This window comes from Streptomyces cyaneofuscatus, from assembly GCF_042718795.1.
Lineage (GTDB): Bacteria > Actinomycetota > Actinomycetes > Streptomycetales > Streptomycetaceae > Streptomyces > Streptomyces cyaneofuscatus_A.
Genome location: NZ_JBHXOX010000001.1, coordinates 168,891 through 226,561, shown reverse-complemented (window position 1 = coordinate 226,561; position 57,671 = coordinate 168,891). Strand labels below are relative to the sequence as shown.

General features: G+C 71.8%; 41 protein-coding genes and 1 pseudogene (2 of these 42 cut by a window edge). 26 read left to right on the top strand and 16 right to left on the bottom strand.

The window, feature by feature from the left end; genetic code table 11:
• Positions 1-662: the 3' portion of a DMT family protein gene (locus tag ACFWRT_RS00990; RefSeq protein ID WP_380948889.1), read on the top strand. 304 nt of this gene lie to the left of the window's left edge; the window shows 662 of its 966 coding nt (coding positions 305-966); the start codon falls outside the window, past its left edge; its stop codon occupies positions 660-662.
• 4 nt (positions 663-666) lie between these two features.
• On the opposite strand, the gene ACFWRT_RS00985 is transcribed toward ACFWRT_RS00990, so the two are convergent.
• A complete protein-coding gene (locus tag ACFWRT_RS00985) occupies positions 667-1,209 on the bottom strand; it encodes a PadR family transcriptional regulator (protein ID WP_380948888.1) in 543 nt (180 codons plus the stop codon).
• Positions 1,210-1,310: 101 nt separating this feature from the next.
• Positions 1,311-3,326 (bottom strand): oxidoreductase, encoded by a 2,016-nt coding sequence (locus tag ACFWRT_RS00980; RefSeq protein ID WP_380948887.1) that lies wholly within the window; start codon positions 3,324-3,326, stop codon positions 1,311-1,313.
• 269 nt (positions 3,327-3,595) lie between these two features.
• Here ACFWRT_RS00980 and ACFWRT_RS00975 point away from each other — a divergent pair, with 269 nt between their 5' ends.
• A complete protein-coding gene (locus ACFWRT_RS00975) occupies positions 3,596-4,126 on the top strand; it encodes a DoxX family protein (RefSeq protein WP_380948886.1) in 531 nt (176 codons plus the stop codon).
• Positions 4,123-4,575, top strand: a complete 453-nt coding sequence (locus tag ACFWRT_RS00970; protein WP_380948885.1) for a DUF7144 family membrane protein — start codon at positions 4,123-4,125, stop codon at positions 4,573-4,575. Before ACFWRT_RS00975 ends, ACFWRT_RS00970 begins: the two co-directional genes overlap by 4 nt.
• Positions 4,576-4,639: 64 nt before the next feature.
• On the opposite strand, the gene ACFWRT_RS00965 is transcribed toward ACFWRT_RS00970, so the two are convergent.
• From ACFWRT_RS00965 to ACFWRT_RS00955, 3 genes are all read right to left on the bottom strand, one after another.
• Positions 4,640-6,745 (bottom strand): MMPL family transporter, encoded by a 2,106-nt coding sequence (locus ACFWRT_RS00965; protein WP_380948884.1) that lies wholly within the window; start codon positions 6,743-6,745, stop codon positions 4,640-4,642.
• 314 nt (positions 6,746-7,059) lie between these two features.
• On the bottom strand, positions 7,060-7,575 hold the full coding sequence (locus tag ACFWRT_RS00960) for a MarR family winged helix-turn-helix transcriptional regulator (RefSeq protein WP_380948883.1): 516 nt from the start codon (positions 7,573-7,575) through the stop codon (positions 7,060-7,062).
• A gap of 121 nt (positions 7,576-7,696) precedes the next feature.
• A complete protein-coding gene (locus ACFWRT_RS00955) occupies positions 7,697-8,275 on the bottom strand; it encodes a fasciclin domain-containing protein (protein ID WP_380948882.1) in 579 nt (192 codons plus the stop codon).
• Positions 8,276-8,819: 544 nt separating this feature from the next.
• On the opposite strand from ACFWRT_RS00955, the gene ACFWRT_RS00950 reads away from it, so the two are divergent.
• Positions 8,820-9,662, top strand: coding sequence for a DUF1206 domain-containing protein (locus ACFWRT_RS00950; protein ID WP_380948881.1), 843 nt, complete (start codon positions 8,820-8,822; stop codon positions 9,660-9,662).
• Between the two features lie 46 nt (positions 9,663-9,708).
• Here ACFWRT_RS00950 and ACFWRT_RS00945 read toward each other — a convergent pair whose 3' ends face one another.
• Positions 9,709-10,257, bottom strand: coding sequence for a DUF4383 domain-containing protein (locus tag ACFWRT_RS00945; RefSeq protein ID WP_380948880.1), 549 nt, complete (start codon positions 10,255-10,257; stop codon positions 9,709-9,711).
• Between the two features lie 105 nt (positions 10,258-10,362).
• Positions 10,363-11,052, bottom strand: coding sequence for an RNA polymerase sigma factor (locus ACFWRT_RS00940; RefSeq protein WP_380948879.1), 690 nt, complete (start codon positions 11,050-11,052; stop codon positions 10,363-10,365).
• 158 nt (positions 11,053-11,210) lie between these two features.
• Between ACFWRT_RS00940 and ACFWRT_RS00935 the strand changes: the two genes are divergently transcribed.
• Positions 11,211-12,191: a MerR family transcriptional regulator gene (locus ACFWRT_RS00935; protein WP_380948878.1), complete on the top strand. Its 981-nt coding sequence runs from the start codon at positions 11,211-11,213 to the stop codon at positions 12,189-12,191.
• Here the strand turns inward: ACFWRT_RS00935 and ACFWRT_RS00930 are convergent.
• On the bottom strand, positions 12,178-13,176 hold the full coding sequence (locus ACFWRT_RS00930; RefSeq protein ID WP_380948877.1) for a helix-turn-helix domain-containing protein: 999 nt from the start codon (positions 13,174-13,176) through the stop codon (positions 12,178-12,180). The genes ACFWRT_RS00935 and ACFWRT_RS00930 overlap by 14 nt on opposite strands.
• Before the next feature lie 138 nt (positions 13,177-13,314).
• On the opposite strand from ACFWRT_RS00930, the gene ACFWRT_RS00925 reads away from it, so the two are divergent.
• Positions 13,315-14,436 carry a saccharopine dehydrogenase family protein gene (locus ACFWRT_RS00925; RefSeq protein WP_380948876.1) on the top strand — a complete coding sequence of 374 codons (1,122 nt, stop codon included), beginning with the start codon at positions 13,315-13,317 and terminating at the stop codon, positions 14,434-14,436.
• Between the two features lie 136 nt (positions 14,437-14,572).
• Here ACFWRT_RS00925 and ACFWRT_RS00920 read toward each other — a convergent pair whose 3' ends face one another.
• Positions 14,573-15,778: a cysteine desulfurase-like protein gene (locus tag ACFWRT_RS00920; RefSeq protein ID WP_380948875.1), complete on the bottom strand. Its 1,206-nt coding sequence runs from the start codon at positions 15,776-15,778 to the stop codon at positions 14,573-14,575.
• A 575-nt stretch (positions 15,779-16,353) separates the two neighbouring features.
• Between ACFWRT_RS00920 and ACFWRT_RS00915 the strand changes: the two genes are divergently transcribed.
• The 9 genes from ACFWRT_RS00915 (at position 16,354) to ACFWRT_RS00875 (ending at position 36,208) form a co-directional block, all read left to right on the top strand.
• Positions 16,354-17,316 carry a sterol desaturase family protein gene (locus ACFWRT_RS00915; protein ID WP_380948874.1) on the top strand — a complete coding sequence of 321 codons (963 nt, stop codon included), beginning with the start codon at positions 16,354-16,356 and terminating at the stop codon, positions 17,314-17,316.
• Between the two features lie 94 nt (positions 17,317-17,410).
• The gene (locus ACFWRT_RS00910; RefSeq protein ID WP_380948873.1) at positions 17,411-26,806 is read left to right on the top strand and encodes a non-ribosomal peptide synthetase/type I polyketide synthase; all 9,396 of its coding nucleotides are present in this window, start codon (positions 17,411-17,413) and stop codon (positions 26,804-26,806) included.
• Entirely contained in the window at positions 26,796-28,496 is a 1,701-nt protein-coding gene (locus ACFWRT_RS00905) for a phytoene desaturase family protein (protein ID WP_380948872.1), read from the top strand. Before ACFWRT_RS00910 ends, ACFWRT_RS00905 begins: the two co-directional genes overlap by 11 nt.
• Entirely contained in the window at positions 28,493-30,217 is a 1,725-nt protein-coding gene (locus ACFWRT_RS00900) for a phytoene desaturase family protein (protein ID WP_380948871.1), read from the top strand. The genes ACFWRT_RS00905 and ACFWRT_RS00900 overlap by 4 nt, the downstream gene beginning before the upstream one ends.
• The gene (locus ACFWRT_RS00895; protein ID WP_380948870.1) at positions 30,214-31,269 is read left to right on the top strand and encodes an MDR family NADP-dependent oxidoreductase; all 1,056 of its coding nucleotides are present in this window, start codon (positions 30,214-30,216) and stop codon (positions 31,267-31,269) included. The genes ACFWRT_RS00900 and ACFWRT_RS00895 overlap by 4 nt, the downstream gene beginning before the upstream one ends.
• 44 nt (positions 31,270-31,313) lie before the next feature.
• Positions 31,314-32,498, top strand: coding sequence for a cytochrome P450 (locus ACFWRT_RS00890; protein WP_380948869.1), 1,185 nt, complete (start codon positions 31,314-31,316; stop codon positions 32,496-32,498).
• A gap of 185 nt (positions 32,499-32,683) precedes the next feature.
• Positions 32,684-34,462, top strand: coding sequence for a bifunctional phosphatase PAP2/diacylglycerol kinase family protein (locus ACFWRT_RS00885; protein WP_380948868.1), 1,779 nt, complete (start codon positions 32,684-32,686; stop codon positions 34,460-34,462).
• On the top strand, positions 34,462-35,415 hold the full coding sequence (locus ACFWRT_RS00880) for a YihY/virulence factor BrkB family protein (RefSeq protein ID WP_380948867.1): 954 nt from the start codon (positions 34,462-34,464) through the stop codon (positions 35,413-35,415). The genes ACFWRT_RS00885 and ACFWRT_RS00880 overlap by 1 nt, the downstream gene beginning before the upstream one ends.
• Before the next feature lies 1 nt (position 35,416).
• Entirely contained in the window at positions 35,417-36,208 is a 792-nt protein-coding gene (locus ACFWRT_RS00875) for a phosphatase PAP2 family protein (RefSeq protein WP_380948866.1), read from the top strand.
• Positions 36,209-36,228: 20 nt separating this feature from the next.
• Here ACFWRT_RS00875 and ACFWRT_RS00870 read toward each other — a convergent pair whose 3' ends face one another.
• On the bottom strand, positions 36,229-36,825 hold the full coding sequence (locus ACFWRT_RS00870) for a TetR/AcrR family transcriptional regulator (RefSeq protein ID WP_380949009.1): 597 nt from the start codon (positions 36,823-36,825) through the stop codon (positions 36,229-36,231).
• 311 nt (positions 36,826-37,136) lie between these two features.
• Between ACFWRT_RS00870 and ACFWRT_RS00865 the strand changes: the two genes are divergently transcribed.
• Genes ACFWRT_RS00865 through ACFWRT_RS00850 form a run of 4 tightly spaced genes read left to right on the top strand, consistent with a single transcriptional unit; the run spans position 37,137 to position 41,995 of the window.
• On the top strand, positions 37,137-37,715 hold the full coding sequence (locus ACFWRT_RS00865; RefSeq protein ID WP_380948865.1) for a 2Fe-2S iron-sulfur cluster-binding protein: 579 nt from the start codon (positions 37,137-37,139) through the stop codon (positions 37,713-37,715).
• Complete coding sequence (locus ACFWRT_RS00860) at positions 37,712-38,722, top strand: FAD binding domain-containing protein (RefSeq protein WP_380948864.1); 1,011 nt, start codon at positions 37,712-37,714, stop codon at positions 38,720-38,722. Before ACFWRT_RS00865 ends, ACFWRT_RS00860 begins: the two co-directional genes overlap by 4 nt.
• Entirely contained in the window at positions 38,719-40,872 is a 2,154-nt protein-coding gene (locus ACFWRT_RS00855; RefSeq protein WP_380948863.1) for a xanthine dehydrogenase family protein molybdopterin-binding subunit, read from the top strand. Before ACFWRT_RS00860 ends, ACFWRT_RS00855 begins: the two co-directional genes overlap by 4 nt.
• A complete protein-coding gene (locus ACFWRT_RS00850; protein WP_380948862.1) occupies positions 40,865-41,995 on the top strand; it encodes an XdhC family protein in 1,131 nt (376 codons plus the stop codon). Before ACFWRT_RS00855 ends, ACFWRT_RS00850 begins: the two co-directional genes overlap by 8 nt.
• Before the next feature lie 22 nt (positions 41,996-42,017).
• Here ACFWRT_RS00850 and ACFWRT_RS00845 read toward each other — a convergent pair whose 3' ends face one another.
• The 3 genes from ACFWRT_RS00845 to ACFWRT_RS00835 form a co-directional block, all read right to left on the bottom strand.
• On the bottom strand, positions 42,018-42,290 hold the full coding sequence (locus tag ACFWRT_RS00845) for a DUF3253 domain-containing protein (RefSeq protein ID WP_380948861.1): 273 nt from the start codon (positions 42,288-42,290) through the stop codon (positions 42,018-42,020).
• Between the two features lie 75 nt (positions 42,291-42,365).
• Positions 42,366-42,770, bottom strand: a complete 405-nt coding sequence (locus tag ACFWRT_RS00840; protein WP_380948860.1) for an SRPBCC family protein — start codon at positions 42,768-42,770, stop codon at positions 42,366-42,368.
• Positions 42,771-42,867: 97 nt separating this feature from the next.
• Positions 42,868-43,200: a hypothetical protein gene (locus ACFWRT_RS00835; protein ID WP_380948859.1), complete on the bottom strand. Its 333-nt coding sequence runs from the start codon at positions 43,198-43,200 to the stop codon at positions 42,868-42,870.
• A 517-nt stretch (positions 43,201-43,717) separates the two neighbouring features.
• Between ACFWRT_RS00835 and ACFWRT_RS00830 the strand changes: the two genes are divergently transcribed.
• Entirely contained in the window at positions 43,718-44,692 is a 975-nt protein-coding gene (locus ACFWRT_RS00830; protein WP_380948858.1) for an alpha/beta hydrolase, read from the top strand.
• Between the two features lie 106 nt (positions 44,693-44,798).
• Here the strand turns inward: ACFWRT_RS00830 and ACFWRT_RS00825 are convergent, their stop codons facing one another.
• Complete coding sequence (locus ACFWRT_RS00825) at positions 44,799-45,263, bottom strand: bile acid:sodium symporter family protein (protein ID WP_380948857.1); 465 nt, start codon at positions 45,261-45,263, stop codon at positions 44,799-44,801.
• 627 nt (positions 45,264-45,890) lie between these two features.
• Between ACFWRT_RS00825 and ACFWRT_RS00820 the strand changes: the two are divergent.
• The 6 genes and pseudogenes from ACFWRT_RS00820 (at position 45,891) to ACFWRT_RS00790 (ending at position 56,521) form a co-directional block, all read left to right on the top strand.
• Positions 45,891-46,562, top strand: a pseudogene (locus ACFWRT_RS00820) (Rossmann-fold NAD(P)-binding domain-containing protein).
• A gap of 281 nt (positions 46,563-46,843) precedes the next feature.
• Positions 46,844-48,070 carry a DUF6236 family protein gene (locus tag ACFWRT_RS00815; protein ID WP_380948856.1) on the top strand — a complete coding sequence of 409 codons (1,227 nt, stop codon included), beginning with the start codon at positions 46,844-46,846 and terminating at the stop codon, positions 48,068-48,070.
• Positions 48,071-48,664: 594 nt separating this feature from the next.
• On the top strand, positions 48,665-49,987 hold the full coding sequence (locus tag ACFWRT_RS00805; protein ID WP_380948855.1) for a toll/interleukin-1 receptor domain-containing protein: 1,323 nt from the start codon (positions 48,665-48,667) through the stop codon (positions 49,985-49,987).
• On the top strand, positions 49,987-50,994 hold the full coding sequence (locus ACFWRT_RS00800; protein WP_380948854.1) for an AAA family ATPase: 1,008 nt from the start codon (positions 49,987-49,989) through the stop codon (positions 50,992-50,994). The genes ACFWRT_RS00805 and ACFWRT_RS00800 overlap by 1 nt, the downstream gene beginning before the upstream one ends.
• Positions 50,994-52,028 carry a hypothetical protein gene (locus tag ACFWRT_RS00795; RefSeq protein WP_380948853.1) on the top strand — a complete coding sequence of 345 codons (1,035 nt, stop codon included), beginning with the start codon at positions 50,994-50,996 and terminating at the stop codon, positions 52,026-52,028. Before ACFWRT_RS00800 ends, ACFWRT_RS00795 begins: the two co-directional genes overlap by 1 nt.
• Positions 52,029-52,117: 89 nt before the next feature.
• Positions 52,118-56,521, top strand: coding sequence for a tetratricopeptide repeat protein (locus ACFWRT_RS00790; protein ID WP_380948852.1), 4,404 nt, complete (start codon positions 52,118-52,120; stop codon positions 56,519-56,521).
• On the opposite strand, the gene ACFWRT_RS00785 is transcribed toward ACFWRT_RS00790, so the two are convergent.
• A complete protein-coding gene (locus ACFWRT_RS00785) occupies positions 56,478-56,879 on the bottom strand; it encodes a hypothetical protein (RefSeq protein ID WP_380948851.1) in 402 nt (133 codons plus the stop codon). The genes ACFWRT_RS00790 and ACFWRT_RS00785 overlap by 44 nt on opposite strands.
• A gap of 63 nt (positions 56,880-56,942) precedes the next feature.
• Positions 56,943-57,671 carry the 3' portion of a hypothetical protein gene (locus ACFWRT_RS00780; RefSeq protein WP_380948850.1) on the bottom strand. 411 nt of this gene lie beyond the right edge of the window, so 729 of the gene's 1,140 nt are visible here — the last part of the coding sequence; its start codon lies beyond the right edge, outside the window; the stop codon is at positions 56,943-56,945.

Sequence of the window (57,671 nt, the reverse complement as noted above, 5' to 3'; positions counted from 1 at the left end):
GGGGCACGGCCCTCACTCTCCTCGGCCTCGGCGCCCTGCTCCTGACGGCGGGCGGCTCCGCCCCGCACGAGACGCTCACCCTTCCCGAGGCCCTCGGCGTCGGCGCCGCCACCATGGCGGTCGTCGCCGGGCTCAGCCGGCCGGGGGCCCGTCCCGGGCTGCGGCACGCGGCGGCCTCCGGGATCACCTCGGGCGTCGCCTCCGCGCTCACCCAGACCCTCACGGTCGCCGTCACCGACCACTCCGGCGGCCCGCTGTTCAGCTGGCGGCTGCTGACGGTGGCCCTGCTCGTCTCCGCCTTCGCGATGGGCGGCCTGCTGCTGTCCCAGACCGCCTACCGGGGCGGCCTCGGCGCACCGCTCGCCGTCGTGACCCTGGCCAACCCGGTCGCCGCCGCCGCGATCGGCCTGGCCCTCCTCGGCGAACGCCTCCAGGGCGGGCCGGTGAGCCTGGTCCTGGCGCTGGTCGGTACGGCGGCCGCCGTACGCGGGGTGATCCTGCTCAGCCGGGCCCAGGCGCACGGCGGTACGGACCCGGGTGAGGCGGCCGCGGCGCCCGGGCCGCCGGACCCGGCGCCCTCCCGGGTCGTCATCGGGAGCCCCCGGCGCGCGGCCGCACCGGAACCCGTAGCCGTACGGGCGGGCGTAGGCCCCCACCCGTAACAGATCAGTCGTGTGCCAGGTCACCGATCGCGCGGGTCAGCCAGCCGATCCAGAACGTCTCCAGGTCGATGCCGCCGCGCAGCACCAGATGGCGCAGCCGGTCCGCGTCGGCCTCGGGGGCGGGGGTGAAGTCCCGCTCCTCGATCTCCCGGTACTCCGCCAACTGCCGCTCGTGCAGGGCGAGGTGGCGGCGCAGCTCCGCGCCCATCCCGTTCGCCCCGTCCAACCCGACGACCGCCGCCGCCCGCATCCGCAGGAGCAGCGGATCGCGGACCGGGCGGGGGTCCTCGGGGAGCGACACCCAGGCCGCCAGCTCCTCGCGGCCGGCGGGCAGTACCTCGTACTCCTTCTTCTGCCCCCGGGCCGGAGCCGCCGTGGGCAGCGCCCTGATCCGCCCCGCCTGCTCCAGTTTCCCCAGCTCGCGGTAGATCTGCTGGTGCGTGGAGGACCAGAAGTAGCCGATCGACCGGTCGAACCTGCGGGTCAGCTCCAGGCCCGAGGACGGCTTCTCCAGCAGAGCGGTGAGAATCGCGTGCGGCAGTGACATGACGTGCATCCTAAGGACGGGCCGGACGGGCCGGACGGGCCGGACGGGCGTTCACGGCGAAGGCCAAGGGGCCGACGGCTCAAGGCCGACGGCCCGAGCGCCTACAGCGCCGCCGCCAGCTCCGTGCCCTGGCGGATCGCCCGCTTCGCGTCCAGCTCGGCCGCCACGTCCGCGCCGCCGATCAGGTGGACCGGGCCGCCCGCCGCGCGCAACTCCTCGTACAGCTCCCGGCGCGGCTCCTGGCCCGCGCAGAGCACCACCGTGTCCACCGCCAGCACGCGCCGCTCGCCGTCGACCGTGAGGTGGAGTCCCTCGTCGTCGATCAGGTCGTAGGAGGCGCCCGCGATCATCTCGACGCCCCGGTGGCGCAGTTCGGTGCGGTGGATCCAGCCGGTCGTCTTGCCGAGGCCCGCGCCGACCTTGGTGGTCTTGCGCTGGACGAGGTGGACGGTGCGGGGCGTCTTGGGGCGCTCGGGGGCGCGCAGGCCGCCGCGCTCCTCGTAGGCCGTGTCCACGCCCCACTGACGGAAGAACGTCTCCGCGTCCAGGCTCGCCGCGTCGCCACCGTCGGTGAGGAACTCCGCCACGTCGAAGCCGATGCCGCCCGCGCCCACGATCGCGACCCGGTCGCCGACCGGGGCCCCGTCGCGCAGGACGTCGAGGTAGCTGACGACGTTGGGGTGGTCCGTGCCGGGGATCGCGGGGGTGCGCGGTTCCACGCCGGTGGCGAGCACGATCTCGTCGAAGCCGTCCAGCGTCCCGGCGTCCGCCCGGGTGGACAGGCGCAGCTCGACGTCCAGCTCGGTCAGTCGCGTACGGAAGTAGCGGAGCGTCTCGTTGAACTCTTCCTTGCCCGGCACCCGGCGGGCCACGTTCAGCTGGCCGCCGATCTCGTCCGCCGTGTCGAACAGCGTCACCGCGTGGCCCCGCTCGGCCGCGGTGACCGAGCACGCGAGACCCGCCGGACCGGCACCGACCACGGCGACGCGTTTACGGGTCCGGGTCGGGCTCAGGACCAGCTCGGTCTCGTGGCAGGCGCGCGGGTTGACCAGGCAGGAGGTGATCTGGAGGCTGAAGATGTGGTCCAGGCACGCCTGGTTGCAGCCGATGCAGGTGTTGATCGCGTCCGCCCGGCCCGCCGCCGCCTTGGCGACGAACTCCGGGTCGGCGAGGAAGGGCCGCGCCATCGAGACCATGTCCGCCCGGCCCGAGGCGAGGACCTCCTCGGCGACCTCGGGCGTGTTGATGCGGTTGCTCGTCACCAGCGGTACGGAGACGGCTCCGCGCACCCGCTCGGTCACCCAGGTGAAGGCGGCGCGCGGCACGGAGGTGGCGATGGTCGGGATGCGCGCCTCGTGCCAGCCGATGCCGGTGTTGATGATCGTCGCGCCCGCCGCCTCGATCTCCTTCGCCAGCGTCACGACCTCCTCCAGCGTCGAGCCGCCGGGCACCAGGTCCAGCATGGAGAGCCGGTAGATCAGGATGAAGTCGCTGCCGACCCGCTCGCGGACCCGGCGCACGATCTCGACGGGGAACCGGATGCGGTTCTCGTAACTGCCGCCCCAGCGGTCGGTGCGGTGGTTGGTGGCGGAGACGATGAACTCGTTGATCAGGTAGCCCTCGGAGCCCATGATCTCGACGCCGTCGTACCCGGCGAGCTGAGCCAGCTCCGCCGCCCGGACGAACTCCTCGATGGTCTCCTCGACCTGCTCGCCGGTCAGGGCGTTCGGGGTGAACCCGCTGATGGGGGCTTTGAGGGCGCTCGGTGCCACCAGGTCCGGGTGGTGCGCGTACCGGCCGAAGTGCAGGATCTGCATCGCGATCCGGCCGCCCGCCGCGTGCACCGCCGAGGTGATCTCGCGGTGCTGCTCCGCCTCCGCCTCGGTCGTCATCTTGGCGCCGCCGGGGAAGGAGCAGGCCCGCGCGCTGGGCGCGATGCCGCCGGTGACCATCAGGCCGACGCCGCCCCGGGCGCGCTCCGCGTAGAAGGCCGCCATCCGCTCGAAGCCGCGCTCGGCCTCCTCCAGGCCGATGTGCATCGAGCCCATGAGCACCCGGTTGGGGAGGGTGGTGAACCCGAGGTCCAGCGGGCTCAGCAAGGTCGGGTACAGGCTCATCCGGGTCTCCTCGGCGCGGGGTCGTCGCGTCAGTTGTAGACCACCGTGAACTGCTTATGCAACAAGTTGCACAATGATCTGCGTCGCATGCCCGGCCGCTGTCCGGCCGCCGTCCGACTTCCGCGCGACCTCCGCCCGACTTCCGTCCGAACTGCGCCAGGCCTTGCGGTGCCTGGCCCGTACCCCGTACGGCGTACTCGGCCGGGCCCGTCCGGCACCGGCCGACGAGAGTGGGTTCCACAGCGAAACCCCTCACCCCGGGAGTTCCCATGGTCTGCGTCAACCGGCGTGATCTCGGCCTGCTCGCCCTGCGCGTCGGTACCGGCGCGGTGCTCGCCGCCCACGGCAGCCAGAAACTGGCCGGCTGGTTCGGCGGCGGAGGCATCCAGGGCACCACGGCCGCGATGGAGGCGATGGGCTTCCATCCGCCCAAGCACAGCGCCGTGGCCGCCGGACTCGGTGAGGCGGGCGGCGGGGTGCTGCTGGCCCTCGGGCTCGCCACCCCCGCCGCCGGAGCCGCGGCCGCCGGGGCGATGGCCGGCGCGGTGGCCGTGCACGCCCCGGCGGGCTTCTTCGCGCAGGGCGGCGGCTACGAGTACCCGGCGTTCCTCGGCTTCACCGCCGCCGCCATCGGTCTCACCGGACCCGGCCGCTACTCCGTGGACCACGTCACCTGCCACCTCTTCGACCGGCCCTGGATGGTCGCCCTCGCCTTCGCGGGCAGCGCCGCCGCGGCCGCCGTGGTCGTCGGCAAACGCGCCAAGGGGCAGTCCGACGAGCGGCAGGAGGAGGGCCGATGAGTGTGGACCCGCGCCTGTACGACGGTTCCGCCGGCCCTCCTCCGGCGCCCGACCCGGGCAGCGCCTGGGTCACCGGAGGAGTGCTGTTCGCCGGGGTGCTGATGCTCTGCCAGGGCGTCGTCGCGGTCCTGCAGGGCATCGCCGCCCTCGGCGACAGCGACGTCTACGGCACCGTCGGCGACTACCTCTACCGGTTCAGCCTCACCAGCTGGGGCTGGATCCACCTGGTGCTCGGCGTCTGCGCGGCGATCACCGGAGCCGGGCTCCTCAAGGGCGCCGGGTGGGCCCGGGTGGCCGGTATCGTGTTCGCCTCCCTCGCCCTGTTCGCGCAGTTCCTCTTCCTGCCGTACGCGCCGGTCTGGTCGGTACTCATGATCGGGGTGGACGTCTTCGTGATCTGGGCGCTGAGCGCCTACCGGCCCCCGGCCGCCGAACTCGTCCGGCGCTGACCGTCCGCGTCAGGTGTCCCGCTCCCCACGTCCGTGTCAGGCGTTGCCCCTCCCACCGTCCGTGTCAGGCGTTGCCCTTCCCACCGTCCGCGCCCTCGTGGCTCAGCGCACCCGGCCACCAGGCCTTCGGTCCGATGTCCCGCACCAGCGCCGGGACGAGGAGCGAGCGGACGACCAGGGTGTCCAGCAGAACACCGAAGGCGACGATGAAGGCGATCTGGACGAGGAACGCCAGCGGGATGACGCCCAGGGCGGCGAACGTGGCCGCCAGGACGACACCGGCCGACGTGATGACCCCGCCGGTCGTGGTCAGCCCGCGCAGGATGCCCTCCCGGGTGCCGTGCCGCAGGGACTCCTCGCGGACCCGGGACATCAGGAAGATGTTGTAGTCGACGCCGAGGGCCACCAGGAACACGAACCCGTACAGCGGCACCGAGGAATCCGTACCGCTGAAGCCGAACACATGGGTGAAGACCAGCGACGAGATCCCCAGCGTGGCCAGGAAGTTGAGCGCGACCGTCGTCACCAGCAGCACCGGCATCAGCAGCGACCGCAGCAGGAAGACCAGGATCACCAGGATGATCGCCAGCACCACCGGCACGATCAGCATGCGGTCGTCCTCGGCCGTGCGCTGGGTGTCGTACTGCTGGGCCGTGTAGCCGCCGACCAGGGCGTCCGAACCCGGTACCGCGTGCACCGCCTCACGCAGCGCGGCGACCGTCTCCTTGGCGGCGTCGCTGTCGGCCGCGTCCTTCAGGGTCGCGTCGATCCGGACCTTGCCGTCGACGACCAGCGGTTCGCCGCCGGGCCGGCCGCCCTCGCTCACCGGCGCGACCGAGGCCACCCCGTCGGTACGGGTCGCGGCCTCGCTCACCTCGGTCAGCCTGTCGGCAGCCGCGATGATCACCGCCGGGTTGCCGGAGCCGCCGGGGAAGTGCTCGCCGAGGGTCTCCTGCGCGGCCACGGACGGGGCGTCGTTGACGAAGATCTCGTCGAGCGGCACGCCCTTGGAGGTGAGGGTGGGGGCGAAGGCGGCACAGGCGATCAGAGCGGCGAGGGTGATCGCCCAGACCTTGCGGGGAGCCCGGTCGACCAGCGCGGCCACCTTGCTCCAGATGCCGTGGCCGCCGATCCCGTCCCCGGCCGGCTTGGGCTTCGCCGGCCAGTACGCCTTGCGGCCCAGCAGCACCAGGGCGGCGGGCAGGAAGGTGAGGGCGCTCAGGACCGAGCAGACGATGCCGATCGCGCCGACCGGGCCGAGCGCCCGGTTGTTGGTGAGGTCGCTGAGCAGCAGGGCGAGCAGGCCCACGGCCACCGTCGCGGCGCTGGCCGTGATCGGCCCGAACGACTCACGCAGAGCGATGCGCATCGCGGCGAACCGGTCGCCCTGGACCGCGAGTTCCTCCCGGAACCGGGCGGTGAGCAGCAGCGCGTAGTCCGTCGCGGCGCCGATCACCAGGATCGACAGGATGCCCTGCACCTGGCCGTCCACCCGCACGATGTCGTGGTCGGCGAGCACGTAGACGATCGCGCAGGCCAGCCCCAGGGCGAACACCGAACCGAGGATGATGAGGAAGGGGAGCAGCACACTGCGGTACACGAGCAGCAGGATGACCAGCACCGTGATCAGCGCGACCCCGAGGAGCAGCCCGTCGATGCCCGCGAAGGCGTCGGAGAGATCGGCCTGACTCGCGGCCGGACCCGCCAACTGCACGGTCGCGTCCGGCACTTCGGCGCCGGCCTTCTTGACCTCTTCCAGCACGGTCGGCAGCTCGTCCCCGAGATCGGGGCTGAGCTGCACGATGCCCTGGAGCGCGAGCCCGTCCTCGGACGGCAGTGCGGGGGAGGCCTTTCCGACGACACCCTCGGTGCCCGCGAGCGAGGCGAGAGCCCCGGTGGCGGCTTCCCGCTGGGCATCGCTCACCGGGGTGCCCTCGTCCTTCGACGTCCATACGAGGATGGCCGGGAGGGTCTCGTTCTGCTGGAACGCCTTCTGCGCGTCGATGACCTGAGTGGACTCGGCGTTCTGGGGCAGGAAGGACGCCTGGTCGTTGGTCGCGACCTCGCCGAGCTTGCCGGCGTACGGACCGAGCCCGCCGCCGATACCGAGCCAGGCGATCAGCAGGACGACAGGGATCAGCCAGCGGGCCGACCGTGCAGGGGTGAACATGCCTCTCCCGGGGTGCGACGGATGTCTCAACGATGAACAATCTCAATCGTTGAAATACATTAGCGGAGTGCTCGCAGCGGGAGACGTCCGGGCTCCCCGGAGGGGCGAGGGGGCCGGTCAGGGAGCGTGCGGGGAGTTACAAGGAGTTACGGGGACTCTTTCGGGGAGCGTACGGGGAGAGCTTCGGCGGGTCATCCCCTCATGGATGCACCCGGCGGCGGAAAATCTCAGCGACGCGCCGGAGGGGCCTGCGCGGCGCGCCGAAAGGGCTCAGCTACGCGCCGCAGGGTGCCCGGGCGGCGCGCCGAAAGGGCTCAGCTACGCGGTGCGGGAGTCTCGGACAGCTCCTCGTTCATCGCCGCGAGGAAGCGCAGGACGGTCGTGAGCTCCGCCTCGCTGAAGCGGGCCCTCGCCCGGGCGGTGGCCTCGGCGAGCGGCATGAAGTAGTCGCGGGCGGCCATCCGGGCGCTCGCCTCGTAGTGGACGTGCACCACCCGGCGATCGGTGCTCTCCCGGGCCCGCCGGATGTGGCCGGCCCGCTCCAGGCGGTCGAGGCAGGCGGTCACCGCGCCCGAGGTGAGCCCCAGGTGCTCGCGCAGCGCGCCCGGCGTGAGGGGGGCGGGGGCATCAAGGATGGCCGCCAGGGCGGTCACGTCCGTGGGGTGCAGCTGCTGGTGCGCGGCGAAGCCGTGGGTCATGCGGTTGATCTCGCCGTTCATCCGGCGGAGCTCGACCGCGAACGCCTGGAGACCGGCGGCGGGTCCGGGTTCCGGGGCCGCGGCGGAGTCCGAGGCGCTGCTCCGGTTCTGTCGGCTGTCGGCGCTGGTCACGTACTCAGGGTATAGAACGGGCGGCGATGGCCGGTGCCCCGGACCGTCACTCGGTCCGGGGCACCGGCCACGACTCGGGGGCGCCGTCACGGTGGCCGTCACGCTGGTCGCCCGGCTTCGGTCACGACGGCGGCATGAGCACCGTGTCGACCAGGTTGACGGTGGCGTTCGCCGTCGGCACATTGCCGCAGACGATCTTCGAGGAGTCGTTCACCGTGAAGTCGGTGCCGGATCCCTTCACCGTGAGATCGGAGCCCTGCAGGGTCTTGTAGCTGCCGTCCTCCAGTTGCTTCGTCGTCAGCTTCTCGCCCACCACGTGGTACGTCAGCACCTTGGTGAGCTCCTCCTTGTCGTTGAGGAGCGCGTTGAGGTCGGCCTGCGGGATCTTCTCGAAGGCGGCGTTCGTCGGTGCGAACACCGTGATGTTCTCGGCGTTGTTGAGCGTGTCCACCAGGCCGGCCTTCTGTACGGCGCTGACCAGGGTGGAGAGTTCGGGGTTGTTGGAGGCGGCGGTGGCGACCGGATCCTTCGCCATGCCCTCAAGGCTTCCCGCACCTTCCTTCGGGACGGAGGCGCAAGCCGGACCGAACGGTTCCGCCGGAGCTTGTGCTTGTGCCTGCGGCGCGAAGAACGCCATGGAGGCGGGGAAGGCGAGGGCGGCGGCGGCTGCGGCGGTGCGCTGCAGGCGGGTGATGGTCATGATGTCTCCTCCGGCGGGTGGGGGTGAGATATTCACGCCGTACGGCCATAGGAGGCCGTAGGGTCAGTAGCCCATAGAAGAAGTCCCGGGTCAAATGCAGAGCCCTGCGGACAGAGAATTGGTCCGGCGATTTCGTGAGGCCGGGAATGCGCTGAGAGAAACGCTCGAAGGGGTGGTTCGCTGGTGTCGGCCTGGCGCCTACCACCCGCTCCACGTGGGGTTGCGGCCGGTTTCGACGCAGAAACGACGCGACAGGACCGGTGGAGCGTAGTGCTGCACGGTAGACAGAGAAAGGGTCTCTGTCGTGAGGGCAAGTAATTCACCGTCCGCTGTCGGAAGCTGCTGATCGATCGGCTGAGATCCGATCGTGAGGGAAATGATTCGCGCATTTATCGGTGAGTGTGCGAAGTCATTTCCCTGCCCCGCGTGCAATTCCGTGAAGGGGCCCCCGAAGTGGCGTCCGCGGTTGGTCCCACGGCCCCGCTCCGTCCTGGCAGACGTCTCGACAGGAGTTGATCCGCCGGACCGGGGCAACCGGCATGTCATGAATACCCGTTCAGTAGCAGCGCAGGGGCGCGGCCAAGCAAGACGAGCCGCCAACAGCAAGGCGGTCGAGGTCGGCGCCCGTGCCGGGTTCGGTGCCCGCGGAGTCATCTATGTGCTCGTGGGCGCCCTCGCCCTGCAGATCGCGCTCTCCGGAGGCGGCGGCAAGCAGGCGGACCGGGGCGGCGCGATCGCGGAGATAGCCGAGAAGCCGTTCGGCAAGATCGTATTGTGGCTGCTGGGCATAGCCCTGGTGGGCATGGCCCTCTGGCGGCTGTCCGAGGCCCTCTTCGGCTCGGCCGGACCCGACGGTGGCAAGGCCTCCAAGCGGGCCATGGCCGCGGGGCGGTTCGTCTTCTACAGCTTCGTCGCCTACTCCGTCCTGGCCTTCGCCGCGGGCGACTCGAGCAGCGGTGGCGGCTCCTCCGACCAGCAGTCCCAGGACGTCACCGCCAAGGTGCTGGGCTGGCCCGGCGGCCAGTGGATCGTCGGCATCGGAGGCGTGGTGATCGCCTGCGCCGGTATCTGGATCGCGGTGCGGGCCATCATGCGGAAGTACCACAAGCACCTCAAGATGACCGAGATGTCGCAGAAGGTGCGCCGCGCGGTCGACATCACCGGAGTGTTCGGCGGCGCGGCGCGTGGTGCCGTCTTCGCCACGGCAGGCGGTTTCGCCGTCGCCGCGGCCATCAAGCACAATCCCGACCAGACCAAGGGGATGGACGACACCCTCCGCTCGTTCACGGACACGCCCGTCGGTCCGTGGCTTCTGGTGGTCATCGCCCTCGGCCTGGTCGCCTTCGGCATCTTCTCCTGGTTCAACGCCCGCTACCGCAAGGTCTGACGGGCTCCACTGGAAGGTCTGACGGGCTACCGGCAGGCTTGAGGGGCTAGCGCAGGGTCTGACCGACGCCGCCCCCGGTGATCCGGGGCGGCCCGGCCGTCGCACCTCGGCGGGCCGCGTCCTCACGGGCGGCCTCCTCGGGGTGCCGGCTGCGCCAGAAGGGGTTGTCGTGCGGCAGCCCGCCGGTGACCCGGCCGTACATCCCGAACGTCAGGATCAGCAGCCCCATCGCGAAGCTGAAGATCACGTTGGGCATGCCGAAGTCCAGAATGTTCGCGCCCTTGTCCAGGATGAAGATGTGGACGAACCCGCTGAGCAGGAAGAGCGTGCCGACCGTCATGTTCACCATCGACGCGACGTTCCCGCCGATCACCGCCCCGGCGATCAGCACCAGGCCGACGACGACGGAGATCAGGCTCAGCAGGCCGTTGGTGGAGAGCCCGGCCACCTGGGAGCCGCTCGTGTTGAAGAAGCTCAGCTGGTCGGTGAAGCCGAGGATGCCGAAGACCAGAAGGATGACTCCGCACAGCCCCGCCCCGACCCGGTATACGGTCGCGAGCCGATGGTCCACGGGGAGTTCGTCGCTCAGTTTCATTGCCGTCTCCTGTCGGTGCCTACTGCGGGAGCCCGAGCGGGTCCCGATCCGTCCACCCCCCTTCCTGCGGCCGTCCCCTTCCCTCCCGTCACGCCTCCCGCCCCCTCACTCCACCGAGGCGGAAGCCTCCAGCAAGGACCCCTCCAGGACGGAGCGCCGGATGCGCAATATCGCGCGCCGGGCGTGACTCTTCACTGTGCCGAGCGGCAGGCCGGTCCGCTCGGCGATCTGGACGTGGGTGAGGTCGTCGAAGTAGGCCAGGCGGAGAATGTGCCGCTGGACCGGGGGCAGCTTGCGCAGCTCCTGCGTCACCAGCACGCGGTCCAGCGCGGCCTCCGGCCGCTCGGCCGTTCCGGGGACACCGGCCCCCTCGCGCGCCGCGTGGGCGGCGGCCAGCTCCGTACGCCGGGACCGGGCGGCATGGGCGTCCGCGATCTTGCGGCGGGCGATGCCGACCAGCCAGCCCGGAAGCGGGCCGCGCACCGCGTGGTAGCCGTCGCGGCCCCGCCAAGCGGCGAGAAACGTCTGCTGCGCCACGTCCTCGGCCTCCCGGGCGTCCCCCAGGGACCGGGCGGCCAGCGAGTGGACCAGCGCGCCCCACCGGCGGTAGACGAGGGCGAAGCTGTCCTCGTCGCCGCGTACGAATCCGGCGGCCAGCCGTTCCGACTCGACCCGGTCCTCGACCCGGTCCTCGGGCTGGTTCTCGGGTCGGCCCTGAGGCCGGTTCTCAGGCTGGCTCCCAGCCAGGGCAGGCATCGCGGGCACTGTGCCGACCGGGCTCAGAAGTGCCGTCATGTCCGTCTGTCCGTCCTCTCCGCTCCGCCACGGGTCCACTGCTTGTGCCGCGCGGGACGGACCCCCTCCGGGCACAGCCGTCGCCCCGCTGATCACCAGGCAACCGGGCGGCGGCGCACCGATCAACATGCATCGTTTCTGCGTCGTATGGTGGCTGTATGGACGAAGCGGTCTCCACGCTGACCCGAGACCCCGCCGTCGGTGGCCTGACCACCGGGGCGGTGGCCCGGCTGCTGGGGGTGGCGCCGACGACCCTGCGTTCGTGGGACCGCCGCTACGGGATCGGCCCCGCCTCCCGTGAGGGCGGGCGGCACCGGCGGTGGACGGCGGCCGACATTCGGCTGTTGGAGTGCATGTGCGGGCTGACGAACGCGGGCATGCCCCCGGCCGAAGCCGCCCGGGCCGCCTTGGCCGCGGCCTCCCCGGAGCCCCCCGCCCGGCCGGACGAGCAGCAGGGCGCCGAGAGGCCCGCCTCCCACGCCCCCGGAGCACTCCCGCTCGGCCGGGCCCGCCGGGAGTGCCGCGGGCTGGCCAGGGCGGCTGTCCGGCTCGACGCCCACGCCATGGACGAACTGCTGGCCGCGGCGATCGAGCGGTACGGGCTGCTCGCCGCCTGGGAGTCGGTCATCATGCCGACGCTGCACGCCGTCGGCCGTAAGTGGGAGACCGCGGGGGAGCGGTACATCGAGGTCGAGCACCTGCTCTCCTGGCATGTCTCCAGCGCCCTGCGCCGGGCGGCGGCCCAGCGCCCGCCCGTGGCCGGCTCCGGGGTCTCCCTCCTGGCCTGCACCCCGGGTGAGAGCCATACACTGGCCTTGGAGGCGCTCACCGCCGGACTGGCCCAACAGGGCCTGCCCGTAAGAATGTTCGGCGCGGCCCTGCCGGTGGAGGCGATGGAGGAGGCGGTGCGGCGCACCGGGCCCGCCGCCGTCGTGCTCTGGGCCCAGTCCCGGTCCACCGCGAGCCGGGCGCTGGTGGCGCGGGTGGAGTCCATCGAGTGGGGCGTACGGGGCGCCCGCCGGCGGCCGGTCGTGCTGGTCGCCGGACCGGGCTGGGCCGGGCAGTTGCCGCCCGGTGCCCGCCATCCGTCCGGGCTGGCCGAGGCGTTGGACGCGCTCGCGGCGATCAGCCGCCGCTGATCCCTCGTACGGCTACGAGTCGGTCCTCCGGGGTGGGGCGGGTGCGGGTCAGGGTACGGAAGGTGCGGCGGTAGGCGTCCGGTGGGACGCCGACCGTCCGGTGGAAGTGGCGGCGCAGAGTGGTGGCGGTACCCATACCCGTGGCCGCCGCGATGGCGTCCACGGTGTCGTCGGTGGTCTCCAGCAACTCCTGCGCACGCCGGATCCGTTGGACGAGCAGCCACTGCAAGGGAGTCGTGCCGGTGGCCGACTTGAAGTGACGGCCCAGGTGCCGTGAACTCATCCGCGCCTGCCGGGCCAGGTCCTCCACGGTGAGCGGCCGGTCCAGCCGGCGCATCACCCACGGGAGGAGACCGTCGAGCGGATGGCCGCCCGGTGCGGGCACCGGGGTCGTGACGAACTGCGCCTGCCCGCCCTCCCGGTGGGGCGGCACGACCAGGCGGCGGGCGAGGGTGTTGGCGACCGCCGAGCCCTGGTCGAGCCGGACGAGGTGCAGGCACAGGTCCATCGCGGCGGCCTTGCCGGCAGAGGTGAGAACGCTGCCGTCGTCCACGTAGAGGACGTCCGGGTCGACCGTCACCCGGGGGTACCGCTCGGCCAGCACCTGGGTGTGCGCCCAGTGTGTGGTGGCCCGCCTGCCGTCCAGCAGACCGGCGGCGGCCAACACGAAGGCACCCGTGCAGAGGGAGACCACCCGGGCTCCCGCCTCATGGGCCGCGCGGACGGCGTCGACCAGTTCGGCCGGCGGGGCCTGATCGATGTCGGCCCAGCCGGGGACGATCACGGTGTGGGCGCCCACGAGCCCGTCGAGCCCCAGGTCGGGCTCCAGCCGGAACCGCCCGGCCCGGACGGCGTCCGGGCCGCAGAGCGAGAGCTGGTACCAGGAATCGGCCCCGTCGGGTGCGTGGGACCCGAAGACCTCGCAGGCCAGGGCCAGTTCGAAGTGCAGCATGCCGTCGGTGACGGCGAGCGCGACAGCGGTCATGTCCGAAAGTGTACGGGCCATGGCGTTCCGGACCGTCGCGGCGGACGACCGCCTCCGGCCAGGATGTCGGTGACGGGAAGCCGGGGCGCCAGAGAGGCGCCCGCGAATCATCCACGAACGACGGCAAGGGGACAACTCATGGGATCGGACCGGACGGTGGCGGTCTTCGGCGCCTACGGACACACCGGGCGGTTCGTGGTGGCGGAGCTGAGGGCGCGCGGATTCCGCCCCGTTCTCGTCGGCCGCGACCCTGACAAGCTGAAGGCACTGGCGTACGGCATGGAGGCACCCGGGTCCGGGGCGTACGTTACGGAGGCACCCGGGACCGGTGTGTACGGAACCAAGGGCCACGCAGCCGGGTCGTACGGAACCGCGCCGGACATCCGCACGGCGTCGGTCCACGACCCCGCCTCGCTCGACCGGGCCCTCAGCGGCGCGGCGGCCGTCATCAACTGCGCCGGCCCCTTCGCCACCACGGCGGCCCCGGTGATCGATGCGGCGCTGCGTGCGGGTATCCCCTATCTGGACGTGGCGGCCGAGATCGAGGCCAACCTCGACACCTTCGCGCACTACGCCGAACGGGCCCACGAATCGCAGGCGTTGATCGTCCCGGCGATGGCCTTCTTCGGCGGCTTCGGGGATCTGCTGGCCACCGCGGCGTTGGGCGACTGGACAGCGGCCGACGAGGTGCACATCGCGTACGGACTGAGCAGTTGGCACCCCACCGCCGGGACCCGGACGGCGGGCGCGGTCTCCCGGGAGCGGAGGGGCGCCGGCCGGCGTATCCGCTACACCGAAGGGCGGTTGGAGCACCGCGACGACGCCCCGCCCACCCTGGAGTGGAGCTTCCCCCAACCGCTGGGCCCGCGCACGGTGATCGGGGAGTTCACGATGGCCGACGTCGTGACCGTACCGAGCCATCTGACCGTCCCCGAGGTCCGCACCTACATGACGGCCGAGGCGGCCCGCGACCTCTCCTCCCCGGACACCCCGGCACCGGCGGCGGTCGACGAGCGGGGGCGCTCCGACCAGACGTTCCTCGTCGACGTGGTCGTCCGCTCGGGCGGAGCCGAACGGCGGGCCATCGCTCGGGGGCAGGACATCTACGCCGTCACCGCGCCTCTGGTGGTGGAAGCGGCCGAGCGCGTCCTGACGGGACGCACCCGCGCGGTCGGCGTCGCCTCGGCGGGCAGGATGTTCGACGCGCCCGACTTCCTCCGGGCGCTGTCGCCGCACATCAGCGTGGAGCTGTTCACGTAGCAGGTCCAGGGACGTGTCGGACCGACCGACGGCGATCAGGGCGGCATCGGCCTCGGAGACCTCGGAGCCGGCGGAGAGGGCCGGACGTTCCTCGCCGCCCTCCCCGCCTCACCGAGCGGACTCCGAGCCCCGCTCCTCAGCGCAGGAAGTCCGCCAGCCCCGTCAGCAGCCGTTCCACATCGTCCGTGTCGTTGTACGGGGACAGCCCCACGCGCAGACCGCCGGCGTCGCCGAGCCCCAGGTGGCGGGAGGCCTCCAGGGCGTAGAAGGAACCCGCCGGGGCGTGGACGCCGGAGCGGGCGAGGAAGCGGTACGCGTCCGAGGCGTCCCGGCCCTCGAAGGAGAGCAGCAGTGTGGGGGTCCGCTCGGCCGCCCGGGAGTGCACCGTCACCCCGCCGAGCTCGCCCAGCGCCTTCTCCGCCACCTCCAGCAGGGCGTTCTCGTGGGCCTCGATCGCCGCGTACGCGGAGCGCAGCCGGTCCCGCCGCCCGCCCGCCGTACCGCCGGCACCCAGGTCCGCGATGAAGTCGACGGCGGCGCGGGTGGCCGCCAGTGACTCGTAGGGGAGGGTGCCGAGCTCGAAGCGCTCGGGCACGGCGTCGCTGGACGGCACCAGCTTGTCGGGCCGCAGGGTCTCCAGCAGCTCGGGGCGGGCGGCGAGCACACCGTGGTGGGGGCCGAAGAACTTGTACGGCGAGCAGACGAAGAAGTCGGCGCCGATCCGCTCCACATCCACGAAGTCGTGCGCCGTCAGGTGCACCCCGTCGACATGGAACAGCGCACCGGCCCGGTGGACCAGCTCCCCGATCGCGGCGACATCGGGCCGGGTGCCGATCAGGTTCGAGGCCCCGGTCACCGCCACCAGCCGGGTCCGCTCGGTCAGCAGCGCACCGACGGCCTCCGTGGGCAGCTCCCCGGTGGCCGGGTCGAACTCCGCCCACCGCACCACCGCACCGGCCCGCTCGGCCGCCTGCACCCAGGGGCGGATGTTGGCGTCGTGGTCCAGCCGGCTGACGACCACCTCGTCGCCCGGAGCCCAACTCCGCGACAGGACGCGGGAGATGTCGTACGTGAGCTGGGTCGAGCTGCGTCCGTGGACGATCCCGCCCGGGTCCGCGCCCAGCAGATCCGCCAGCGCCTGTCTGAAGTCGCCGACGATCGCCTCGGCGTGCAGTTCCCCGGGCAGGGTGGTGCCCCGGATCGACAGCGGCCGGCTCAGCGCCTCGGTGAAGGCCGCGATGACGGGCGCCGGGGTCTGCGTACCGCCGGGCCCGTCGAAGTGCGCCGTACCGGCCCGGAGGGCGGGGAACTGCGCGCGCAATGTGCTGACGTCGTAACTCAAGGAGACTCCCTCGCTCGGGCGCCCGGACCGGGTCACGGTCGTGGAGCGCCGACAGTCCGTCGCCGCGGCTCCGCCCCGGGGCAGGTGCGCGGTTCGGCGCCGATCATCGCAGGGTGTCCCCGGCCGTGAAAGGACGCCTCGCGCCGACCGGTACGCGGGCGCACCGCCCCCGGCCGCACGTGCGCCGCCGCGTGCGCACGCACGTCGCGGCGCGCATTCACGCGCCCGTCACACGGCACAGGGATGTTCCTATGAGGGAATTCCTCATACAAATTGACTCACTCCGGCGCCGTGAAAGATTTCCCGCATTCCCCCGTCTCACACATTGCCCTCATCAATTCGGTGGCGAGGTGGTGGTTAAAGCCCGTGGGAATCGGAAATGAATGATCTGGGCCGATGGAGCTGGGGGGCATCGGTTCACGCCACGGTCCGTCGCGACGGAGCCGGGTGTCCGGAATCGATCGGTACATGAGCTGCTGCTCACGCCCCTGGGTGCCCATCAACCCCTCGGGCGCCCTTGAGCTGCACCGATGCGATGTTCTCTCCTAGATCACATCTCCTGTGGAGGGTCACGGATGGACGAGTGCGAGCGGTCCGCCGATGGCGAGATCGATTCCTTCGATGGCGAAATCGATGCGGTTGGATATGCGCGCGACGGGAAAAGTGCGGTCGGAATCTCCTCGGCCTCCCTTCTCCGGGCGACCGCCTATCCATTCCTCTTGCTGGCCGTCGTCCTGGTCGGCGCGTCCGCAGTGGTTCTACGCTGGGATCCGGCCATCGTGAGCCCTCTTTTCCTCGTCGGGACCCTCACGTATCTGGCCCTTCTCGAACAGCTGATTCCCTATGACCGGACCTGGCATCCCGGAAAGGAGGAGTGGCGCTGGTACGGCGTCTATTTCCTGCTCACCATGGCCGGAAGCGGACTGGCGCAGCTTCTGGTCACGGCAGCCGTGGGGTGGATCTCGGCCGACGAGCGGGGCCACCACCTCTGGGCCGAGATCCCGGGCGCCCTGCTCGCCGGATCGCTCGTCAGCTACCTGGTGCACCGGCTGGGCCACACCAGCGCCCTCCTGTGGCGCCTGCACGGGGTGCACCACGTACCGCAGAAGGTCAACGTCGCCAACAACGGCGTCAACCACGTGCTGGACATCGTGCTCGCCCAGAGCCTCGTCCAGCTCACCCTGGCCCTGGCCGGATTCTCCCGCTCGGCCGTGCTGGTGACGGGGCTCTTCGTCGTCGCCCAGGGCTATTTCGTCCACGCCAACATCGATGTCCGCATCGGCCGGTTCAACCATCTGCTGGCCAGCCCCGAACAGCACCGCCTGCACCACAGCACCGACCTGTCCGAAGCCGGCCACTACGGCTCCGACCTCTCGTGCTGGGACCACCTCTTCGGCAGCTTCACCTGGCGCCCCGGCCGCGAACCCGCCGCCGTCGGCCTCCACGACCCGGCCTCCTTCCCCGGCACCGGAGAGATCCTCGCCGGCCTCCTGCACCCCTGGCGGCGACGGCCGGGACCCGCGCCGGGCCCGGACTGACCACCCCGTGCCGGGCCCGGACCGACCGACCATCCCGCGCCGCCTCCCGACCCGACCATCTCCCGCCGCACCACGATGATTTGAGGAGTTCGACATGGCCGACGCGAACGACGCGAACACCCACGCGTTACGTCAGAAGGTGGCGATCATCGGCATGGGGTGCCGCCTCCCCGGCGGCGCCTCGGACCACCGGACCTTCTGGCGGAACCTGATGGCGGGCAAGGACTGCATCACGCCCACCCCGCCCGACCGGTACGACGTCACCACACTCGGCAGCCGGTTCCGCGACAAACCCGGGCGCCTCGTCGGCGGCCGCGGCGGATACATCGACGGTTTCGACGAGTTCGACCCCGCGTTCTTCGGCATCAGCCCCCGCGAGGCCGACCACATGGACCCCCAGCAGCGAAAACTGCTGGAGGTGGCCTGGGAGACCCTGGAGGACGGCGGCCAGCGCCCCGCCGACCTGGCCGGGGAGAACGTCGCCGTCTACGTGGGCGCGTTCACCCTCGACTACAAGATCCTCCAGTTCGCCGACCTGGGCTTCACCTCGCTGGCCGCGCACACCGCGACCGGGACCATGATGACGATGGTGTCGAACCGGATCTCGTACTGCTTCGACTTCCGCGGCCCCAGCCTCTCCATCGACACCGCGTGCAGCTCCTCCCTGGTCGCCGTCCACCTCGCCTGCCAGGCCCTGGCCAGGGGCGAGACCGATCTCGCACTGGCCGGCGGCACTCTGCTGAACCTGGCCCCGCAGTACACGATCGCCGAGACGAAGGGCGGCTTCCTGTCGCCCGAGGGCCGATCCCGTACGTTCGACGCCGCCGCCGACGGCTATGTGCGGGCCGAGGGCGTCGGCCTGGTCGCGCTGAAGCGGCTGGAGGACGCCGTACGCGACGGTGACCGGATCCACGCGGTCGTTCTCGGCAGCGGGGTCAACCAGGACGGCCACACCAACGGCATCACCGTGCCCAACCCCGACGCGCAGGTCTCCCTCATCCGCCGCGTCTGCGCCGAGGCCGGCATCGCACCCGGCGAGCTCCAGTACATGGAGGCGCACGGCACCTCCACCCCGGTCGGCGACCCGATCGAGGCCGGCGCACTGGCCCGCGCCCTGGCCGTCGGGCGCAAGCCGGGCGCCCGCGCGTACGTCGGCTCCGTGAAGACCAACATCGGGCACACCGAGGCCGCCGCCGGGATCGCCGGACTGATCAAGACCGTCCTCAGCCTCCAGCACCGCCACATCCCACCCCACATCAACCTGGAGCGCCTCAACCCCGCCATCGACCAGGCCACGCTGCCGTACGAGATCCCCACCCGGCCGACCCCCTGGCCCGAGCACGACGGACCCGCCCGGGCGGGCGTGAACTCGTTCGGATTCGGCGGCACCAACGCCCACGTCGTCCTGGAGGAGGCCCCGCCGCCCGCCCCCGAGACCGCCTCCGCCGAACGGGCCTGGACCATCCTGCCGCTGAGCGCCCGCCACCCGGACGCCCTGCCCGAGCTGGCCGCCGGCATCCACGCCGAACTGGCCGGCGAGAACGGCCGGCCCGTGGCTCTGCCCGACCTCGGCCACACCCTGGCCCACCGCCGCCAGCACCTCCCGCACCGGCTCTCCGTCGTCCACACCTCGCGCGCCTCCCTGGACGAGGCGCTCGCCGCCCACCTGCGCGGCGAGAGCCACCCCCGGATCGTCCAGGACCGCGCACGGGAGGCCGAAGCGCGGCGCCTGGTCTGGGTCTTCACCGGCATGGGGCCCCAGTGGTGGGGGATGGGTCGCCAACTCCTCGACGAGGAGCCGGTGTTCCGCGAGACGGTCACCGCGTGCGACCGGGCCCTGCGGGAGTTCGCCGACTGGTCCCTGATCGAGGAGCTGACCGCCGAGGAGTCCACCTCTCGCATGGACGAGACCTGGCTCGCGCAGCCCGCCAACTTCGCCCTCCAGGTCGGCCTCGCGGCCCTGTGGAGGTCGTACGGTGTGCGCCCGGACGCCGTCGTCGGCCACAGCACCGGGGAGATCGCCGCGTTCTACGAGGCGGGCGTCTACTCGCTCCAGGACGCGGCCCGGATCGCGGTGCACCGCAGCCGCCTCCAGCAGACCCTCGCCGGCACGGGCACCATGCTCGCGGTGAGCCTGACGGAGGACGAGGCGGAACGCCGGGTGCGCCCCTACCGGGACCGGGTCTCCGTCGCCGCCGTCAACAGCCCCACCTCCATCACGCTGGCCGGGGAGAAGGAGGCCCTGGCCCTGCTGGCCGAGGAGCTGCGGGCCGAGCAGCGGTTCGCCAAGTTCCTCACCGTCCAAGTGCCTTACCACAGCGTCGGCATGGAGCGGATCAAGGACGAACTGCTCACGGTACTGGCCCCCTTGGAGCCGCGCCCGGCTCAGCTGCCGCTCCACCTCACGGGCGCCGAAGGGGTCGCCCAGGGCGGCGAGCTGGATGCGGCCTACTGGTGGCGGAACGTACGCGACCGGGTACGGTTCCGGGCCGCCGTCGACCGCCTCGCCGGTGACGGGCACCAGGTGTTCCTGGAGATCGGCCCGCACCCGGTCCTCGGCCACGCCATCCGCGAGTGCCTGGAGTCCACCGGGGCGTCCGGGCTGACGCTGCCCTCGATCCGCCGCCAGGAGGACGAGAGCGAGCGGTTCGCGCTCTCCCTCGCCGCCCTCCACAACCTGGGCGCCGACATCGACTGGGACGTCCTCCAGCCCGCCGGCCGACCGGTCACCCTGCCCCCGCACCCCTTCCGCCGCGACCGGCACTGGACCGAGCCCCCGGCCGTCGCCCAGATCCGCCTGGGCCAGGTCGACCACCCGCTCCTCGGCCGCCGCACCGACCGCACCGAACCGGCCTGGCAGGCCCGCCTGGACACCGAGTCCCTGCCCTACCTGGCCGACCACCGCATCCAGGAGACCGTGGTGTTCCCCGCCGCCGGCTACATCGAGATGGCCACCCAGGCCGCCCTTCGGCTCACCGGCTCCACCACCGCCGTCCTCGCCGACATCGACCTCCGCAAGGCACTCTTCCTCCCGGACGGCGAGGACCGGGCCGTGGAGGTTTCGCTCTCCCTGGAGGACGCGGCCTTCACGATCGCCTCGCCCGCCACCGGGGACGACGGGGAGCGGACCGTCCACGCGAGCGGGATCGTCCGCACCGGGCAGCGCCGCAGGACCGGCGCCCCGCTCGACGCCGCCGCGATCCGGGCCCGTACGGTCCGCCGCCTCGACGGCCCCGACTGCTACGCCGCGCTGGCCGGGCTCGGCTACCACTACGGTCCCGCCTTCCGGGCCATCGAGGAGGTGTGGATCGGCGCCGGGGAGGTCCTCGCCCGGATCCGCCCGCCCGAGGCGGTCGACGCCGCAGGCCACCACCTCCACCCGGTCCTCCTCGACGCCTGCTTCCAGGCGCTGCTGACCCCGCAACTCCTCCAGGAAGCGGCACCGGGGGCGGGCATCAGACTGCCGCTCTCGCTGGCCGAGGTCGCCTGCGAACCGGTCGGTGACCAGCCGCTCTGGGTGCACGCCACCGTCCGCCCCGCCGACGCGGACACGACGCTCGGGGACATCGCCCTGTATGCCGTCGACGGCACCCCGCTGGGCCGGATCGAGGGGTTCCGGGCCGCCGACGTGGAGAAGGCGGCCACCGCCGTCGCCCGCACCACCATCGACTCGTGGCTCGCGGAGACCGTCTGGACACCGTGCCCGGAGCCGGGGGAGGCGGGCCGGGGGGAGGCGGGCCTGCTCGCGCCGGCCGTCATAGCGGCCCGGGACCACGGCTGGCTGGTCCTCGCCGACACCCAGGGCGTCGCCGACGCCTTCGCCGCCCTCGCCGCCAGCCGGGGCGAACGCTGCCACCTGGTGCGCCGGGGTGAGGCGTACGCCGGAGCGGGCCCGGACGGTTCCTTCACCGTGGACCCGGGGTCCACCGCCGACCTGGAGCGCCTCTTCGCCGAGCTGGACCGGGACGGCGAGCCGTTCCGCGGGGCCGTCCTGCACCTGTGGAACCTCGATGGGCCCTCGCTGGCCGCCTGCGACCGGCAGGCCGTACGCGACCACGCGACCGCGGGCTCGTACTCGCTGATCGCCCTGGCCCGGACCCTCCTCGCCCGGGGCGTCGGTGGGAGGCTGCACATCGTCACCCGGGGCGCCCAGCCCGTCCTGCCCGACGAGCCCGTCGAACCTCTCGGGGCCCCCGCCTGGGGCGTCGGCCGCGTCCTGCGCCACCAGGAACTCAGCGACCACCCGGGCAAGTTGATCGACCTCGACCCCGAGCGGCGCCCCGGCCCGGAGGGAACCCTCGCCGAGGCGGAGGCGCTCCTGTGCGAGGCGCTGACCGACGACGAGGAGGAGATCGCCCTGCGCGACGGTGTACGCCGCACCAGCCGCCTCCGCCCGGCCGAGGGCCTCACCCGGCCGCTGCCACTCCGGCTGCGGGCCGACGGCAGCTACCTGGTGACCGGGGCCTTCGGCGCACTCGGCCGACTGCTCTGCCGCACCCTGGTGCGGCGAGGGGCCCGCAGGCTCATCCTGGTAGGGCGTACGCCGGTGCCCGCCCGCGAGAAGTGGGCCTCCACCGACCCCGCCACCGCCGAAGGTCGGGCGGTGGGCCTCCTCCGTGAGCTGGAGGCGCTCGGCGCCCAGGCCGTCCCGGCCCCCCTCGACATCACCGACGAGGACGCCCTGACCGGCTGGCTCGACGCCTACCGGCGCACCGGCTCCCCGCCCGTGCGCGGGGTGTTCCATCTCGCCGGCCAGGTCCGCGACACCCTGGTCACCGACCTCGACCGGCCCGCCTTCGACGCCGTCCACGACCCCAAGACCGTCGGCGCCTACCTCCTCCACCGGCACCTGCGGGACGAACCCCTCGACCACTTCGTGCTCTTCGCCTCCATCGCCTCCCTGCTCACCACCGCCGGACAGACCAACTACGCCGCCGGCAACGCCTTCCTGGACGCCCTGGCCCACCACCGCCGCGCCCAGGGACTGCCCGCGCTCAGCCTCGACTGGGGCCCCTGGGCCACCGGCATGATCGAGGAACTCGGCCTGGTCGACCACTACCTGCACAGCCGCGGCATGAGCTCCCTTGCCCCTGACGCCGGCATGGCCGTCCTGGAACGCGTCATCGGCCAGGACCACGCGCAACTGGTCGTCGCCACCGTCGTCGACTGGCCCGTCTTCCTGGCCTGGTACCCCTCCCCGCCCCCGCTCGTCACCGCCCTGGCCGCGGCGGCCGCCCCGCCCCCGGCCGCCACCCAGGGCAACAACTTCCTCGACACCTTCCGCGCCGCCGACGAGGAGACCCGCCGCACCCTGGTCACCGACCGCTTCGCCGCCCTCTGTGCCACCGTCCTGCGCACCGGCACCGACCGTATCGACCCCGCCGAAGGCCTCGGCCACCTCGGGCTCGACTCCCTGCTGGCCATGGAACTGCGCGCCCGCATCCACGCCGAACTCGGCGTCGCCCTCCCCGTGGTCGCCCTCCTCAGCGGAACCCCGGCCGGAGAACTGGCCGCCCAGCTCCACGACGGCCTGGCGGAACTCGCCTCGGCCGACGGGCCCGACACCACCGGCCGGGCCGTCGAGCTCCACGACGACCCCGCCCGCTACCCGCTGACCCAGAACCAGAAGGCGCTCTGGTTCCTGAAGCACCTCAACCCCGACGGGTACGCCTACAACATCGGCGGAGCCGTCGAGGTGAACGTCGCCCTCGAACCGGACCTGATGTTCGAGGCCGTCCGCCGGCTCATCGCCCGCCACCCCGCTCTGCGCACCAACTTCCTGCTGGAGGACGGGCAGGCCGTGCAGCGGGTCTCCGAGGACGCCGAACCCGACCTCGCCCTCTTCGACGTCCAGGGCGAGGAGTGGGATGCCATCCACGCCACCATCGTCGCCGAGTACCGCAAGCCGTACGACCTCGCCCACGACCCGCTCGTCCGCTTCCGCCTCTTCAAGCGCGGGAACGACCGCTGGGTCGTCATGAAGGCCGTCCACCACATCGTCTCGGACGCCATCTCCACGTTCACCTTCATCGAGGAGCTCTTCCAGGTCTACGAGGCCCTGCGCCAGGGCCTCGAACCCCAACTCCCGCCCGTGGAAGCCCGCTACCTCGACTTCCTCAACCAGCAGAACACCTTCCTCGCCGGACGCGAGGCCGCCGGAATGCTCGACTACTGGCGCTCCCACCTCCCCGCCGAGGCCCCCCTCCTCGACCTCCCCACCGACAAGCCGCGCCCGGCCGTCCAAACACACAACGGGGCCTCCGAGTTCTTCGCACTCGACGCCGAACTCAGCTCCCGTGTCCATGCCTTGGCCCGCGCGCACCACGTCACGCCGTTCATGGTGCTGCTGAGCGCCTACTACCTGCTGCTCCACCGCTACTCGGCCCAGGACCACATTGTGGTCGGCTCCCCGGTGACCGGCCGGACGCGGCAGGACTTCGCCTCCGTCTACGGCTACTTCGTCAACCCGCTCCCGCTCCACGCCGACCTCACCGGTGACCCGACCGTCGCCGAGCTGCTGGAACAGGTCCGCCGGACGGTCCTCGGCGGCCTGGACAACCAGGAGTACCCCTTCGTCCTGCTCGTCGACGAGCTCGGCCTCCAGCACGACCCCAGCCGCTCGGCCGTCTTCCAGGCGATGTTCATCCTCCTCACCCACAAGGTCGCCACCGAGCAGTACGGCTACCGGCTGGAGTACATCGAACTCCCGGAGGAGGAGGGCCAGTTCGACATCACGCTCTCCGCCTACGAGGACGAGGCGGACCACCGCTTCCACTGCGTCTTCAAGTACAACACCGACCTCTTCCTCCCGCAGACCATGCGGCGCATGGCCGCCCACTACACCCGCCTGCTCGACAACATGACCCGGGCCCCCGGCGAACACCCCGCCTCGCGGCTGGAGATGCTGGACGAGGAGGAGCGGGAACAACTGGTGGGGGAGTGGAGCCGCCCCGCCCTGCCCACGGCCCCCGTGGACGCGCCCTTCACCCCGGTCCATGAGCTGGTCAGCGAGGTCGCCGCCACCCGTCCCGCGTCCGTCGCCGTCACCCTGCCGCTTCCGGGCGGCGGCGCCCGCCGGCTGACCTACGGGGAGCTGGAACGGCGGGCCGCCGACGCGGCCGCCCGGCTGCGCACCCTGGGCGTCACCGCCGGCTCGGTGGTCGTCGTCTGCCTGGACAAGTCGCCGGAGCTGATCGTCACCCTGCTCGCCGTGCTCAAGGCCGGCGGCGCCTACCTGCCGCTGCGGCCCGGCCAGCCCGCCGACCGTATCGCCCACCTCGTCCGGGCCACCGGAGCGCGCCTCGTCATCGTCTCCGGCGAGCCCGCACGCGAGGGGACCGCCGCCCTGCCGGTCATCACCCTGACCCTCGACGCCCTGCACGCCACCGAGCCGCACCCGGACGGCCCCCGGCAGCAGGCGGCCCCGGACTCGACCGCGTACGTCATCACCACCTCCGGCTCCACCGGCCGCCCCAAGGCCGTCCGCGTCAGCCACCGCAACCTCGCCTCCGCGTACGGGGCTTGGCGCCAGGCGTACCGGCTGGAGAGCGACGTCCGGGTGCACCTCCAGATGGCGGAGCCCTCGTTCGACGTGTTCACCGGCGACCTGGTCCGCGCCCTCTGCTCGGGCGGCAACCTCGTCCTGGCCGACCGCGACCTGCTCTTCGACACGCCACGCCTGTACCGGACGATGCGTCAGGAGCGTGTCGACTGCGCGGAGTTCGTCCCGGCAGTGGTGCGGGGGCTGATGGACCACTGCGTACGGGAGCGGCTGAGGCTGGACTTCCTGCGGCTGCTGGTGGTCGGCTCGGACGCCTGGAAGGTGGCGGAGTACCAGAGGCTGAGCGAGCTGTGCGGTCCGGCGACCCGGCTCGTCAACTCCTACGGCCTCACCGAGGCGACCATCGACAGCGCCTACTTCGAGGGGCCCGTCGACGACCTGGAGCCCGGCCTGATGGTGCCGATCGGCCGCCCCCTGCCCAACAGCACCCTCCACGTCCTGGACGCCCACGGCGAACCCGTCCCGCCCGGCGTCCCCGGCGAGCTCTGGATCGGCGGGGACGGTGTCGCGCTCGGCTATGCCGGAAACCCCGGGCAGACGGCGGACCGGTTCGTCACCCGTACGCTCGGCAAGGCGCCGGGCGCCCGGCCCGAGCGGCTCTACCGGACCGGCGACATCGCCCGCTGGGACGCCCACGGCCGCGTCCATCTGCTCGGCCGAACGGACAGTCAGGTCAAGCTGCGCGGCCACCGCATCGAGATCGGTGAGATCGAGGCACACCTCGCCCAGTGGCCCCCGCTCGCCCGGGCCGTCGTCACCGTCACCACGGACACCGGAGGAGAGGCCGCACTCGTCGCCTACTGCGTACCGGCGAACCCCGGCGCCGCCCTCGACCGGCGGGCCCTGCGCCGCCACCTGGCCGGCTCGCTGCCCTCGTACATGATCCCGTCGTACGTCGTCGAGTTGCCCGCCCTCCCGCTCACCGCCAACGGCAAGATCGACACCGCCGCACTGCCCGCACCCCGGGCCGAGACCGGCGAGCGCCCCCACGAGGAGCCCGTGACGCTCTACGAGATCAGCGTTGCCCGGCACTGGAAAACCCTGCTCGGCCTCGAACAGGTGGGCCTGGAGGACGACTTCTTCGAGCTCGGCGGCTCCTCCATCAAACTCATCGAGCTTCTCCACCACCTGCGCACCGAGTTCGGCGTCAGCGTCCCCGTCAGCCGCCTCTACCAGGTCACCACCCTCCACGGCATGGCCGCCACCGTCCAGGAGGTCCTGCACAGCACCAGCGCCGACGAACTGCCGTATCTGGACTTCAACTCCGGGCAGGCCCCGCACCTCTTCTGCTTCCCGCCCGCCGGCGGCCACGGACTCGTCTACCGGGGTCTCGCCGCCCAGCTCCCGGAGTACGCCGTCATCGGCTTCAACTACCTGCCGGGCGACGACAAAGTGGCCCGCTACGCCGACCTGATCGAAGCCGCCAGGCCCGAGGGCGTCTGCCTGCTCCTCGGCTACTCCCTCGGCGGCAACCTCGCCTTCGAGACGGCGAAGGAGCTGGAGCGGCGCGGGCGGCGGGTGGGCCATGTGGTCATCCTCGACTCCCGCCGCATCATGGAGCGTTACGAGCCCGGGGACGAGGGCATCCGCGTCTTCGAGGCCGAACTCGCCGACCACCTGCGCAAACACACCGGGTCCGACGCCGTCGCCCAGGAAACCCTCGCGCATGCCGCCGAATACCTCACCTTCTGCGGCCGCACCCCCAACACCGGAACGGTGAACGCACCGGTCAGCGTGATCACCGACGAGGAGAAGACCGCCCTGTACGCGGCCGGCGAGCACGGCACCTGGCACGGCAGCTCCACCGCCACCACCGTCGTCCTGCGCGGCTCCGGCGTCCACGCCGACATGCTCGACCCCAAGCACCTCGCCCGCAACGCCGCCCTGGTCCGCACCGTACTGACGGGAGACGCGGCCCATGGCGGATGACCCGAGCACCCTCCGAGACACGGCCGACGACTGGACCAGCCGCGAGCGCACCCCCGGCACCCCGCCCCGCGTCATCGTCATCGGCGCGGGCGTGGCCGGCCTCTCCACCGGCTGCTACGCGCAGATGAGCGGCGCCAGGACCCGGATCTTCGAGAAGCACGTCCTGCCCGGCGGCTGCTGCACCGCCTGGTCCCGGGACGGCTACCTCTTCGACTACTGCATCGAGTGGCTGATCGGCACCGCGCCCGGCAACGACGCCCACCAGGTCTGGCGGGAGCTGGGCGCGCTCGACGGCAAGACCGTCACCAACTTCGAGCTGTTCAACAAGGTCGAGGACGAGAGCGGCCGTTCGGTCACCTTCTACAACGACCCGGACCGGCTGGAGGCCCACCTGCTGGCGATCTCACCCGCCGACGCCCCGCTGATCCGGGCCTTCACCCGCGACCTGAAGCGGTTCATCGCCATCGACCTGTACCCGTTCCTGACGGCACCCGCCCTGCGGACCGTACGGGAGCGGGCGGCGACCCTCCGCACGGTGCTGCCGGCCTTCCGCCTCTTCTGGCGGACAGCGGCGACGCCGATGCACGTCTTCGCCGACCAGTTCCAGGATCCGCTGCTGCGCCGGGCCTTCCGCAACATCTTCTTCCAGGACCCGGAAGGCTTTCCGCTGCTACCGTACCTGTTCAACATGGCGGCGGCGTACCACCTCAACGCCGGTTTCCCGCAAGGCGGTTCACTCGGCCTCTCGCGCTCGGTGGAGGAGCGCTACCTCGGCCTGGGCGGGCACATCACCTATCGGGCACGTACGGAGAAGATCCTGGTCGAGAACGACCGGGCGATCGGCGTCGAACTCCGTAACGGGAAGCGGTATTTCGCCGAACACGTCGTCTCCGCCGCCGACGGTCACACCACCGTCCACGGGCTGCTCGGAGGGCGGTACACCGGCCCCAGGATCGACAAGCTCTACACCGACCTCCTCCACCGCCCCGGCACCCTTTTCCCCGCCGTCGTCTCCGCCTTCGTCGGCCTGCGCGGCGACTTCGACCCCGGCGAGGCCCACAGCACCACCCACCTCCTCACCGACGAGGACGGGAAACAGCTCCCCGGCGCCCTGCAGAACAGCCTCGTCGTCCAGGCGCGCTCCCGCTACTCCGACGGCTTCGCGCCCCCGGGCCGCTCCGTCCTGCACTGCACCTACTTCAGCGACTACGCCTACTGGAAGGAGCTGCGCACCCGCGACCGCAAGGAGTACCGGCAACGCAAACAGGAGGTCGCCGACTTCGTCCGCACCTTCCTGGAGCGCCGCTCCCCGGGCATCACCGACCGCATCGACCTCATCGACGTCGCCTCACCCGCCACCACCCACCGGTACACCGGCAACCACAACGGCTCCATCCTCGCCTGGAAGGCCTTCTCCGACGCCGACGACCTCTCCGCCCGCCTGGTCGGGAAGGACCGGATGCGGCTCCCCGGCCTCACCGGCTTCTCCATGGCCGGGCAGTGGGTCGGCATGGGCGGCCTGATCCGCGCGGCCTCCACCGGCCGCTTCGCCGTCCAGTACCTCTGCCGCGAACTCGGCCTGGAATTCCGGGCGTGGGAGAGCGAGGCCACCGAACCCTGGCACACCGGGAAGCTGGGCCGGCTGCCCCAGCTCGACCGGTGGTCAGCACGGGAGGACACCAGTTCATGACCCCGCCCACGACCGACCGCACCCGCCGCCCCCGCGAGTCGATGATCATCATCGGCGGCGGCCTCGGCGGCCTCTCCACCGGCTGCTACGCCCGGATGAACGGCTACCGCACCCACATCCTGGAGATGCACGAACTGCCCGGCGGCTGCTGCACCGCCTGGGACCGCGGCGGCTTCACCCTGGACGCCTGCGTCAGTTGGCTCCTCGGCAGCGGCCCCGGCAACGAGATGCACCAGATCTGGCTGGAGCTGGGCGCGTTGCAGGGCAAGGAGATCCGGCACTTCGACGTGTTCAACATCGTGCGCGGACAGGACGGGCGGGCCGTCCACTTCTACTCCGACCCGGACCGGCTGGAGGCCCACCTCATCGGGATCTCGCCGGCCGACGCCCGTACCGTACGCAGGTTCTGCGCCCAACTGCGCAGCTTCCGCAAGGCCCTTGCCGTCTACCCGTTCCTCAAGCCGGTCGGGCTGATGGGCCGGGTGGAGCGCTGGCGGATGCTCGCCTCGTTCCTCCCGTACGTCAACGCCGTCCGCACCACGATCACCGTCCTGATGGCCGACTACTCGGCGAAGTTCAAGGACCCGCTGCTGCGGGAGGCCTTCAACTTCATCCTGTACGAGAAGCACCCGAACTTCCCCGTCCTGCCCTTCCACTTCCAACTCGCCTCCCACGCCAACCTGTCCGCAGGCGTGCCCGAAGGCGGGTCACTCGGTCTCGCCCGGTCCATTGAGGACCGCTACCGGCGGCTCGGCGGGGAGATCTCGTACAACACGAAGGTCGAGACGGTCATCGTCGAGGACGACCGCGCGGTGGGCGTCCGGCTCAGCGACGGCCGGGAACTGCGCGCCGACATCGTGGTGTCCGCCTGCGACGGCTACACCACCACCATGAAGTTCCTGGAGGGCAAGTACCTGGGCGAGGAGTACCGCAAGCTCTACACCCGGACCATCCACGAACCGGGCATGGTCTTCCCCGGCTACTTCACCCTCTTCCTCGGCCTCTCCCGCCCCTTCCCGGAAGGGGACCCCTGCACGACCTACCTCCTCGACGAGGCCACGGCGGCGAAGCTCACCGGCATCCGCCACGCCAGCATCAACGTCCAGTTCCGCAACCGCCATTACCCCGAACTCTCCCCGGACGGCACCACCGTCGTCTACGCCACCTACTTCTGCGACATCGCCCCCTGGCGGGCCCTGGACGAAGGCCCCGAACAGGTCACCCGCTCCCGAGGCGGCCAGGAGCTGCACACCCTGCCCGTACGCCACGGCCGCGGCTACTACGCGGCCAAGCGGCGCGCACGCGAGACGCTCGTGGACTTCCTGGAGCAGCGCTTCCCGGGCACCCGCGACGCCATCGTCGTACGCGACGTCTCCAGCCCGCTCACCCAGGTCCGCTACACCGGCAACTACGACGGCACGGTGCTGGGCTGGCAGCCCTTCGTGGAGAGCGGGGAGACCCTGGAGGAGCTGGTCAAGAAGTACGGCCCGGGGCTGCCGGGTCTGGCCGACTTCTACCAGTCCGGTGTCTGGGCCACCACCGGCGGGCTGATCCGGGCGGCCGCCGCCGGACGCCATGTCACGCAGTTCATCTGCCGCGACGACGGCAAGCCCTTCACCGCGTCGGTCGACCTCACCGCGCCCCCGCCGACCCACCGCGTGATCCCCGTACCGGCCGAGCGAGCGGCCACCGCCGTACCCACGACAGGGAAGAGCACATGAAGATCGCGAAATGGGTCGTCCGCGAGCACGTCGAGGGCGTGCCCGACGTGGACCGCGTCTACGCCAAGGTCGTCGAGGACGTCGAGGTGACCCTGGCCCCCGACGAGATGCTCCTGCGCACGCTGTACGTCTCCGTCGACCCCTACCTCCAGGGCATCGCCCTCGACACCCCGATCGGGAGCCACATGGGCGCCGACTCGATCATGGAGGTCGTCGAGGCCGGACCGCGCGCCGCCCACCGTGTCGGCGACCTCGTGCAGGGCTTCGGCGGCTGGCGGTCGCATGTCGTCTCCACCGGGGAGGCCGAGCTCTGGCAGACCGGCACGTTCCCCATGGTCTTCCCGGCCTACCGCAGGCTCGACCCGCAGTGGTACGACGACGCCCTGCCGCTCCCGACCGCGCTGAGCGTGATGGGCGGCCCCGGGATGACGGCCTGGGGCACTCTCGCCAAGTACATGACGGTGACCCCGGGGGACACCTTCGTCATCAGCGGGGCCTCCGGCGCGGTCGGCGCGCTCGTCGGCCAGCTCGCCGCGCTCGCGGGCGCCCGCGTCATCGGGACCACCTCGTCCCCGCAGAAGGTGGAGTACCTCCTCGGCCTCGGCTTCGACACGGTCGTCGTCTACCGGCACACCGACAGCGCCGCCACCGTCCGCGAGGCGCTGACCCGGGCGGCCCCCGACGGCGTCGACCACTACTTCGACAACCTCGGCGGCACGGTGACCGACGTGGTGTTCTCCATGCTCAACGTCGGCAGCCAGGTGGCGGTGTGCTGGCAGTGGGCGACCCAGGTCGGCAACGAAGGTACCGGCCCGCGCCTGCTGCCCTACCTGATGTTCCCGCGCGCGACGGTCCGGGGCATCTTCTCGCTGGAGTGGTTCACCGAGCAGAACTGGCAGGACCTCCACGCGGAGCTGGGCGGCCGGGTCCGGCGCGGCGAGGTCGTCTGCGACCACACCCTCCACCACGGCTTCGACGCCATCCCCGCCGCGTACGGAAGCCTCTACCGCGACCGGTCGGAGAGCCGGGGCAAGGTGCTGGTCGCGCTATGACGACCGCAGAGACCCAGCCACCTGCTCTGCCTGAGGAGTTCACGATGACCACCAGCGACGCCTCGTCCCTGGTCCCCCTGCACCGCCTGCGCTTCGACGACCCGGGCCCGCCCCGGCTGGGAGAGCTGCCCGGCGGCGCCCCCGCCTGGCTGGTCAGCCGGTACGCGGATGTCCGCCAGGTGCTGTCCGACCCGCGCTTCGGCCGTGCCCAGCTGTACGCGGCGGACGCCCCGGCCCTCTCCGACGTACCGGACCTCGTGAACAACCCCGACCTGATGTTCAACCAGGACGGCCCCGATCACCTGCGGCTGCGCCGGACCCTACGCCGCGCCTTCACCCCGAGGGCCGTCGCCCGCTGGCGGCCGTGGATCACCGCCATCGTGGAACAGCTCCTGGACCGGCTGGAGGACCGACCGCAACCGGCGGACGTGGTCGCGGAGTTCACCCTCCCCCTGCCCGTGGCGGTGATCAGCCGGCTGATGGGCCTGGACGCGTCCGCGCGCGACCGGATGCGCCACTGGAGCGAGCACGCCTTCTCGGACGGCTCCCACTCCGGGGAGGAGGTGGAGTCCGTGCTGAAGGAGTTCAGTGCGTTCGGCGGGGAGCTCCTCACGGAGCGGCGGCGCACTCCCGGCGACGACCTGATCAGCAGCCTGGTGCGGGCCGCCGACGAGGAAGGCGGCCTGCCCGAGGCGCAGTTGGTGAGCCTGGTGTGCGGGCTCGTCGTCGGCGGCCACGACAGCACGATGACCATGCTCGGCAACGCGCTGCTCTACCTCCTCGGCGAACGCCCGGAGAGCTGGCCCCGCATCGGCGCGGACGAGGAGGCGGCCGGCCGGGCTGCGGACCGGCTCATCCACCTCGTCCCGCTGGGCGACGACCGGGGAACGGCACGCCACGCGGCCGAGGACACCGAGGTCGGCGGGGTGGTGATCCCGGCCGGCGCGGTCGTGCTCGCGGACTGCGGCGCCGCCAACCGCGATCCGGCCGTCTTCCCCCGCCACACCCGCGACGACCTGTTCGCCCCGCTGGAGGCCCCCACCCTCTCCTTCGGGGCCGGGGCCCACTACTGCCTGGGCGCCTGGCTGGCCCGTACGGAACTCCAGATCGCCCTGCACCGCCTCTCCGCCCGCTTCCCGGGCCTGCGCCTGACGGAGCCCGCGGAGACGGTGCTCTGGCGTACCGGGACGACGTCCCGCAGTCCGCGGCGGCTGGGGGTGCGCTGGTAGGAGGGGCCGGCCTCGGTGGACTGTTCGAGAGGGGGGCGTAGCGCGACTGCGACGCCCGAGGCGCCACCGGCCGGTGGTCGCCGCAGTCCCGCAGGTCTGTCCGGCCGTCGTCAGGGCATACGGCGTAACGCCGGGAAGAACAGGCTTCCCCGGCCCGCCGTCCGGCGGACGACCCGGGGGATCCGATGGAGACCACCACGCCCGCCAGAGCCACCGACCCGTCCGGAGCTCCGGCTCCGCCACGCCTGGGCCACTCACCGGCCCTGAGCAGCGGCGCAGGCCGCGCGACGGCGCGGATCGCGGCGTTCGCGGTCTGCCAGGCGGCGATGATCGCGGGCCTCGGCCTGCTGATCACCGGGCCGGCCCGGAACCTGTGGCCGCTGACCGCCGAGGACGCGCTGAACGACGCCTTCGAACGCGTACGTAACGACGCACTCACCACCGCATCGGCCATCGCCTCAGGGGCGGGGGACACCCACACCATCGTCGGCATCACCGTCCTGTGCTGCCTGGCCCTCCTCGTGGTGCCCCCGCTTCCCCGGTGGCGCGCGGCGATCTTCCTGGCCCTGGCCGTGTGGCTCCAGTCCCTGGTCTTCCTGCTCATCACGGAGGCCGTGGACCGGACGCGCCCGGATGTGGAGCGCCTGGACGCCTCGCCGCCGACGTCGAGCTACACCTCCGGGCACACGGGGGCGGCCACCGCGCTCTACGCCGGTCTCGCCGTCCTGGTGCTCTCCCGGGTCCGTGGCCGCTGGGGCAAGGTGGTCGGCGTCCTCCTGCTGCTGATCCCGCTCCTGGTGGGGTTGGCCCGGCTCTACCGAGGCATGCACCATCCCAGCGATGTGGTGGCGGGGTTGCTCAACGGCGCGCTCTCGCTGTTCGTCGTCGGTCGGGCCGTGCTCGCCGACGACGCCTGGGCCGCCCGGCCCCCGGCCGACGCGGTGGACATCGCCGTGGCCGCCGCCGAGAGCCGGCCCGGTCCGTCGCGCGAGCGTGCCGTGGTGATCGTCAATCCGACCGTCACCGACACCGCCACCCGTGACCGGCTGCGGCTCGTCCTCGCACAACGGGGGCATGCGGACGTGACGTTCGTGGAGACCACCGAGCGTGACACCGGAGGCGGCCAGGCGGCCGAAGCGGTCCGTGGCGGAGCGGGCCTCGTGGTGGCGTGCGGCGGCGACGGCACCATCCGGGCGGTCGCCGACGCCCTCGCCGGAACCGGTGTCACGCTCGCCGTCGTGCCCTGCGGTACGGGCAACCTGCTGGCCCGGAACCTCGGGCTGCCCCTCGACCCCGCCGACGCGCTGGCCGCCGCACTCACCGGCGAACCCCGGGCGCTCGACCTCGGCACCATCAGCGGTGACGGCATCGCCCGCACGCACTTCACGGCCATGTCGGGAGCCGGACTCGACGCGGCGGTGATGGGATCCACCTCCGACCGCGCCAAGTCGGCGCTCGGCTGGCCCGCCTACGTCCTGTCCGGGCTGGGCCAACTGCGGGGCCCCCGGATGCGGCTGGCGGTCACCCTCGACGGCGCCCCGGCGCTGCACCGCACCGCCCGCATGGTCCTCATCGCCAACGTCGGCACCGTGCAGGGCGGTACGGCCCTCGTCCCCGGCGCCCGGCCCGACGACGGGCTGCTCGACCTCGCCCTCTTCGACCCCCGGGGCGCGGGCGGCTGGCTGCGGGTGGTGGGCGTGCTGCTGCGCGGATCACGGCCCTCCGCAAACAGGCCGACGCACGGCGGCCCGGTCGAGTTCTTCACCTTCCGCCGCGCCGAACTGACCTTCACCCGGCCTCAGCCCCGAGAAGTCGACGGCGACCCCGTGTCCGCCGGTCGGCGGATCACCGCGGAGGTCAGGCCCGGCGCCCTCACCGTTCTGCTGCCCGCCGGGCGAGGAGCGCGGGGAACCAGCCGGGAAACGAAGAAGACCACCGCCCCATTGCCCGCCCAGGAGAAGTGATGGGAACCGCGACCCGGGTGCCGGTCACCCACGACATGACCGGCGACGAACTCTCCGCCGACGAAGCCCTCGTGGCGCTCCGCCGGTACGGCCGCTGGCCCCTGCTGCGCGACGCCTTCGTGCGCTTCCGCTACGCCGACGGCTTCAGCCACTCCCGCGCGCTGGCCCTCCAGACGATCCTGGCGATCATCCCGCTGGTGATCGCCTTCGTGGGCCTCTCCACCGCGCTGCACACCGAGAACGTCGGCAGACTCGCCGAGCTGACGATCCGCAGCCTGAGCGAAGGGCCGAGCGCCCCCGTGGTGGCCGAGGCGCTGGACCGCAACCGCGGGGGCGACGATGACGGTGCCGAGATCGCGCTCTGGTTCGGACTCCTCTTCTCCGTGGCCAACGTCACGACGGCGATGTGCCAGATCGAGCGCGGCGCCAACCGCATCTACGGGGTGGAGCGGGACCGGGTCTTCCACCGCAAGTACCTGCGGGGCCTGGTCATGTCGCTGAGCGCCGGGATACCCCTCGGCATCGCCTCGATCATGATCGTGGCCGGCGGCGATTTCGTGACGGCCGCCACGACCGTGTACGGACTCGGCGACGGCGCACGGACGGCCTGGGATTTCCTCCGCATCCCGCTCGGCCTGCTGCTCGCCCTGATCTCCGCCAGCGCGATCTTCCGGCGCTCGCCGCGCCGCCGGCAGCCCGGGTACACGTGGCTCGCCTTCGGCGCCGCCGTGTACCTGGTGCTCTGGACCCTGCTGACCTGGTTGCTCAGCCTCTACCTCGAGCTCAGCGGCTCCTTCGACACGGTCTACGGCCCGCTCAGCCTCTTCATGGCCCTGCTCCTGTGGTCCTACCTCACCTCACTCTCCCTCTTCCTCGGACTGTCCTTCGCCGCGCAGCTCGAAGCCGTACGCGCGGGGAAGCCCGGCCCGATCACCGCCGACCCGGGAACCTGACATGCCGACACGCACCACCGCCCCGCCCACCGCAGAGCAGCGCACCCGCCGCGCCGACCGCCGGTTCGGCGTGCGCCTGCTGGGAGCCGTGGCCGCCGCGGCCGCCGCCGCGATCCCCTTCGCCCTGCTGCTCGTCCTCGTCGAGGCGAGCTGGCCCCCGCTGCGCCGCGTCGACGCGGGGGCGGCCCGCCGGCTGCACGAGATCGCCCTCGACCACCCGGCGTGGACCGGTACGTTGCGGATCCTGTCCGACTGGGTGTGGGACCCGGCCACCCTGCGGATCGCCGTCGCGCTGCTCACGCTCTGGCTCCTGTACCGGCGGGCCTGGCGCCTCGCGGCCTGGGCCGCGGTGACGGCGACCGGCGGCGCGCTGACCGGTGTGCTCGTCAAGATGGTCGTGGAGCGGGCGCGGCCGTCGCTGGAGGATCCGGTCGCGCAGGCACCCGGCTACTCCTTCCCCTCAGGCCACGCGATGACGGCGACCACGTCCTTCGCCGTGCTGCTCCTGGTGCTGCTGCCGATGGTCCCGCGCGCCTGGCGCGGGCTCTGCTGGGGTGTGGGGGCGGTGTCGGTCCTGGGCGTGGGCTTCACCCGGATCGCGCTCGGCGTGCACTGGTTCAGCGATGTCATCGGCGGCTGGCTGCTGGGCGCCGCCGTGGTGGTCCTGACCGGCTGGGCCTTCGAGGCGTGGCGGGCGGATTCCGGCCGACGCCCCACGAACGTGGCCGAGGGGCTGGAACCCGAGCTCACCGACGAGGACCCGGAGCCGCCGGCTCCGGTCGGACGGGGGTGAGTCAGCGGGGCCGTACCCGCTCAGCGGCCGGGCGCCCCCGCCCGCAGCCCGTCCATCACGAAGTCCAGCAGCCGGGCGGCCCGCGGCTGCCACTCCTCCTGCGGATCGAGCTGCCAGAGGCCCGCGATGGCCAGGAAGAAGTCGTCCGGGGTCACCCCCGGGCGTATGGTGCCCGCGTTCTCGTTGGCGCGGAGCAGCGTTCCGGCGGCCTCCAGCACCGGGGCGGGGCCGGGCTTGGCCGGTCCGCCCGGGGCGCTGGTGACCAGCCGGATCGCGTCCGCCAGGCCCGCCTTGGTCATGGCGAACCCGGCGAGCCGGTCCATCCACTCGCGCAGGGCCGCCTCGGGTCCACGGTTGCCCAGCAACTCGACGGCCGCGTCGGCCACTTGCTGCATCTCGTAGCGGTAGATCTCCAGGACGAGCGCTTCGCGGTGCGGGAAGTTGCGGTAGAAGGTGCCCTGCCCGACGCCCGCCTTCTTGGCGATCGTGCTCAGCGGGACGTCCGGACGCACCGTCAGTTCGGCCATGGCGACACGCAGGATGCGCTCACGGTTGCGCACCGCGTCCGAACGGGCCGGTGCGTCCGGGCGAACCGGTGCGTCCGCGCGTGCCGGCACGTCCGAACGCGGCGGCTCCTCCGAGCGTGCGGGAGCCTCCGAGCGTGCGGGAGCCTCCGAACGCGGCGGCTCCTCCGAGCGCGCGGGCGCGTCCTTCTTCGGCTGGGACACGCGTCCTCCTCCACGGGTTCGTGGCCGAATCCCGTCCTTGTTAAGCGGACAGGTGTCCGTTACGTTGAATGGCGAAGCGGACAGTAGTCCGGTTAGGGCTACCTTAGCGCGGCCCGCCACCCGTAGGCACACCGGTGGCGGCTCCCGGGCCGCTGCCGCACCGCCGATCTCCTGTCACCGGACACCGAAGAAGGCTGATCATGGCCCCAGCATCCTCGTCGACCACCAGCGCGATCACCCTGAACATCAACGGCGAGAAGCACCACCTGTCCGTCGACCACCGCACCACCCTGCTCGACGCCCTGCGCGAGCGCCTCGACCTCACCGGCACCAAGAAGGGCTGCGACCAGGGGCAGTGCGGGGCCTGCACCGTCCTGATCGGCCGGCGCCGCGCCGTCGCCTGCCTCACCCTCGCCGTCGCGGCCGAGGGGCGCGAGATCACCACCATCGAAGGCATCGCCGACGGCGACGACCTGCACCCCGTCCAGCAGGCCTTCCTCGAACTCGACGGCTACCAGTGCGGCTACTGCACCCCCGGCCAGATCTGCTCGGCCATCGCCGTCATCGAGGAGCACGCGGCCGGCTGGCCGAGCGCCGCCACCGACGACGTACGCCCCGAGGCGGCGCCACCACCGCTGACGCCCGACGAGATCCGCGAACGGATGAGCGGAAACCTGTGCCGCTGCGGCGCCTATGTCTCGATCGTCCAGGCCGTCTCCCGTGGCGCCCAGGCTCACGAGGAGTCCCGTACGGCAGCAGCCGAGGAGGCCGCCGCATGAAGGAGTTCGACTACCGGCGCGCCCACGACGTCACCGGCGCGGTCGCCCTGCTCGCGGCCGACCCGGACGCCCGGTTCCTCGGCGGCGGCACCAACCTCGTCGACCTGATGAAGACCGGCGTGGAGCGGCCCGCCCTGCTCGTCGACGTGACCGAACTGCCCCTGGACCACGTCGAGTCCACGACCGACGGCGGTCTGCGCATCGGAGCCACCGTCACCAACAGCGACCTCGCCGCCCACCCCGAAGTCCGCCGCCGCTACCCGGCGTTGACCCAGGCCGTCCTGGCCGGTGCCTCCGGCCAACTGCGCAACATGGCCACCGTCGGCGGAAACCTGCTCCAGCGCACCCGCTGCGGCTATTTCTCCGACGTGAACGGGCCCTGCAACAAGCGTGTCCCGGGCACTGGTTGCCCGGCCGTCACCGGTGAGCACCACAACCACGCGGTGCTCGGCGCCTCCGGCCACTGCGTGGCCGTGCACCCCTCCGACATGGGCGTGGCCCTGACGGCGTTCGACGCCCAGGTCGCGTACGAGACCCTCGACGGGCCGGGCGAGATGCCCCTCACCGACCTCTACCTCCCCGTCGGCGACACCCCGCACCGCGAAACCGCCCTGCCGCCGGGCGCGTTGATCACCCACATCACGCTGCCCGCCGCGCCCGCCGCAGCCAACTCCCGCTACCGCAAGGTGCGCGAGCGCGCCTCGTACGCCTTCGCCATCGGCTCCGTCGCCGCCGCGCTCGACATCGAGGACGGACGCGTACGCGAAGCCCGGCTCGCGCTCGGGGCCGTCGCCTCCCGGCCCTGGCGCGCCCGCGCGGCCGAAGCCGTCCTGACCGGCGCGCCGGCCACCGGCGCGACCTTCGCCGCCGCCGCGGACGCCGAACTCGCCGCCGCCAGGCCGCTGCCCGACAACGGATACAAGGTGACCCTCATGCGCAACCTCGTGGTCTCGGTCCTGACGGAACTGACCGAACCGACCGAACCGGCCGAAGGGGCCGTCCGATGACCACGACCACACCCGGCCCCAGGGCGCTGCGCGCCGCCGTCGGCACCGCCCGCACCCGTGTCGAGGGCCGCGACAAGGTCACCGGCGCCGCGCGCTACGCGGGCGAGATCCCCTTCGCCGGCCTGGCCCACGGCTGGCTGGTGCTCTCCACCGTCACCCGAGGCCGCATCGTCACGATCGACACCGCCCCGGTCCTCTCCCTGCCGGGCGTCCTCACCGTGCTCCACCACGCCAACGCCCCGCGCCTGCACACCGATTACCTCGGCATGCTCGGCACCCCGCCGGACCCGGCCGCCGCCGTCTTCCAGAACGACCGGGTGCCGTTCGCCGGCTGGCCCGTCGCGCTGGTCGTCGCCGAGACCCCCGAGCAGGCCAGGGAGGCCGCCGAGGCGCTGGTGGTGACGTACGACGAGGAGCCGCACACCACCGTGCTGATGGCCGACGACCCCGCCGCCTACGGTGCCGCGGGTCACATGCCCGCGGAGACGGAGAAGGGCGACCTGGAGACTGAACTCGCCGCCTCCGCGGTCGTGCTGGACGAGGAGTACACCACTCCCGAGGAACAGCACAGCATGATGGAGCCGCACGCGGCGACCGCGCTGTGGGACGGTGGCCGGCTGGAGGTCGTCGACTCCAACCAGGGCGCCGGCTGGGTCCAGTCCGAGCTGGCCCTGATGTTCTCCCTCGACGCGTCCTCGGTGCGGGTGCGCTCCGAACACATCGGCGGCGGCTTCGGCAGCAAGGGCCTCCGCGCCCACCAGGTGTCCGCCGTCATGGCCGCCACCGCCCTGCAGCGGCCCGTACGCGTGGTCATGACGAGGCGTCAGACATTCACGCTGGCCGGCTACCGCAGCCCCACCACCCAGCGGGTCAGGCTCGGCGCGGATACCGACGGCAGGCTCCGCGCCCTGGAGCACCGCTCGCTCAACCAGACCTCGACCGTGTACGAGTTCGTGGAGCCGAGCGCGGGCGTCGCCCGGGTCATGTACGACGCGGACGCCCACCGCACGGCGAACCGCGTCGTCCGGCTCGACGTGCCGTCCCCGACCTGGATGCGGGCGCCGGGGGAGGCGCCGGGGTCGTTCGCGATCGAGACGGCCCTCGACGAACTCGCCGAACGCACCGGTCTCGACCCGGTCGAACTCCGCCTGCGCAACGAGCCCGAGGTGGGCCCCGTCTCCGGCCTCCCCTTCAGCACCCACAACCTGGCCGCCTGCCTCCACGAGGGCGCCCGCAGGTTCGGCTGGGCCGACCGCGACCCCCGCCCGGGGATCCGCCGTGACGGCCGCCTGCTGCTCGGCACGGGGGTGGCGGCAGCCTCCTTCGAGGCCGGAGCCATGTCCTCCACGGCGCTGGTAACGGCGGAGGCCGACGGCTCGTACACCGTACGGATCGCCGCCGCCGACATCGGCACCGGCGCCCGTACCGCGCTCACCCTGATCGCCGCCGACGCCCTGGAGACCACGCCCGAACGCGTCCGGGTCCGCATCGGCGACAGCGACTTCGGCCCCGCGATGATCGCCGGCGGTTCCATGGGCACCCGCTCCTGGGCCTGGGCGGTCACGGCGGCCGCCGCCGAACTCCGGGAGCGGCTCGCGGGGGCCCCTGACATCCCGCCGGAGGGGATCACCGTGCGCTCCGACACCACCGAGGCCCTCAAGGCCCTCGCACAGAAGGAACGGCACTCCTTCGGCGCCCAGTTCGCGGAGGTCGCCGTGGACCCCGCCACCGGCGAGGTGCGGGTCCGCCGCATGCTGGGCATCTTCGCGGCGGGCCGGATCGTCAACCCGCTCACCGCCCGCAACCAGTTGGTCGGCGGGATGACGTGGGGCATCTCCATGGCCCTGCACGAGGAGGCGGTCCGCGACCGGAACACCGGCCGCCACTACGCCCCCGACCTCGCCGGCTACCACGTGGCCACGCACGCCGACGTCCCGGACATCGAGGCGGACTGGGTGGACGACCACGACCCGGACGACCCGGTCGGCATCAAGGGCGTCGGGGAGATCGGCATCGTGGGCGCGGCGGCGGCCGTCGCCAACGCGGTCTGGCACGCCACCGGCGTACGCCACCGGAACCTGCCGATCCGCCCTGACCGCATCCTCGCAGCCTCGGCACCGCGGCCCCGCCCGGGAGCGGCGGATGCTTGACATCGCCGACGCACTGCACCGCTGGGCGGCCGAGGGCAGGGAGTTCGCGGTCGCCACCGTCGTGGCCGTCGACGGCAGCGCCCCGCGCGGGCCCGGCGCCGCGCTGGCCGTCGACAGCGAGGGGACGGCGATCGGCTCGGTCTCCGGCGGCTGCGTGGAAGGCGCGGTCTACGAACTGTGCGCCCAGGCACTCCAGGACGGCCGGTCCGTCCGCGAGAGCTTCGGCTACAGCGACGAGGACGCCTTCGCGGTGGGCCTGACCTGCGGCGGGGTCCTGGACATCCTGGTCACACCGGTCCGCACCGGCGCTCCGGAGCGTGCGGTACTGGCGACCGCCCTCTCCGCCGCCGCCTCCGGCGAGGTGGCGGCCCTCGCCCGAGTGGTGCGCGGCCCGGCGGAGCTGCTGGGGAGGGCCCTGCTGGTCCGTCCCGACGGCGCCGACGAGGGCGGGCTCGGCGGCCCCGCCGGCCTGGACCGTGCGGCGGCGGCCGAGGCCCGGGCGCTCCTGGACACCGGCCGGACCGGCACGGTCACCCTCACCGAGGACGGCTCGCACTGCCCCGGCGGACTCACTCTGCTCGTCGAGTGCAGCGTGGAGCCGCCCCGCATGATCGTGTTCGGAGCCGTCGACTTCGCCGCGGCGCTCGTACGGGCCGGCAAGTTCCTGGGCCACCACGTCACGGTGTGCGACGCCCGGCCCGTCTTCGCCACCCGGGCCCGCTTCCCCGAGGCGGACGAGGTCGTCGTCGACTGGCCCCACCGCTATCTGCGGAGCACCCGGACCGACGGGCGCACGGTGCTGTGCGTCCTCACCCACGAAGCCCGGTTCGACGTGCCGCTGCTCACGGAGGCGCTGCGGCGGCCGGCCGCGTTCGTCGGCGCGATGGGCTCACGCCGGACCCACGAGGACCGGCTGCGGCGGCTGCGCGAGGCGGGGCTGGACGAGGCCGAGCTGGCGCGGCTGCGATCACCCATCGGCCTGGACCTCGGGGCCCGTACGCCTGAGGAGACGGCCCTGTCCATCGCCGCGGAGATCGTGGCGGCCCGGCGCGGCGGGACGGGCCTGCCGCTGACCGGCGGGGCGGAGCCCATCCACCGGACCCTGGTGCGGTCGGCGGCCTGAGGACCACCCGGCCCGGCCGGTCTCAGCGCGGACGCCGAATGCGGATCGGCCCGTGCGCCTCGTCCGGATCGACGCTCCGGCCACCCTGGGTGATCTCCACCTCCCCGGCCGCCACCAGCCGCCGCGCCGCCCGTCGGGCAGGCTCCATGAGCGCGCGCCAGCCGTCGTCGTCCCCGTCGTAGGCGGCTCGCGCGGCATCGGACGGGCAGATGGTCGCGGTGGGCGCGCGCCCGTCGAGCAATTCCAGGATGGCCTGTTCGAGCCGTCGGCCCTGCTGCTGCCCGGTTCCGGTCATGCGCCGAGTGTCCCATCCGCCCCGAAACGTCGCGCGCGGACCGCCCGGGCAGCCTCGGCAAGGCGCCGTGACCACTCAGCGGGCCCGCCCGCCGTCTCCCGGGGACACCAGACGGCGCAGAGCGAGGCGAGCCAAGGGCGCGTACACCACGACCACCGCAGCCGGTCCCTCGATGCGCAGCTCGGTCTCCGCTCCGGACGGCGCGCGGTCCCGCACGGCATGCCACAGCCGCATCCGCACCGGCCCCACCCGGACCCGCCAGCACCAGGTGCGCGCCTCATGGTCGACGGCCTCGACGACGAAGTCGACCCCCGGCCCCACCAGCGGCACCACCCGCCCACGCATCCCTGCCCGCAGTTCGGCCTCCGCCTCCACCGCCCGGATCTGCGGAGCCCACGTCGGCCAGCAAGCCGTCCGGACGTACCGCTGCCAGACCCTCTCCGCGCTCGCCGCGCCCACGGCACGTACCGTTCGCTTCACGCCTTCACCCTGCTCGTGACGACCATCGGCGGCAAGCTGGGCCCGCCACCTGGTGCAGCAGCAGCTTGCACAGCGCAGTCCAGCAGGAAGGGTGCGATCAGGAGACGAACGCCCGCAGCAGGGCGGCGAAGGCGGTCAGCTCCTCGATCATCTGCGTGGGGAGCGGCTTCTCGTCGAAGCGGGCGATCCTGTTACGGATGTCTTCACGCGCTTCAAACGGCCGATGAACTGCTCCCGGCGCATGGTCGGCCACTTCAGGGCCTCCCAGTTGAGATTCGCGCGCTCGCACCTGGGAGAAACTCTCGGTACGCATCAGGAAGGTCGCGTGAGCCAGGAAGTTGCCCAGGGCCACTCCCCGCACCCCCCGCTTCGCCGACGGAATGTCACCGAGCGGCAGCCGTTGGGGAAGCGAGGGGAGTGCCTCGTCCATCTCCGCCCCGGCGTCGCTCTTGACGAGCCCGGTCTGAGCCGGGACGGAGGCGACGGGGACCACGTCGACACTGCTCCGCAGTCCGCCAGTCCGCCAGTCCGCAGACCGCGCGTCCGGAAGGGTCGTCAGTCCCGAGTCCGCCAGCGCCTGCGAGATCAGGTTGTACGGAGAGTGATTCCAGCAGCCATCTCCGGTGACCGTCAAACGGTTCTCCGATGAACGGGATCTCCATGAGCGCGTCCCACTGCCGTCGTGACAGCTTCTGCCCGCCCCGCTCAAGCGCCCCGAAGCACCGCCAAGCACCCCGGACCACCTCGTCCCCGCAGCCCCCTGCGGCATGAACGGCCGGCGGCCTTCTGCGCGGGTTACGGTGGACGAATGGGGCGCAAAGGATGGAATCGCTCATTGTCGTTCTGAGGCGTCCACCGCTTCAGCAGCCGATGGGGTCGCGTGAACAAGGGGCACACCTGTGTGCCGCGGACGGAGCACACGAGTGTGCCCACGAAAGGAAGCCGATATGACTGATCTACCTCCTCCGATCACCCCGTACCTCGAACCCGCGGCGAAGGAGCTGTGCGAGGCCACGGACCCGCACCCGCGGATCTACGAGGTCCCCCCGGAGAAGGGCCGGGACATCCTGCTCGGCCTGCAGAGCGACGAGAGCGTGCCCCGTCCCGAGGTCGACGAGCAGTGGGTCGACGTGGACGCGGGCCGGTGGGGCACGGTCCGCACCCGGATCATCCGGCCCAAGGGGGCCACCGGACAGTTGCCGGTGGTGTTCTACATCCACGGCGCCGGCTGGGTCTTCGGCGACGACAAGACCCATGACCGCCTCTTCCGCGAACTCGCTGTCGGCGCCGGTGCGGCCGGGGTCTTCCCCGTCTACGACCGCGCACCCGAGGCCAAGTACCCCACCCAGGTGGAGCAGAACTACGCCGTGGGCCGGTGGGTCCTGGAGCACGGTGCGGAGCACGGCCTGGACACCTCGCGGATCGCCGTCACCGGCGAGTCGGTCGGTGGCTGCATGTCGGCCGTCTTCGCGCTCATGAACAAGGAGCGCGGCGGGATCGACCTCAAGGCGCAGGTCCTGCTGTACCCCGTGTCCGACGCGGACTTCGACACCCCGTCCTACCTCCAGTTCGCCGAGGGCTACTACCTCACCCGCGACGGCATGAAGTGGTTCTGGGACGCCTACACCAGCGACCCCGCCCAGCGCACCGAGGTGTACGCCGCCCCGCTCCAGGCATCCCTGGACCAGCTCCGGGGACTGCCCACGACCCTCGTCATCACCGACGAGGCCGACGTCCTGCGCGACGAGGGCGAGAGTTACGCCAACAAGCTGCGCGAGGCCGGAGTCGACGTGACCTCGGTCCGTGTGGCGGGCATGGTCCACGATTTCCTGCTCCTGGACAGCCTGCGCGACACCCGCGCGGCCAACGTCGCCCGGACGCTGGCCGTCGACGCCCTCAAGAAGGCCCTCCACAACGGCTGAGCCGCCCAGATGCCCCGGCGGTCTCCTTGCGTGACAGGCGCGCTGTGGTCTGGCGCCGGGCCCGGGAGGAAGGGGCGGACCACTGGCCGCCCCCTCCTTTTCCGGTTCAACCCGCCCCTGCGGCTTCCTCAACGGGGCGACGGTTGCCGAGACGGGTCATTATCAGCCCGGCGAGCGCCGCGACGGGGTAGGTGAGTACGCCGTAGACGGCGGCGGGCACAGCCAAGCTGACGCTGCCGAGCACGCTGATCGCCAAGGTCATGGCGACCGTGCTGTTGTGCACGCCGATCTCCATGGAACAGGCGACCGCCTGCCGCTTGTCCACGCGTGCCAAGCACGGCATGAAGTACCCCGTGGCGAGACTCAGCACACAGAAGAGAAGCGCTACAGGCCCCGCATCCACGAGGTGGTCGGCAACGTTCTCCCGTTCGGCGAGTACGGCACCGACGAGGACGACGACCAACAGGTTGCGCACCGGACGGTCCATACGCCGCGCGAACGCCTCCGATCGCCGGCGCACGATCAGGCCGATCGCCACCGGCACGAGCACCAGGGCGAAGACCTGGAGCACCTTGCCGAACTGCGGCCACGTGCTGTCCTTGCGAGAACCCGATCGGAGGTTGCTCCCGAGCTGCCTGAGCAGCCAAGATCACCGTGAACCCTCGCAGGGCGTCAGCCCCGCGACACTTCCCGACGCCCCGGGCCAGGCGGCGAGAAGGCAGGTCGTACCTTGAAGCCGAGGGCGAAGTCGCCTTCGGGGAAGCCGAGTCCGTTTGTTCCTCACGCTTGACGGCGGTACCGACGGGCCTCGGTCCGGGAAGCCGCTGGAAGGGGGGTGAGGGGACGGGGGACGAGCGTGGTCGTGTCCAGGCCCTTCCGATGGCGGGTGCTCCTGGAGTGCTCGCCCTTCTCGCTTCGAGGGTTTTCACCGTCTGCGACTGGGTGTGGTCCCCGATGACAGTGCCATGAGCCGCACGGCTCAGCTCCGCGGCCCGGCCCCCGCTACCTGACCGGCGGTCTGATGGCGCCGGCTGCGATGCAGGCGTCGGTTCCTGCGGCAATGATGGATCTACGACGGCAGTCAGTGCGCTGAGGCGCATCGCAGGAGTGCGTGGGGCTCGGTCGAAGATTCCGCGGGTCCGAGGAGCCTCACGCTCCTTCCGGGCATCGAGTGGACATGAAAGTAGGGATGCGTCCCATGCAGACAGTTCTGGGCGCCAACGGGTCGATCGGCGACGAACTCACCCGAGAGCTGTACCGGAACTTCACGCACGACATCCGGCTGGTCAGCCGACAACACGTACATGTACCCGGGCACGACCACCCTGCAGACCGAGTCGACCCGTTTCGAGCCGCACGGCCGCAGGGGCCGGGTGCGCGCACAGATCGCGACCATGCTGCTGGACTCGATGAGCGCGGGAACGGTCGACGCCGTCATCTGCCGGGCGCCGGAGTTCCGGACCGGGAAGGGCCAGGAGCCTGACCAACTCGCTCGTCTTCGAACGGATCTGGGCGGGCAAGCGGCCGCTCGTCCCTGTCAGCGCGAAGACGGCCCGGTCCCTCATCTGGACACCGGACGCCGGCCGGGCCATGGCCCTGATCGGCAACGCCCCGGACGCATACGGCCAGACCTGGCACCTGCCCGTCGACGTACACCGCCTCACGTACGCCGAGATGCTCCGATCGGCCGAACAGATCACCGGTCGCCGAATTCCGTACTGGTGTTGCCTCTGGCCGCTTTCAGGATCGGGGCCGCTTCATCGGGCAACTCGGAGAGACCCAGCAACTGCTGCCACGCTACCGCGGGGACAACTTCTTCGACACCTCGAAGTTCACGACGCGTCTTCCGGACTTCCCCGTCACCTCCTAACACGAGGGCATGACCGAGATCCTCAGCTGACACCCCCACGGAGGCCACCAACGTGCCAGGGCAGGAACCGGCGCTTTGCCGGAGGGGCGAGCCGGATACGTCGATCCATGCGGCAGACGCATGGGGGAAGGTGCCGGAGGCACCGGCGCGGCGCCCGCGACGCTGACCCGGGTCGTCCCGGTGGAGCCGTCCACCGGCGCCTATCATTTCACCTGCAGCGGCGCTGCTAGATGGTGATCGGTCCAGAGGTCGAGCTGGGATGTGTCAGGGGAGTCGGAAGATTGCGGCAGATCGGGTTGTACTACCCTTATGTGCATGTCCAGAACAATGACTGGATGAAGGTGGCGGCCTTGTACTGGCCGCAGTTGGCCCGCGTGGTTCCCCGGGGCTATCCCATCCGGGATTCCGAAACGGGTAAAGCCCTGGCCGATGGACTCGACTTCTTCGTTCCGCTGGAGCCCGGTGCTGCGCCCGCAGCCGTGGAGACCGCTTTTCTGGAGACCATCCGGGAGCACGCCGGGACGTTGCGCCGATACTACGAGGTCCGCGCAGGGCAGACCCGCGACAGCACGACCGTACCGCCGTCGTTGCGGCGTACCAACCTCTATGCTCCGCATGCCCACAGGGATCACCGTTCCCACGCTCGGCCCGGTGGCTACATCGCGCATGTGTACTGGCAGGAGGTCTCACCGGCCTTGCGCGAGGCGCTGATTGCCGAAGGGCTGGCAGTCAACGCGGACCGCCCGGAGTCCGAGGGGGCGGAGCCGTCCGGCACGTGGATCTCGATGGACCCGATGCTGGCGTGGGTCTACAAGTGTGCGCTGACCGACGAGATGGCGCGGCGCAACCGACTCGTGCCGACGACGGACCAGATGGCGGCGCATCGGGCGAGTCAGGAATGGGACACCGAACGGATCAGGACCGTTCTGCTGCGGGGCCGGCAATCGCGTGCCGCTCCATCCGTGTACGCGGTTCTGGGAGAACTGGCCGTCCGGATGGTCCTGCCGGCCGACCTGGCGAATCTGCCGGTCGACAAGGTGATCGAACTCCGGAAGAGGTATGAGGCCGAATTCGAGACCTTCATGGATGAGGTGGCCGGCGTCGCAGGCGAGATGCAGGAGCACTTGGCGGAGATCGAGGATCGCGAAGTCCTCGCCACTCACCTGCGGCACGTGCACCGGACCCGCTTCGAGCGCCCACTGAACGGCCTTAAGGCTGTGATGAAAAGCCTGAAGATCGACGCCGCAACTGGAGTGCTCAACGTCCAGACAGGAGCCCCTGCCGTCCTGGGTGCGGTGGGCGGCTATGCGGCCGGAGGTATGCCCTATGCCTCCGCAGCCGGCCTCGCGTTCGGCTTGGTCGAATACCGTCGGCAGATCGGCAAGCAGCGCGACGAAGCCCTTGGCAACTCCCCGGTGTCCTTTCTTCTCCAGGTGGAGAACGGAGCGGGGCCCGCGAGTGTGATGCGTCGCCTGACCCGCCGTGCCCCCGATATGCGCGGCGGGTGACGGATCCAGTCGGATTCAGGTCCAATAGCTGGCTGTTCGGCTGTTTCCACGGCAGGCGGCGGTGCTCGCCGAGGTCATGGCCCCGGTTCGCATACGGACGCCGGGGCTTGCGACGGCGGCGTCCCGGAGCCCCTGAGTCGGCGGAACCGCGTCGAGCAGGGGCAGGAGCTGGGTGACATCGTGCCGGTTGCCGTCGGCAAGTACGAGGCTGGCGGGCTCCGCAGCGGTGATGAGACCATTCAGTGTACCGATCTCGCCGAGCGTACGGAAGTTGTTGGGTGGACGCCGGTCTGATAGGTGCTACGCACGCTCAGGGAGCACAGCTCCTGGACCGGCTGGGGAACCGCCCGCTTCCCCAGCCTGCATCTGTCGGCGCCCCGGCATGGCTGTCCGGCGGACCGTAACGACCTCACGTAGCCCACGGAGGCTCCGTGTGAGCTGGTGGGGATCCGTGCCGACGCCACGGGGGAGGCTTTCGCCCCGCCGGATTGACGCAAAGCGCTCCCGGCGGTCTCGGAGCTGGAGCACAATCGCTCCTGTGATTCTCAGGGGCAGAGCCAACGCGATGCCGCATGGAGCTCCGGTCGGGCCGGTATGAGCTTACGGATCTTCATCAGCCACGGGGCGGGCAGGGACGCCGACGTGCGGGCGGTGCTGGAAAACATCGTGCCGCGCCTGACCGCGAGCGGCTATGACGTGTTCATCGATGTCGAGAAGCTGCGTGCCGGCGACGAGTGGCACGAGGTGCTGTACCGCGAGATGTACCGGTGCGACGCGGCGATCGTCCTGCTCGGTCCGGAGACGGTGGCTGCTCCCCGCTGGGTACGGCGCGAGGCCGAAGTCCTGGTGGGCCGCTTCAAGGTCGGCGGACTTGCCGCCGTGCTCCCAGGGATCGTGGGCGGCGTGAGCACGGCCGAGGCCCGCAAGCAGGGGTTCGACGCGCTCCTGTCGATCCAGGCCGCGATCTGGCAGTCCCCGGACGACGAGCGGCCTGCGGAGGCGGACACGCTCACCGTCGCCGACCGCATCATGGCGGAGTTCTCGCCCCAGGATCTACGCTCGGCGAACACCGGCGCCCGTGACTGGGCCCTGCGCGTGGCCCGCTACCTCGAATCCGCCCGCCGCCGCAACCCGGGCAGTCTGCTGGACGCGGCCCGCCGCCTGGGCCTCACCGACGAGGAACTGATGCATGTCAGCGCCCGGATCGGCGCTGAACTCTTTCTTTCCCACCGCATGTTGAGCGGTGGCATCAGGGAGGAACTTCCGACAGCGGTTGAATGGCTGAAGCCCGCACTCGGGGCGGACCAGCTCCGTCAGCTGTCCGCGGAGATCCTGCCGAGCTGGGTCGACCAGGAGTCGGCCCGCCGCTTCCTGCCCGCGGCGAACGCCGTCCCCGAGCCCGATGCCGGCTCGCCCGTGCTCGTGTTCAACGCCTACGAGGAATGGACGGTGGAGCAGTACGTACGCCGAGCCGTGTGCAACGCACCCGACACCTACAGTTTCGGCGCCCTGGAGCGCGGGCTGCCCGACGACGACGCGTCGCCGGCGGAGGCCCTCGAAGCCGCCTGCCGCACCGCACTGCGCCAGGTCTTCCGCGTCCCGCCCCGGATGCCGCTGAACTCCCGGACCGTCCGGCCCAAGAACGGGACCTTCAGCTACCTGGTGCTCAGCGCCGCCGATCACTCCGTCGAGGACCTGGCCGCGGTGACCCGCTCCCTGCGAGACGACTTCCCCTGGCTGATCGTGGTGGTCCTAACCGGCGGCGCCGAACCTGGGCGGGTGGCCGGGATCGCGGACACGGTCGTCGTCGTGCCGCCGATCACCGAGGAGACCGAGCTGGCCGCGTACCAGCTCAAGCAACGTCTAGACGCGGTCGTCCAGGATTCCGGCACCTTTCCCTTATCCGAGGTGAGCTGATGTTCCCCCAGGCACTCGAATCGACCGACATGCCGGACCGCCGCGACGGGCTGATCTACGTCATGCCCTCGGACCTGTCGCTCGCGGTCGAGGTGGCACTGGCGACCGGCCGGCCGCTGCTTCTGCGGGGAGAGCCGGGCTCGGGCAAGTCCTCGCTGGCACCCTGGGTGGCCAGGGAGCGCGGCTGGCGGTACTACGAGCACGTGGTGACCTCCCAGACCCGGGCGCGTGACCTGCTGTGGTCCTTCGACGCCGTGCGACGGCTCGCGGACGCCCAGGCGGAGCGCCGTACCGGCCCTCGCCGGGCCCCACGGCACTCCGAGGGCAGATACGTCCAACCGGGCCCGCTGTGGTGGGCCTTCGCGCCCCGGTCGGCCGAGCGGTTCGTCAGCCGGTCCGCGGGCCGGCACGGCACCGGCCCCGAGCACCGGCCGTCCGGGCGAAGCCGTAAGGAGTTCAGGGCGGAGAAGGGGCGCTCCCCTGACCACGCGGTCGTCCTGATCGACGAGATCGACAAGGCGGACCCCGACGTGCCCAACGGCCTCCTCGTACCCCTGGCGTCGAACGGGTTCGTGGTGGCCGAGACCGGAACCGAGGTCTCGGTCGAACCCCCGGAGCAGCCCACCGACATCCCCTTCTCCCGTCATCTGATCGTCATCACCACCAACGAGGAGCGGGAGCTGCCCCAGGCGTTCCTGCGCCGCTGCGTCATCGCCCGGCTCAAGCCTCCGGAGGACGTGAAGGAGCTCGTCAGAATCGCCCACCAGCACCTGACGGCCCGGCTGCCGGAGGTCTCCCCAGCAGATCTGGAGCTCGCCGCCGCCCTGGCTGAGGAGTTGCGGGAGGTCCGGCGGGCCGCAGCGCGGGACGGTGTGCGGCGCCCCAGTACGGCGGAGTACCTGGACGCCCTGTGGGCCTGCCGCTCCCTGGACATCACCGTGGACGATCCGCGTTGGGAGGCCCTGCGGGGCCTCACGTTGGTCAAGCCGCAGCAGTTGAGGGACTGATGCGGATGCCGGAGGGCCGGACCACAGGAGGACGGGCATCGGGCACGGACAGGTCGGCCGGTATCTGGGTCGGTGACCTGGCCCGGGCGCTGACCCGGCTGGGCGTCGATCAGGACGACGGCGAGAAGGTGCGGCGTATCGTCGCGCTGCTGGGCCTGCGCGGTTCGGTCTCGGGCCCGGAGCCGGCCCCGCAGTGGCGGGCCCCCGCCGTACCGGAGGCGGAGGAGGAGCGCAGTGCCGCTCCACCAGCTTCCCCCCGGGCGCCGGATGCCGATGCCCCGCCGGAGAACCTCGACTCACTGCCGTCGACGGCGGACGGGACCGCTGGACCCCTGCCCCTCCTCACTCCACTGGCAGCAGACTCGGACACCCGGCCCGAGTGGAGGTTTCCCGCGCTCGCCGAGCGGGGCGACGGGCCCGCCGAAGCCGAACCGGGCCACCATAGCCTGCTGCCCCCCAACTCGGAGACGGCCACCTTGCAGACCGTGTTGTCGCGGACCGTGCCCGAAGGCGAGATCGACACCCACCGGCTGCTCGAGGAGTTCGCCACCGGCCGCCCGCTTCAGGAGCTGCCCCGGCTGCCGGTGCGCACCCTGCGCTTCGGGACCCAGGTGCTGGTCGACCTCGGCCCCGGCATGGAGATGTTCGCCCGGGACCAGGAGGAACTTGTCAACCGCATCACTGTGATCGTCGGGAGGCACGCCACCGACGTCCTGTACTTCGCCGGCTCACCCCTGAACCACGCCGGTCCCGGAGCGGGCTGGACCTGGCGGCCCTACCGGCCGCCGGCCGCCGGAACCCGGGTCCTGATCCTGAGCGGGTTCGGCTGCAACCTGCCGGGGGCCGGGCCCGTGACCACGGTCTGGCAGGAGTGGCAGGAGCTCACCGCGCTGCTCCGGCGCAGCGGCTGCCGACCCGCGGCGCTCATCCCGCTGCCCCCGGACCGCTTCCCGGCCCCGCTCACCTCCCTCATGCCGGTCGTGAGCTGGGACCGTTCCACCACCACCGTCCAGGCCGAATCGAGGGTCCCGTGACGACGGCCGGTCCCCGGCTGCCCGGTCTGCCCGCGGCTGCACCGCGGCCGGACGACCTTCCGCCCCAGGCGCTACGGCTGGCTGTGGCGTTGAGCACTGCGGTCCGGATCGAACCCGAACTCCTGCGCCTGGTTCGGGTGCGGGTGGAACCGACCCTTACCGTGGCGGCGGAATCGGACCTCTGGTACGGGCCGTGGGCCGCCCGCAACGGTGGCGCGTACATGGCCCTGCGGCAGCCTCTGCTGACCCCGCTGCGTGAACGGCTCGTCGCCGAACTGTCTCGGAGCGGTCCCGAGGACCCGCTGCTGGCCGTCGGCGGCCTGGTGGCGCAGGCACACCGGAGCCTGTCCCCGGTGCTCGCGCTGGAGGAGCGGGTGACGTGGGCCGCGGTGCTCGCCGATGCCGGGCTCCGGCATCTCGCCGAACACACCGTGGACGAGCTGATGGAACCGGTTCTGCGCGCCGCGGTGGAGAATCCGTCGCGGCACGAGGGACTGCGCCGTTGGTTCACCGGCGCGGCGCAGCGGTTGCCCGAACGGGCCAGGACCAGCCGCAGCGCCATTCGGTTGTCCCACATCCTGGAGGTCGACCTCGAGACCGGACCCGGCCGGGGCGGGAGCGGCCGCCCCCTCCCGTCGACCGACCGGCGGGCATCGACAGCCGACGATTTCATCCTGGCGGTCCGTCATGACGGGGGCCACATCACGATGGGGGATCCGTCCTGGCCTGCCACCGCGATCCAGGTCCCGGACGGGCCGGTCCTGGTGCTCGACGTCTCGGACAGCCCGACCCGATGGGAACGTGCCGAACGAGTGGCTCTGCGCAAGGGGGTGACGGTATCGGTGCGAGCCCAGGGGGTGCCCGTGTATCTCCGTACGGAGACAGGCGTGGTCTATGCGCTCGGCGCGCCGCATGTATCCGGTCGGGAGTACGGGCAGGCGGGACCCGACACCACAGCGGGCATCCTGCTCCGTGAGCGGGTGTCGCAGCTGGCGGATGATCAAGCTCTCCGGTACGGCGTGCATCCCGCCGCAGGCCCCCTCCTTCTGGGCGCACCCCCGAGCGGTGAGCTGCCCGCGCTCCCGCCGTACCTTCCCCGGCAGGTGGACGAGGAACTCTCCGAGGCCCTGAACAGGGCCCCCGGGCGCAAGAACCGTCGCTTCGTCGTGCTCAGCGGCGAGCCCGGGAGCGGCCGCACCCGGACCCTGTGGGAGGCAATGCGCCGCAGCCTCGGCCCGCGCTGGGTACTCCGCCCACCCGACGTGATCGCCCCGGCGGACCTCGCTGCGGCCCTGCGCGAGGACCCGCTCGCATCACCCGTCGTGCTGTGGCTCGACGACCTGGACATCCGGCTGTCGGGAGAGTCCGGCGAGAAACTGGCCCGGTCCGTCATCGACTTCCTCAAAGACCCCGCCACCGGCGACGTGCTGCTGCTGGCCACCGCCGGGCGGTCCCGGAAGGGCCTGGGAGAGGCCGGTCGCAGCCTCCTCGCACAAGCGATCACCTTGCGGCTGCCCGCCGCCTTCTCCGAGAGGGAACTGGCGGCTCTGGCGACGCGTCGGCCACCCGCCGATCCCCGGCTCTCGGACGCCGTTCGCCATCATCGTCAGGGCAGGATCGTCCAGTACCTCTCCGGTCTGGACACCTTCGTGGCCGACCCCGTGGCAGGGATTACGCTCCCCGCCCGCCCCCCCGGCCCGCTGCACGAGACCCTGCCGAGGCCGGGACTGCTCACCGGGCGCCACGCCGAGACCGACAGGCTGCGGACGGCTCTCGACCCCGCGGCCAACCGACGGCAGCCGCCGGTGGTCGCCGTGACGGGCCTGCCGGGTGTCGGCAAGACCGCGCTCGCCGTGGAAGTGGCACAGCAGGCCCAGGACCGCGGACTCTTTCCGGGCGGAGTAGTCTTCGCCCACCTGAACGGAGGCACCTCCGGAGAGGCGCGGACGGACGTCGGCGCGGCCTTGAACCTGCTGTTGCGCACCCTGGGCATCCCGGCGGCGGACATTCCGGCCCATGAGGCGGGCCAGGTGGCGATGTACCGGCGCCGCCTGGTCGGTCTGGCCCGGGAGGGTGCCCCCCTGCTCCTCGTGCTGGACAATGTGGAGTCGTGGACCCGGCTCCAGCTGCTGCTCCCCAGGATTCCGGGTATCGCGACCCTGGTCACCGCACGGTCCCGAAGCTCCGCCGCGGGTGCGACCTACCACGTTGAGCTGGAGGTGCTCCGCCCGGACGATGCCGTGGCCATGCTGGAGGCGGCCGCACGACGGGACGGGGCACCTCCGCCGAAGAGGGCCGAAGCGCTCCAGCTGGCCCGACTGTGCGGCTTTCTCCCTCTCGCGCTGAGCCTGGTGGCCGCCCGGCTGACCCGGAATCCGGGGACGGACCTGGCCGGCCTGGTGGATGAGCTGGCCTCCGCCCGGCTCCGCCTCGGACGCCGCGAGGAGGAGCTCTCCGTACGCGCCGCACTGGACTCCTCCTACCGGCTTCTCACCGAGCCCGAGGCGCGAGCTCTGAGGTACCTGGCGATCGCCCCGGGAACCGAGATCTCCGCCGAGGCGGCGGTACTGTTGCTGGGCGTTCCCGAGGAGGAAGCCCACCGGCTCCTCGCCGCGCTGACCGACGCCCATCTGCTGACATCGGTGGCCTCCCAACGCTGGACCATGCACGACCTGGTCGCGCTGTACGCCACCGAGCGCGCCTCGCACGACGAGCAGGACGAACAGGCGGAGGCGATCGTGCGGCTCGCCACCGGCTACCTCCAGGGCGCCCGGCACGCGACCGCCGAACTGGGCGAGGAGACGGTGCGCCTCGCGGAACGGCGGAGTGCCCTGCGGTGGCTCACGGAGGAACGACTCAACCTGCTGGCGATGGTCGACAACGGCCCGGAGGAGATCGCCGTCGAACTGGCCCTCCAGCTGGTCGAGTTCCTCACCGAGGAACGCTTCTTCGGGGATCTGCTCCGGATCAACGACCGCGTGTACGAGGTGGCCTTGTCACGTTCGGACGAGACTCTGCTTGCGACCGCGCTCAACAACCGGGGAGCGGCGCTGGCACACCTGCGACGGTTCGACGAGGCGGTCGAGTACTTCGAACGGGCTCATACGGCGTACCGGGAGCTGGGAGACGCCCCGGCGGAGGCCCGTGCGCTCAACAACCTCGGGGCGGCCCTGCTGGGGTCCGGCCGGACCGAGGACGCGACCACGGTGCTCGCGTCCGCCGTCGAGGCATACGCCGCTCTCGGGTTCGGCCCGGAGCACGCGGACGTCCTCGACAACCTCGGTACGGCGCTGTCGAGGTCCGGCCGGGCGACCGAAGCCCTCAATGCCTTCGAGCGTGCGCTCGCCCTCTTCCCCGCCGCCGACCAGCCCCGGCGTACGGCCCGGCAGCTGGGCAATCTCGCTGCGGCACTGCGGTCGGTCGGCCGCCCAGGCGATGCCATCGGCGCGCTGGAGCGCGCCGTGGACCTGTACGGGAGCGCCGGAGCACGCCACGGCCAGGCCCAGGCATGGAACAACCTCGGCAACGCGCTGCGGGAGGCGCACCGCACGGCGGAGGCGGTCGACTGCCTCACGGAGGCCGTTGCCGTCTTCGGCGAACTGGACGACCGCCACGGCCAGGCCCAGGCGCTCAACAATCTGGGTGCGGCCCTTCTGGAGGCGGGCCGGGTACAGGAAGCCATCGACTTCCTGCGACGGTCCGGTGAGCTCCACGGAGAGCTGGGGGACAAGCGCGGCGAGGCCCAGGCGCTGAACAATCTCGGTCTCGGGTTGTTCGAGGTCGGCCGGTTCGAGGACGCCCTGCCCTGTCTGCTCGCCGCCCGGGACATATACCAGCTCGTGGGCGACCGTTCCAGCGAGGCCCAGGCACTCAACAACGCGGGCAACGCCCTGCGTCGGCTCGGCCGTCATGACGAAGCCGCCGAGCAGCTGTCGCTGGCGATCGAACTGTCCCGGCGGGCGGGAGACACGGGCGGTGTGCTGCGCGCGCGGGACAACCTGGGACTCGCGCAACTGGAGGGCGGACAGACAACCGCCGCGACCGCCGCCTTTCTGTTCAACGCACGGCAGTACGAGGCGGCAGGTGACGACCGGGGTCATGCGCAGGCGCTCAACAACCTGGGGAGCGCGCTGATGGCGGAGGGCGAGTACGGGCAGGCCGCGGAAGCGCTACGCGCTGCGGGGGAACTGCTGACGCGCACCGGTGACCGGCGGGCCTGGGCCCAGACGGCCGGCAATCTGGGCCTTGCTCTGGAGAGCATGGGCAACCGCACCGAGGCCATCCTGGTTCTGCGCGAGAGCGCGGATGCCTACGCGGCGCTGGGTGACAACATCGGCCGCTTCCACGCCCTCTACAACCTCGGCAGCGCCCTGAGACGGGCGGGCCGCCGGGCGGAATCCCAAGTCGTCCTTGGCGAGGCGGCCCGGCTCACTCCCGGAGGACAGGGACCTACTGATCCCCGTCCTCCGAACGGGCACCGGGCGGGACGTTGAAAATGTTGACGCCGCTGATGTGCCCGCCTTGGATCACCGCACCGTGGTAGGTCCCGCCCGAGATCATGTTGGTGACATTGCTGGGACCTCCGCTCCTGTCCTCGGCCTCATCACTCCATTCCTCGAGGTCCGAGCGGAATTCGTCGTCCTGGATTGACCGCCGCACCAACGCCCTGATCAGCGCGTGGGCCAGCTCCGGGTCGGTCGGCGACGCCTCGAAGGCGACGAGTTCCTCCGCTGCGGATTCCCCTGCGGCGGGCCGCAGGACAAGGCGTCGCAACCTTCGCCAGAGCGTGCTGCGTAAGGCGCCGGTGGCGACGCGGATCAACAGCGCCGCCTGCAGGAGCGTCGGCTCCATCCCCTGACCGCCTCCCTCTCGCCACCATTTTTTCGTGATCCCCGCCGTACACCGTACCGGCGACTACGCCGGGTCCGAAGGCGCCCGGGGCGATGCGCCGCCGGCCGTCGGCGGACCGGCGGCGCCCGGTGACGTCAGCTCCGGGCCCAGGGCTGGTGCGGGTACGGCTCCGGCGCGCAGCCGCTCGTAGACGAGGTCGAAGGTGAAGCCCGCGCTGAAGCCCAAGGGGATCGCGAAGAAGAGCAGTCTGCGCACGTCCAGCTGGTCGAAAAGGCCCGGAACCGCTAGGAGCTGGGAGGCGAAGTACAGAAGTACGGTGACCAGGCCCGCTCCCAGCCCTCTGATTCCGGCACGCACCCAGGCGGCCTCCGTCTCGAAGGAGTTACGAGTCATCGCCCCCGCGACCGACGCGAGCAGCGGGGCGGTAATCAGGGCCGCCAGGGCGCGGGCGTCGGCGGGGCCCGGCTCACCGGCCAGGACGAGGGCGGCGAGGGCCCCGACCACGCTCACGCCTGCAGCGGTCAGCCCGCCGCCGGCCCGGCGGGCCAGGGACCGGTCGGCCCGCTCCTGGATCCGGGCCGTCTCCGCGCGCCGGGTCCGTTGCCGTAACAGGCTGGCGATGAGTCGCGGGGCTGCATCCGTGGACCAGTCGCGGCCGAGCAGGGCGATGTCCTCGTCGTCCGTGTGGTTGCGCACCTTGTCGAGGTTGACCCACACCTGGCCCGCCCCGCCACCGAACGCTGCGACCGGCAGTACCGGGACGCCCTGCGCCATAGCGACGATTCCCGCCAC

What these genes read in the sequence shown, in the direction of transcription:
- ACFWRT_RS00985 (WP_380948888.1), bottom strand. Translation starts at nt 1,209, where the DNA reads ATGTCACTGCCGCACGCGATTCTCACCGCTCTGCTGGAGAAGCCGTCC.
- ACFWRT_RS00980 (WP_380948887.1), bottom strand. Translation starts at nt 3,326, where the DNA reads ATGAGCCTGTACCCGACCTTGCTGAGCCCGCTGGACCTCGGGTTCACC.
- ACFWRT_RS00975 (WP_380948886.1), top strand. Translation starts at nt 3,596, where the DNA reads ATGGTCTGCGTCAACCGGCGTGATCTCGGCCTGCTCGCCCTGCGCGTC.
- ACFWRT_RS00970 (WP_380948885.1), top strand. Translation starts at nt 4,123, where the DNA reads ATGAGTGTGGACCCGCGCCTGTACGACGGTTCCGCCGGCCCTCCTCCG.
- ACFWRT_RS00965 (WP_380948884.1), bottom strand. Translation starts at nt 6,745, where the DNA reads ATGTTCACCCCTGCACGGTCGGCCCGCTGGCTGATCCCTGTCGTCCTG.
- ACFWRT_RS00955 (WP_380948882.1), bottom strand. Translation starts at nt 8,275, where the DNA reads ATGACCATCACCCGCCTGCAGCGCACCGCCGCAGCCGCCGCCGCCCTC.
- ACFWRT_RS00950 (WP_380948881.1), top strand. Translation starts at nt 8,820, where the DNA reads ATGAATACCCGTTCAGTAGCAGCGCAGGGGCGCGGCCAAGCAAGACGA.
- ACFWRT_RS00945 (WP_380948880.1), bottom strand. Translation starts at nt 10,257, where the DNA reads ATGAAACTGAGCGACGAACTCCCCGTGGACCATCGGCTCGCGACCGTA.
- ACFWRT_RS00940 (WP_380948879.1), bottom strand. Translation starts at nt 11,052, where the DNA reads ATGACGGCACTTCTGAGCCCGGTCGGCACAGTGCCCGCGATGCCTGCC.
- ACFWRT_RS00935 (WP_380948878.1), top strand. Translation starts at nt 11,211, where the DNA reads ATGGACGAAGCGGTCTCCACGCTGACCCGAGACCCCGCCGTCGGTGGC.
- ACFWRT_RS00930 (WP_380948877.1), bottom strand. Translation starts at nt 13,176, where the DNA reads ATGACCGCTGTCGCGCTCGCCGTCACCGACGGCATGCTGCACTTCGAA.
- ACFWRT_RS00925 (WP_380948876.1), top strand. Translation starts at nt 13,315, where the DNA reads ATGGGATCGGACCGGACGGTGGCGGTCTTCGGCGCCTACGGACACACC.
- ACFWRT_RS00915 (WP_380948874.1), top strand. Translation starts at nt 16,354, where the DNA reads ATGGACGAGTGCGAGCGGTCCGCCGATGGCGAGATCGATTCCTTCGAT.
- ACFWRT_RS00910 (WP_380948873.1), top strand. Translation starts at nt 17,411, where the DNA reads ATGGCCGACGCGAACGACGCGAACACCCACGCGTTACGTCAGAAGGTG.
- ACFWRT_RS00905 (WP_380948872.1), top strand. Translation starts at nt 26,796, where the DNA reads ATGGCGGATGACCCGAGCACCCTCCGAGACACGGCCGACGACTGGACC.
- ACFWRT_RS00900 (WP_380948871.1), top strand. Translation starts at nt 28,493, where the DNA reads ATGACCCCGCCCACGACCGACCGCACCCGCCGCCCCCGCGAGTCGATG.
- ACFWRT_RS00895 (WP_380948870.1), top strand. Translation starts at nt 30,214, where the DNA reads ATGAAGATCGCGAAATGGGTCGTCCGCGAGCACGTCGAGGGCGTGCCC.
- ACFWRT_RS00890 (WP_380948869.1), top strand. Translation starts at nt 31,314, where the DNA reads ATGACCACCAGCGACGCCTCGTCCCTGGTCCCCCTGCACCGCCTGCGC.
- ACFWRT_RS00885 (WP_380948868.1), top strand. Translation starts at nt 32,684, where the DNA reads ATGGAGACCACCACGCCCGCCAGAGCCACCGACCCGTCCGGAGCTCCG.
- ACFWRT_RS00880 (WP_380948867.1), top strand. Translation starts at nt 34,462, where the DNA reads ATGGGAACCGCGACCCGGGTGCCGGTCACCCACGACATGACCGGCGAC.
- ACFWRT_RS00875 (WP_380948866.1), top strand. Translation starts at nt 35,417, where the DNA reads ATGCCGACACGCACCACCGCCCCGCCCACCGCAGAGCAGCGCACCCGC.
- ACFWRT_RS00865 (WP_380948865.1), top strand. Translation starts at nt 37,137, where the DNA reads ATGGCCCCAGCATCCTCGTCGACCACCAGCGCGATCACCCTGAACATC.
- ACFWRT_RS00860 (WP_380948864.1), top strand. Translation starts at nt 37,712, where the DNA reads ATGAAGGAGTTCGACTACCGGCGCGCCCACGACGTCACCGGCGCGGTC.
- ACFWRT_RS00855 (WP_380948863.1), top strand. Translation starts at nt 38,719, where the DNA reads ATGACCACGACCACACCCGGCCCCAGGGCGCTGCGCGCCGCCGTCGGC.
- ACFWRT_RS00850 (WP_380948862.1), top strand. Translation starts at nt 40,865, where the DNA reads ATGCTTGACATCGCCGACGCACTGCACCGCTGGGCGGCCGAGGGCAGG.
- ACFWRT_RS00845 (WP_380948861.1), bottom strand. Translation starts at nt 42,290, where the DNA reads ATGACCGGAACCGGGCAGCAGCAGGGCCGACGGCTCGAACAGGCCATC.
- ACFWRT_RS00835 (WP_380948859.1), bottom strand. Translation starts at nt 43,200, where the DNA reads ATGGACGAGGCACTCCCCTCGCTTCCCCAACGGCTGCCGCTCGGTGAC.
- ACFWRT_RS00830 (WP_380948858.1), top strand. Translation starts at nt 43,718, where the DNA reads ATGACTGATCTACCTCCTCCGATCACCCCGTACCTCGAACCCGCGGCG.
- ACFWRT_RS00805 (WP_380948855.1), top strand. Translation starts at nt 48,665, where the DNA reads ATGAGCTTACGGATCTTCATCAGCCACGGGGCGGGCAGGGACGCCGAC.
- ACFWRT_RS00800 (WP_380948854.1), top strand. Translation starts at nt 49,987, where the DNA reads ATGTTCCCCCAGGCACTCGAATCGACCGACATGCCGGACCGCCGCGAC.
- ACFWRT_RS00795 (WP_380948853.1), top strand. Translation starts at nt 50,994, where the DNA reads ATGCGGATGCCGGAGGGCCGGACCACAGGAGGACGGGCATCGGGCACG.
- ACFWRT_RS00785 (WP_380948851.1), bottom strand. Translation starts at nt 56,879, where the DNA reads ATGGAGCCGACGCTCCTGCAGGCGGCGCTGTTGATCCGCGTCGCCACC.